The organism is Novosphingobium sp. Gsoil 351, assembly GCF_009707465.1.
Classification (GTDB): domain Bacteria; phylum Pseudomonadota; class Alphaproteobacteria; order Sphingomonadales; family Sphingomonadaceae; genus Novosphingobium.
On record NZ_CP046120.1, the window covers coordinates 1354161 to 1407545 of the forward strand.

59 protein-coding genes, 2 tRNA genes and 2 pseudogenes (1 of these 63 cut by a window edge) are annotated in these 53385 nt (G+C 65.9%); 27 read left to right on the plus strand and 36 right to left on the minus strand.

Annotated features, from left to right (window positions below; genetic code table 11):
- The 3 genes in view from GKE62_RS06405 to GKE62_RS06415 are tightly spaced (at most 56 nt apart) and all read left to right on the plus strand, a layout consistent with a single transcriptional unit that may run on beyond the window.
- Positions 1 to 106 carry the end of an ATP-binding protein gene (locus tag GKE62_RS06405; protein WP_230206962.1) on the plus strand. Its footprint begins 1451 nt before the window's first position, so the window shows 106 of its 1557 coding nt (coding positions 1452-1557); the start codon falls outside the window, past its left edge; it ends in the stop codon at positions 104 to 106.
- Complete coding sequence (locus tag GKE62_RS06410; RefSeq protein WP_154691520.1) at positions 45 to 602, plus strand: hypothetical protein; 558 nt, start codon at positions 45 to 47, stop codon at positions 600 to 602. Before GKE62_RS06405 ends, GKE62_RS06410 begins: the two co-directional genes overlap by 62 nt.
- A 56-nt stretch (positions 603 to 658) precedes the next feature.
- Positions 659 to 958: a hypothetical protein gene (locus tag GKE62_RS06415; RefSeq protein WP_154691521.1), complete on the plus strand. Its 300-nt coding sequence runs from the start codon at positions 659 to 661 to the stop codon at positions 956 to 958.
- 264 nt (positions 959 to 1222) lie between these two features.
- Here GKE62_RS06415 and GKE62_RS18865 read toward each other — a convergent pair.
- Positions 1223 to 1675 (minus strand): annotated as a pseudogene (locus GKE62_RS18865) (MucR family transcriptional regulator); the annotation flags it as partial.
- Positions 1676 to 1906: 231 nt separating this feature from the next.
- Here GKE62_RS18865 and GKE62_RS06425 point away from each other — a divergent pair.
- Genes GKE62_RS06425 through GKE62_RS06435 form a run of 3 tightly spaced genes read left to right on the plus strand, consistent with a single transcriptional unit; the run spans position 1907 to position 4349 of the window.
- Positions 1907 to 2260, plus strand: a complete 354-nt coding sequence (locus GKE62_RS06425) for a DUF3489 domain-containing protein (protein WP_230206963.1) — start codon at positions 1907 to 1909, stop codon at positions 2258 to 2260.
- Positions 2260 to 2685: a DUF2924 domain-containing protein gene (locus GKE62_RS06430; protein WP_154691523.1), complete on the plus strand. Its 426-nt coding sequence runs from the start codon at positions 2260 to 2262 to the stop codon at positions 2683 to 2685. Before GKE62_RS06425 ends, GKE62_RS06430 begins: the two co-directional genes overlap by 1 nt.
- Entirely contained in the window at positions 2682 to 4349 is a 1668-nt protein-coding gene (locus GKE62_RS06435) for a recombinase family protein (RefSeq protein WP_154691524.1), read from the plus strand. The genes GKE62_RS06430 and GKE62_RS06435 overlap by 4 nt, the downstream gene beginning before the upstream one ends.
- Positions 4350 to 4599: 250 nt before the next feature.
- On the opposite strand, the gene GKE62_RS06440 is transcribed toward GKE62_RS06435, so the two are convergent.
- A tRNA-Ser gene (locus GKE62_RS06440) sits at positions 4600 to 4690 on the minus strand.
- Positions 4691 to 4848: 158 nt separating this feature from the next.
- Here GKE62_RS06440 and GKE62_RS06445 point away from each other — a divergent pair.
- The 4 genes from GKE62_RS06445 (at position 4849) to GKE62_RS18875 (ending at position 7674) form a co-directional block, all read left to right on the plus strand.
- Entirely contained in the window at positions 4849 to 6153 is a 1305-nt protein-coding gene (locus GKE62_RS06445) for an adenylosuccinate synthase (RefSeq protein WP_154691525.1), read from the plus strand.
- A 7-nt stretch (positions 6154 to 6160) separates the two neighbouring features.
- Entirely contained in the window at positions 6161 to 6613 is a 453-nt protein-coding gene (locus tag GKE62_RS06450) for a murein L,D-transpeptidase family protein (RefSeq protein WP_154693588.1), read from the plus strand.
- Positions 6614 to 6884: 271 nt separating this feature from the next.
- Positions 6885 to 7073, plus strand: coding sequence for a hypothetical protein (locus GKE62_RS18870; protein WP_230206964.1), 189 nt, complete (start codon positions 6885 to 6887; stop codon positions 7071 to 7073).
- Between the two features lie 115 nt (positions 7074 to 7188).
- Positions 7189 to 7674, plus strand: a complete 486-nt coding sequence (locus GKE62_RS18875) for a hypothetical protein (protein ID WP_230206965.1) — start codon at positions 7189 to 7191, stop codon at positions 7672 to 7674.
- Between the two features lie 96 nt (positions 7675 to 7770).
- On the opposite strand, the gene GKE62_RS06460 is transcribed toward GKE62_RS18875, so the two are convergent.
- The 6 genes from GKE62_RS06460 to GKE62_RS06480 all read right to left on the minus strand — a co-directional run bounded on the left by GKE62_RS06460 (position 7771) and on the right by GKE62_RS06480 (position 10609).
- Complete coding sequence (locus tag GKE62_RS06460) at positions 7771 to 8286, minus strand: hypothetical protein (protein ID WP_154691526.1); 516 nt, start codon at positions 8284 to 8286, stop codon at positions 7771 to 7773.
- A complete protein-coding gene (locus tag GKE62_RS18420; RefSeq protein WP_230207063.1) occupies positions 8283 to 8747 on the minus strand; it encodes a JAB domain-containing protein in 465 nt (154 codons plus the stop codon). Before GKE62_RS18420 ends, GKE62_RS06460 begins: the two co-directional genes overlap by 4 nt.
- Before the next feature lie 116 nt (positions 8748 to 8863).
- Positions 8864 to 9292, minus strand: a complete 429-nt coding sequence (locus tag GKE62_RS18425; RefSeq protein ID WP_195908634.1) for a hypothetical protein — start codon at positions 9290 to 9292, stop codon at positions 8864 to 8866.
- Positions 9293 to 9346: 54 nt separating this feature from the next.
- Complete coding sequence (locus GKE62_RS06470) at positions 9347 to 9706, minus strand: hypothetical protein (RefSeq protein WP_154691528.1); 360 nt, start codon at positions 9704 to 9706, stop codon at positions 9347 to 9349.
- A 41-nt stretch (positions 9707 to 9747) separates the two neighbouring features.
- Positions 9748 to 10329, minus strand: coding sequence for a helix-turn-helix transcriptional regulator (locus GKE62_RS06475; protein ID WP_195908635.1), 582 nt, complete (start codon positions 10327 to 10329; stop codon positions 9748 to 9750).
- Between the two features lie 55 nt (positions 10330 to 10384).
- On the minus strand, positions 10385 to 10609 hold the full coding sequence (locus tag GKE62_RS06480) for a hypothetical protein (RefSeq protein ID WP_154691530.1): 225 nt from the start codon (positions 10607 to 10609) through the stop codon (positions 10385 to 10387).
- 248 nt (positions 10610 to 10857) lie between these two features.
- Here GKE62_RS06480 and GKE62_RS06485 point away from each other — a divergent pair.
- Positions 10858 to 10933: transfer RNA gene (locus GKE62_RS06485), tRNA-Val, on the plus strand.
- A 192-nt stretch (positions 10934 to 11125) separates the two neighbouring features.
- A complete protein-coding gene (locus tag GKE62_RS06490) occupies positions 11126 to 11443 on the plus strand; it encodes a hypothetical protein (protein WP_154691531.1) in 318 nt (105 codons plus the stop codon).
- Positions 11444 to 11463: 20 nt separating this feature from the next.
- Here the strand turns inward: GKE62_RS06490 and GKE62_RS06495 are convergent, their stop codons facing one another.
- Both GKE62_RS06495 and uvrA read right to left on the minus strand, forming a co-directional pair.
- Complete coding sequence (locus GKE62_RS06495; protein ID WP_154691532.1) at positions 11464 to 11703, minus strand: hypothetical protein; 240 nt, start codon at positions 11701 to 11703, stop codon at positions 11464 to 11466.
- Positions 11704 to 11862: 159 nt separating this feature from the next.
- The gene (gene uvrA, locus GKE62_RS06500; protein ID WP_154691533.1) at positions 11863 to 14838 is read right to left on the minus strand and encodes an excinuclease ABC subunit UvrA; all 2976 of its coding nucleotides are present in this window, start codon (positions 14836 to 14838) and stop codon (positions 11863 to 11865) included.
- 269 nt (positions 14839 to 15107) lie between these two features.
- Here uvrA and GKE62_RS06505 point away from each other — a divergent pair, with 269 nt between their 5' ends.
- The 3 genes from GKE62_RS06505 to GKE62_RS06515 all read left to right on the plus strand — a co-directional run bounded on the left by GKE62_RS06505 (position 15108) and on the right by GKE62_RS06515 (position 16299).
- Positions 15108 to 15431 carry a hypothetical protein gene (locus GKE62_RS06505; RefSeq protein WP_154691534.1) on the plus strand — a complete coding sequence of 108 codons (324 nt, stop codon included), beginning with the start codon at positions 15108 to 15110 and terminating at the stop codon, positions 15429 to 15431.
- Between the two features lie 288 nt (positions 15432 to 15719).
- On the plus strand, positions 15720 to 15905 hold the full coding sequence (locus GKE62_RS06510; protein WP_154691535.1) for a hypothetical protein: 186 nt from the start codon (positions 15720 to 15722) through the stop codon (positions 15903 to 15905).
- A 118-nt stretch (positions 15906 to 16023) separates the two neighbouring features.
- Positions 16024 to 16299, plus strand: coding sequence for a hypothetical protein (locus GKE62_RS06515; RefSeq protein ID WP_230206966.1), 276 nt, complete (start codon positions 16024 to 16026; stop codon positions 16297 to 16299).
- 9 nt (positions 16300 to 16308) lie between these two features.
- Here GKE62_RS06515 and GKE62_RS06520 read toward each other — a convergent pair whose 3' ends face one another.
- The gene (locus GKE62_RS06520) at positions 16309 to 16971 is read right to left on the minus strand and encodes a TIGR02281 family clan AA aspartic protease (protein ID WP_154693589.1); all 663 of its coding nucleotides are present in this window, start codon (positions 16969 to 16971) and stop codon (positions 16309 to 16311) included.
- Positions 16972 to 17109: 138 nt separating this feature from the next.
- Between GKE62_RS06520 and GKE62_RS06525 the strand changes: the two genes are divergently transcribed.
- Complete coding sequence (locus tag GKE62_RS06525; RefSeq protein WP_154691537.1) at positions 17110 to 18012, plus strand: transglutaminase-like cysteine peptidase; 903 nt, start codon at positions 17110 to 17112, stop codon at positions 18010 to 18012.
- A gap of 84 nt (positions 18013 to 18096) precedes the next feature.
- Here GKE62_RS06525 and GKE62_RS06530 read toward each other — a convergent pair whose 3' ends face one another.
- Both GKE62_RS06530 and GKE62_RS06535 read right to left on the minus strand, forming a co-directional pair.
- Positions 18097 to 20712: a TonB-dependent receptor gene (locus GKE62_RS06530; protein ID WP_195908637.1), complete on the minus strand. Its 2616-nt coding sequence runs from the start codon at positions 20710 to 20712 to the stop codon at positions 18097 to 18099.
- A gap of 123 nt (positions 20713 to 20835) precedes the next feature.
- Complete coding sequence (locus GKE62_RS06535; protein ID WP_230206967.1) at positions 20836 to 22164, minus strand: SRPBCC family protein; 1329 nt, start codon at positions 22162 to 22164, stop codon at positions 20836 to 20838.
- A 135-nt stretch (positions 22165 to 22299) separates the two neighbouring features.
- Here GKE62_RS06535 and GKE62_RS06540 point away from each other — a divergent pair, with 135 nt between their 5' ends.
- Positions 22300 to 23058 (plus strand): SDR family oxidoreductase, encoded by a 759-nt coding sequence (locus tag GKE62_RS06540; protein WP_154691539.1) that lies wholly within the window; start codon positions 22300 to 22302, stop codon positions 23056 to 23058.
- Positions 23039 to 24304, plus strand: a complete 1266-nt coding sequence (locus tag GKE62_RS06545; RefSeq protein ID WP_154691540.1) for an MFS transporter — start codon at positions 23039 to 23041, stop codon at positions 24302 to 24304. The genes GKE62_RS06540 and GKE62_RS06545 overlap by 20 nt, the downstream gene beginning before the upstream one ends.
- On the opposite strand, the gene GKE62_RS06550 is transcribed toward GKE62_RS06545, so the two are convergent.
- Together GKE62_RS06550 and GKE62_RS06555 are read right to left on the minus strand one after the other, a co-directional pair.
- Positions 24301 to 25068, minus strand: coding sequence for an SDR family NAD(P)-dependent oxidoreductase (locus GKE62_RS06550; protein ID WP_154691541.1), 768 nt, complete (start codon positions 25066 to 25068; stop codon positions 24301 to 24303). The genes GKE62_RS06545 and GKE62_RS06550 overlap by 4 nt on opposite strands.
- Positions 25069 to 25701, minus strand: coding sequence for a glutathione S-transferase family protein (locus GKE62_RS06555; RefSeq protein ID WP_230206968.1), 633 nt, complete (start codon positions 25699 to 25701; stop codon positions 25069 to 25071).
- Positions 25702 to 25852: 151 nt separating this feature from the next.
- Between GKE62_RS06555 and GKE62_RS06560 the strand changes: the two genes are divergently transcribed.
- The 5 genes from GKE62_RS06560 to GKE62_RS06580 are packed head-to-tail and all read left to right on the plus strand — an operon-like array spanning position 25853 to position 29754.
- Complete coding sequence (locus GKE62_RS06560; RefSeq protein ID WP_154691543.1) at positions 25853 to 26617, plus strand: SDR family NAD(P)-dependent oxidoreductase; 765 nt, start codon at positions 25853 to 25855, stop codon at positions 26615 to 26617.
- A gap of 20 nt (positions 26618 to 26637) precedes the next feature.
- The gene (locus GKE62_RS06565) at positions 26638 to 27609 is read left to right on the plus strand and encodes a thiamine pyrophosphate-dependent dehydrogenase E1 component subunit alpha (protein WP_154691544.1); all 972 of its coding nucleotides are present in this window, start codon (positions 26638 to 26640) and stop codon (positions 27607 to 27609) included.
- Positions 27609 to 28595 carry an alpha-ketoacid dehydrogenase subunit beta gene (locus GKE62_RS06570; protein WP_154691545.1) on the plus strand — a complete coding sequence of 329 codons (987 nt, stop codon included), beginning with the start codon at positions 27609 to 27611 and terminating at the stop codon, positions 28593 to 28595. The genes GKE62_RS06565 and GKE62_RS06570 overlap by 1 nt, the downstream gene beginning before the upstream one ends.
- A 4-nt stretch (positions 28596 to 28599) precedes the next feature.
- Positions 28600 to 28830, plus strand: coding sequence for a biotin/lipoyl-containing protein (locus GKE62_RS06575; protein ID WP_154691546.1), 231 nt, complete (start codon positions 28600 to 28602; stop codon positions 28828 to 28830).
- Between the two features lie 6 nt (positions 28831 to 28836).
- A complete protein-coding gene (locus tag GKE62_RS06580) occupies positions 28837 to 29754 on the plus strand; it encodes an SDR family oxidoreductase (RefSeq protein WP_154691547.1) in 918 nt (305 codons plus the stop codon).
- Here GKE62_RS06580 and GKE62_RS06585 read toward each other — a convergent pair.
- From GKE62_RS06585 to GKE62_RS06595, 3 genes are read right to left on the minus strand one after another with little or no spacing between them, the layout of a single operon-like run.
- A complete protein-coding gene (locus GKE62_RS06585; RefSeq protein WP_154691548.1) occupies positions 29751 to 30290 on the minus strand; it encodes a VOC family protein in 540 nt (179 codons plus the stop codon). The two genes, GKE62_RS06580 and GKE62_RS06585, sit on opposite strands and share 4 nt — an antisense overlap.
- Complete coding sequence (locus GKE62_RS06590) at positions 30287 to 31090, minus strand: sugar phosphate isomerase/epimerase (protein ID WP_154691549.1); 804 nt, start codon at positions 31088 to 31090, stop codon at positions 30287 to 30289. The genes GKE62_RS06585 and GKE62_RS06590 overlap by 4 nt, the downstream gene beginning before the upstream one ends.
- Before the next feature lie 4 nt (positions 31091 to 31094).
- Positions 31095 to 32513, minus strand: coding sequence for an SRPBCC family protein (locus GKE62_RS06595; protein WP_154691550.1), 1419 nt, complete (start codon positions 32511 to 32513; stop codon positions 31095 to 31097).
- Between the two features lie 92 nt (positions 32514 to 32605).
- On the opposite strand from GKE62_RS06595, the gene GKE62_RS06600 reads away from it, so the two are divergent.
- Positions 32606 to 33142, plus strand: coding sequence for a VOC family protein (locus tag GKE62_RS06600; protein ID WP_154691551.1), 537 nt, complete (start codon positions 32606 to 32608; stop codon positions 33140 to 33142).
- 77 nt (positions 33143 to 33219) lie between these two features.
- Here GKE62_RS06600 and GKE62_RS06605 read toward each other — a convergent pair whose 3' ends face one another.
- From GKE62_RS06605 to GKE62_RS06650, 12 genes and pseudogenes are all read right to left on the minus strand, one after another.
- Positions 33220 to 34029 carry a LuxR C-terminal-related transcriptional regulator gene (locus GKE62_RS06605; RefSeq protein ID WP_154693591.1) on the minus strand — a complete coding sequence of 270 codons (810 nt, stop codon included), beginning with the start codon at positions 34027 to 34029 and terminating at the stop codon, positions 33220 to 33222.
- A 79-nt stretch (positions 34030 to 34108) separates the two neighbouring features.
- Positions 34109 to 35317: an acyl-CoA dehydrogenase family protein gene (locus GKE62_RS06610; protein WP_154691552.1), complete on the minus strand. Its 1209-nt coding sequence runs from the start codon at positions 35315 to 35317 to the stop codon at positions 34109 to 34111.
- 2 nt (positions 35318 to 35319) lie between these two features.
- Positions 35320 to 36063 carry a ThuA domain-containing protein gene (locus GKE62_RS06615; protein ID WP_195908638.1) on the minus strand — a complete coding sequence of 248 codons (744 nt, stop codon included), beginning with the start codon at positions 36061 to 36063 and terminating at the stop codon, positions 35320 to 35322.
- Positions 36064 to 36067: 4 nt separating this feature from the next.
- Entirely contained in the window at positions 36068 to 36829 is a 762-nt protein-coding gene (locus GKE62_RS06620; protein ID WP_154691553.1) for an SDR family NAD(P)-dependent oxidoreductase, read from the minus strand.
- A gap of 15 nt (positions 36830 to 36844) precedes the next feature.
- On the minus strand, positions 36845 to 37990 hold the full coding sequence (locus tag GKE62_RS06625; RefSeq protein ID WP_154691554.1) for a thiolase family protein: 1146 nt from the start codon (positions 37988 to 37990) through the stop codon (positions 36845 to 36847).
- Entirely contained in the window at positions 37987 to 38391 is a 405-nt protein-coding gene (locus GKE62_RS06630; protein ID WP_154691555.1) for a Zn-ribbon domain-containing OB-fold protein, read from the minus strand. Before GKE62_RS06630 ends, GKE62_RS06625 begins: the two co-directional genes overlap by 4 nt.
- Positions 38388 to 39461, minus strand: a complete 1074-nt coding sequence (locus GKE62_RS19665; protein WP_370516089.1) for an acyl-CoA dehydrogenase family protein — start codon at positions 39459 to 39461, stop codon at positions 38388 to 38390. The genes GKE62_RS06630 and GKE62_RS19665 overlap by 4 nt, the downstream gene beginning before the upstream one ends.
- Positions 39458 to 39769: a cytochrome P450 gene (locus GKE62_RS19670; RefSeq protein WP_370516090.1), complete on the minus strand. Its 312-nt coding sequence runs from the start codon at positions 39767 to 39769 to the stop codon at positions 39458 to 39460. The genes GKE62_RS19665 and GKE62_RS19670 overlap by 4 nt, the downstream gene beginning before the upstream one ends.
- A gap of 61 nt (positions 39770 to 39830) precedes the next feature.
- Positions 39831 to 40694: pseudogene (locus GKE62_RS19675) on the minus strand (cytochrome P450); the annotation flags it as partial.
- A 68-nt stretch (positions 40695 to 40762) separates the two neighbouring features.
- On the minus strand, positions 40763 to 41536 hold the full coding sequence (locus tag GKE62_RS06640) for a ThuA domain-containing protein (RefSeq protein WP_154691557.1): 774 nt from the start codon (positions 41534 to 41536) through the stop codon (positions 40763 to 40765).
- A 19-nt stretch (positions 41537 to 41555) separates the two neighbouring features.
- The gene (locus tag GKE62_RS06645; RefSeq protein ID WP_154691558.1) at positions 41556 to 42569 is read right to left on the minus strand and encodes an NADP-dependent oxidoreductase; all 1014 of its coding nucleotides are present in this window, start codon (positions 42567 to 42569) and stop codon (positions 41556 to 41558) included.
- Between the two features lie 13 nt (positions 42570 to 42582).
- Positions 42583 to 44712, minus strand: a complete 2130-nt coding sequence (locus GKE62_RS06650; RefSeq protein WP_154691559.1) for a molybdopterin-dependent oxidoreductase — start codon at positions 44710 to 44712, stop codon at positions 42583 to 42585.
- Positions 44713 to 44833: 121 nt separating this feature from the next.
- On the opposite strand from GKE62_RS06650, the gene GKE62_RS06655 reads away from it, so the two are divergent.
- The gene (locus GKE62_RS06655; RefSeq protein WP_154691560.1) at positions 44834 to 45835 is read left to right on the plus strand and encodes an NADP-dependent oxidoreductase; all 1002 of its coding nucleotides are present in this window, start codon (positions 44834 to 44836) and stop codon (positions 45833 to 45835) included.
- 40 nt (positions 45836 to 45875) lie between these two features.
- Here GKE62_RS06655 and GKE62_RS06660 read toward each other — a convergent pair whose 3' ends face one another.
- Positions 45876 to 46217: a putative quinol monooxygenase gene (locus GKE62_RS06660; RefSeq protein ID WP_154691561.1), complete on the minus strand. Its 342-nt coding sequence runs from the start codon at positions 46215 to 46217 to the stop codon at positions 45876 to 45878.
- A gap of 2 nt (positions 46218 to 46219) precedes the next feature.
- Entirely contained in the window at positions 46220 to 46633 is a 414-nt protein-coding gene (locus tag GKE62_RS06665) for a nuclear transport factor 2 family protein (protein ID WP_154691562.1), read from the minus strand.
- A 127-nt stretch (positions 46634 to 46760) separates the two neighbouring features.
- On the opposite strand from GKE62_RS06665, the gene GKE62_RS06670 reads away from it, so the two are divergent.
- Positions 46761 to 47570 (plus strand): SDR family NAD(P)-dependent oxidoreductase, encoded by an 810-nt coding sequence (locus GKE62_RS06670; RefSeq protein ID WP_154691563.1) that lies wholly within the window; start codon positions 46761 to 46763, stop codon positions 47568 to 47570.
- Positions 47571 to 47607: 37 nt separating this feature from the next.
- Here GKE62_RS06670 and GKE62_RS06675 read toward each other — a convergent pair whose 3' ends face one another.
- Positions 47608 to 48384, minus strand: a complete 777-nt coding sequence (locus tag GKE62_RS06675; RefSeq protein WP_154691564.1) for an SDR family NAD(P)-dependent oxidoreductase — start codon at positions 48382 to 48384, stop codon at positions 47608 to 47610.
- Positions 48385 to 48490: 106 nt separating this feature from the next.
- Between GKE62_RS06675 and GKE62_RS06680 the strand changes: the two genes are divergently transcribed.
- Entirely contained in the window at positions 48491 to 50116 is a 1626-nt protein-coding gene (locus tag GKE62_RS06680) for an FAD-dependent oxidoreductase (RefSeq protein WP_154691565.1), read from the plus strand.
- Here the strand turns inward: GKE62_RS06680 and GKE62_RS06685 are convergent.
- From GKE62_RS06685 to GKE62_RS06695, 3 genes are read right to left on the minus strand one after another with little or no spacing between them, the layout of a single operon-like run.
- Positions 50113 to 51444, minus strand: a complete 1332-nt coding sequence (locus tag GKE62_RS06685) for an aromatic ring-hydroxylating dioxygenase subunit alpha (RefSeq protein WP_154691566.1) — start codon at positions 51442 to 51444, stop codon at positions 50113 to 50115. The genes GKE62_RS06680 and GKE62_RS06685 overlap by 4 nt on opposite strands.
- Positions 51445 to 51446: 2 nt before the next feature.
- Complete coding sequence (locus GKE62_RS06690) at positions 51447 to 52730, minus strand: cytochrome P450 (protein WP_154691567.1); 1284 nt, start codon at positions 52728 to 52730, stop codon at positions 51447 to 51449.
- Complete coding sequence (locus GKE62_RS06695; protein WP_195908640.1) at positions 52730 to 53317, minus strand: carboxymuconolactone decarboxylase family protein; 588 nt, start codon at positions 53315 to 53317, stop codon at positions 52730 to 52732. The genes GKE62_RS06690 and GKE62_RS06695 overlap by 1 nt, the downstream gene beginning before the upstream one ends.
- Positions 53318 to 53385 lie beyond the last annotated feature (68 nt).

Genomic DNA, 53385 nt, shown 5'->3' on the forward strand with positions numbered 1-53385 from the left:
CGATCTAGCGATCTCACTGCTGGACGAACTCAAGGCCATAGCAATTGAATGGGCAAAGACTAAGGACGCGCTGGCCCGGCTTCCCCCCCGACAATCTCACGAATGAGGACCTCAAAAAGGTCGAGATCCTCACAACGAAGATCTATGAACAGCTAAAAAGCTATGGTTTCCGGTCCTTCCAGCCAGGTGAGATCGCGCTATCGACGGACAATTTCCGTCCGCTTGTCCGTGAGCGCAAGGGAAGCGAGATAGTCGAGAAGGAGATCAATTTCGAAGTTTCGGCAAGCGACGCGATTCGTCTTAAATGGGCTTATCTTCTTGCCGCCTTCGAACTGATGCGCGACCGCCCCACGAACCACCCCGGACTGGTGATCTTCGACGAGCCCGGACAACAAGAGATCGATTCGGGAAGCCTGTTTGCTTTCTTAAAGCGCTCGGCCACCGCCGCTCAGACGGGTCAGGTCATTGTTTCAACGTCCGAGCCCTTGGTGTCAGTGCGTCACGAGATGGGCACGAGCGGACAGATTATCGATTTCCCTGGTTTTATCCTCCAACCTGCGATGAACTACTCCCCTGGCGAGTTTGATGAACTACTTGGATAGGGCGCAACCTGAGCGGCACCTCTGGAGATGCGATTGGAGCGTGCGGAATGACTGGAATGGAAGCGCACAGCCGCCGGTCTGAAAAGCTCCGTCTCGACTTCCTCGCGATCCGGCGCATGGTCCGCGACATGTCGACCGAGCCGGACTTCTCGACCCACGACCTGGTTGCCCATCTCTGCCTGGAGGCTGGTCGCATCATGGAAGACACGAGCGTCGAGTTTGCGCTGACGCTTCCCGAGGAGCAACAGCAGCGAACCGACCGTTTGGATCGACTGCATCAAGCTGGCAGCGACATCGTCGCACTCGCTGTGGCGGCGCAGGCGCTGCGCCGCCGCTACTGTCTCGCGTCCGTTTGAGCTCTACGGTGCCTTGGGCTTGCGCCCTCGCTTGGCCGGCGGCGAAGTCACTGGCGTAGCTGTTGCAGGCGCGGCAGCATTAGGCCCTGCAGGTTTTGAGGCCGAAGCTTTGGGTGATGCGGATTTCTTCGAGACGGGTTTTGCCGCGGCTGGTTTTGCTGCGGCTGGCTTTTTCGATGCCGGTTTTGCCGCCGTGGGCTTGGGCGTCGCAGCAGGTTTTTCCGCGGCAGCCTTTAGCGCCGCAGCTTTCGGCGTAACTGCGTCCGGCGCCGGCGCTTTCGCGGGAGCTGCCGCCACCTTGGCCGCAGGCTTTCGGCCCAGGCCGATCCTCTTCGCCATATCGCGGCGAACTTCGGAGTAGCTCGCCGAGACCATCGGATAGTCGGACTTGAGGTTATAGCGCTGGCGATATTGCTCGGGCGTCAGTCCATGACCTGACAGGTGCCGCCGTAGCGTCTTGTAGGGCTTGCCATCGATCAATGAGATGATGTGGTCCTTCGAGGACAGCGAACGACGCACCGTGACCGCTGGGATATATTCGGGTTCGGCCGGTTGTTCGGCAGGAGCCGTGGTCAGGTTGATCACCGCCTGATGCATGTTCTGCAAAAACGCTGGCACGTCTTCGCTCGATGCTTTGGTGTTGGGATTGGCGAGCCAGGCGATCGTAAGTTCGGTGGCGAGCTCAACTGAATCGGTTGAAGCTGTATCTTCGGCCATCAATGTATCCTCCCGTTTGTCGCACTGCTCTAACGGACCAGCAGTATTCGTCAATTGCGCGACGTTATTCCGTAATACTGAACATTCCATTCGACTTGTGGCGCGCACCAAGCATTGGTGTCGTCACCGAACGCCGGGAAGCAAGGCGACGGTGTCCCCGACGATGCGCTCGATCGGGGCTGTGGGTGGTGGGAGCCGCGACTGGCGCGGCTCGATGATGGAGCACCACCCATGAACACCACCACGACTGAAGTCACCGCCCCGGCCAGCAACGCCGCAACGAAGGCCCGCAAGGGAACTCCGGCCAAGCGCCGCATGGCGCGAGAGGTCAGCAGCCCGACCGCAAATGAAGAGGCAAAGCCGCACGACACTGCGACCCCTGCTCGCGCGCCCAGCAAGATCGCTGGGGTCGTCGCACTGCTCGAGCGCAAGCAAGGCGCCACGCTCGCCGAAATGGTCGAGGCCACCGGCTGGCTCCCGCACACCACCCGCGCCGCGCTGACCGGGCTCAAGAAGAAGGGCCGCACCATCACCAAAGACAAGCGCGGTGACGTGACCTGCTACCACGTCGCGGCGAGCGCCTGATGCGCCGCGACGCGATCGAAACGACCCTGGCTGCGCTGGCGACAATGTCGCCGGCGCAGCTGCGCGAGGAGTGGACCCTCACCACGGACAAACCCCTGCCCCGCCTGAGCAGCGCGATGCTCCGCCTGGCGCTCGGCTATGAGCTGCAATGCAGGGCCTGTGGTGGTCTGACGCGCCAGACCCGCCAGCGGCTCGATCAGCTGGCTGCGGCAAGGACCGAGACCCGCAGCACGGTCCCCGGGATGCGGCTGGTCCGCGAGCATAACGGTCAGGTCCACATCGTCACCATCGGTGAGGACGGCGCAGTCGAATGGAATGGGCGGACTTGGAGGTCGCTGAGCGAGGTTGCCCGCACGATCACCGGCACGCACTGGTCAGGGCCCGCCTTCTTCGGGCTCAAGCAGAAGAAGAGGAAAGCGGCATGAACAAGGTTCGCTGCGCGATCTACACCCGCAAATCGAGCGAGGAGGGTCTCGAGCAGGATTTCAATTCGCTCCACGCTCAGCGCGAAGCGTGCGCGGCCTATGTGCTAAGCCAGGCCAGCGAAGGCTGGTCGGCGCTGCCCGAGGTGTATGACGACGGCGGGATATCGGGCGGGACGCTCGAGCGCCCTGCCCTCAAGCGGCTGCTCGACGACATCGCCGCGGGCAAAATCGACATCGTGGTCGTCTACAAGGTCGATCGGCTGACGCGCTCGCTGCTCGACTTCTCCAAACTGGTCGAAGTCTTCGACAAGGCCGGGGTCAGCTTTGTGTCGATCACCCAGTCGTTCAACACCACCACGAGCATGGGGCGGCTGACGCTCAACATGCTGCTCAGCTTCGCCCAGTTCGAGCGCGAGGTCACCGCCGAGCGGATCCGCGACAAGATCGCAGCGTCCAAGGCGCGGGGCATGTGGATGGGTGGCACGCCGCCACTCGGCTATCGGCCCGATGGACGAAGCCTCGCGGTTGTGGATAACGATGCTGCCCTGGTGCGCGACATCTTCGCCCGCTATCGCGCTTGCGGCAATGTGCGCATGGTCGCGGAGGAACTCGCAACCGAAGGCGTGTTCGCTCCGGTGCGGCATACCTCGCAGGGCCGGACATTCGGTGGGGTCCGGTTCAGCCGCGGGCAGATCTACAAGCACCTTTCCAACCCGATCTACGTCGGGGAAATCCACCACCGCGGAACTGCATACAACGGACAGCACGAAGGCATCATCGAGCGGCAACTGTGGGACGAGGTCCAGGACATGCTTGCCGGCAACCTGCAGGGCGAGCGGACGGGCACGCGAATTCGGTCGCCAAGCTTGCTCGCCGGATTGATCGTCGACGACGAGGGCGAGTCGCTGGTCGCGACCCATGCCTGCAAGGGTAAGATCCGCTACCGCTATTACGTCAGCAAGGCGCTGCAGCATGACGCGGCTGCCAGCAGCGCAGACGGAATGCGCATCCCGGCCAAGGAGCTGGAGGGCGCGGTTGTTGCGCGACTGGCCGAGGCGCTCGACGATCCGCTCGCACTTCTGGCCTCAACCGGGACTCCGCTGGATCCGACGGAGCTGCGGACCGCAATCGCCAAGGCCGAGGCTCTCGCCCGGTCGACTCGGAACAAGGATCGAGGTCTTGTCCGATCGCTGGTGTCGCGGGTTACAATCCATCCCCGCCAAACCCGGATCGAGCTGCGTGCCAGCCCCTTGCTCAAGATGCTCGGTGTGCACGATCACATCCCCGCGGGCGAAACCATCGAACTTGTCAGCGTGGTTCGCTTGACCCGCACCGGCCTGGCGATGCGGCTGGTGCAAGCCAATGGCAAGGCCGCGGTCGCACGCGGACCCGACCCCGCGCTCATCCGGCTACTCCTCAAGGCACGCAGCTGGTGGTCGAGGCTGGCGACCGGCGAGATCGACATCGCGACGCTGGCACGCGAAGAGCAGGTCAATGATTCCTGGATGACGCGGGTGGTCCGGCTCAACTTCCTCGCACCCGAGATCGTCGAAGCGATCCTCAATGGCGAGCAGCCCGCACGTCTGACCGCCGATAGCCTGGCCCTGATCAGCCCCCTTCCCATCGCGTGGCGCGAGCAGCGCGAGGCGGTTGCCGCACTCTAGAATCGCACGCTACTTCAACCACTTGTAAGGCTGCACCTCGGTGCCGCCTTTACTTTTGCTGCAGTGCGGGAAGTCGGCGGCAAAGGCCCACTCCGTAGTGCGCAAGTGGCCTCCAGAGAAACCTCACGATTTGATGGTATTAGCGGGGCTAGTTGGGGCTCTCTCTGCACCGGACCGGCTCGGCAAAGGCCGCGGAATTGCGGCCTTTCTGAGGCATTTTTCCATTCTATATCAATAACTTACGACTTGGTGGCGGAGCGGGAGGGATTCGAACCCTCGATACGCTTTTGGCGTATACTCACTTTCCAGGCGAGCGCCTTCGACCACTCGGCCACCGCTCCGCATGCCTTTCAGCGGGGTGCGCCCTAGACTTGGACCCCGCCGATAGCAACCGGCATGACGCGCAGCGCCCGCTTCCGCACCATCGCCTTGCCCTCTCGCCCGCCATCCCCTACGCGCCAGCGCGTTTGCGCCACGGGGCGCGGGGAGTTTCCGGCAGATGGCCAACGTCACCGTGATCGGCGCCCAGTGGGGCGACGAGGGCAAGGGCAAGATCGTCGACTGGCTCGCCAGCCGCGCCGACGCGGTGGTCCGCTTCCAGGGCGGGCACAACGCCGGGCACACGCTGGTCGTCGGCAACCAGACCTACAAGCTCAGCCTTCTGCCCTCGGGCATCGTCACCGGCACGCTCAGCATCATCGGCAACGGCGTGGTGCTGGATCCTTGGCACTTGCGTGACGAGATCGCCAAGCTCGAGGGCCAGGGTGTCAGCATCACCGACGACAACTTTGCGATCGCCGACAACTGCGCGCTGATCCTGCCGCTCCATCGCGACCTCGACGGCTTGCGCGAGGAGGCGGCGGGCACTGGCAAGATCGGAACCACCGGGCGCGGGATCGGTCCCGCTTACGAGGACAAGGTCGGGCGCCGGGCGATCCGCGTCTGCGATCTTGCCCACATCGACCAGCTCGATCCCCAGCTCGATCGCCTGTGCGCGCACCACGACGCGCTGCGCGCCGGATTCGGCCAGCCTCCGGTCGATCGTGAGGCCTTGCGTGAGGCGCTGCGCGAGATCGCCCCGTCGGTGCTGCAATATGCCCAGCCGGTGTGGAAGCGGCTCAAGAAGGTGCGCAAGGCCGGGGCGCGCGTTCTTTTCGAGGGTGCCCAGGGGGTGCTGCTCGACGTCGATCACGGGACCTATCCATTCGTCACATCGTCCAACACTGTCAGCGGCAGCGCGGCGAGCGGATCGGGCCTGGGACCCAACGCCACCGGGTTCGTCCTGGGCATCGTCAAGGCCTATACCACCCGCGTCGGAAGCGGCCCCTTCCCGACCGAGCTCGACCCGGATGGGCCCGATGGGGCCACCGGGCAGAAGCTGGGCGAGCGTGGCCACGAGTTTGGCACCGTCACCGGGCGCAAGCGCCGCTGCGGCTGGTTCGACGCGGTGCTGGTGCGCCAATCGTGCGCAATCAGCGGCGTCACCGGGATCGCGCTGACCAAGCTCGACGTGCTCGACGGGTTCGATGTCGTTCGCATCTGCACCGGCTATCGCCTGCACGGCAAGATCCTCGACTATCTCCCCAGCCATTCCGCCGACCAGGCCGCGGTCGAGCCCATCTACGAGGAAATGGACGGCTGGCGCGAAACCACGGCGGGCGCGCGCAGCTGGGCCGACCTCCCGGCGCAGGCGATCAAGTACATCCAGCGGGTGCAGGAGTTGATCGAAACGCCGGTGGCGCTGGTCTCGACGAGCCCCGAGCGCGAGGATACGATCCTGGTGCGTGACCCGTTCGTGGACTAGCTTCGTTATGCTCCTCGCCGCACCCGCTGCGGCGCAGCCGGCCGCGCCCGTCGACCTCGTCCTCGTCGACAAGTCCGACCGCACCCTGACCCTCTACACCGAGGGCCGGGCGGTGCGCACCTACACCGGCATCCAGCTTGGCGACGAGCCGGTCGGCGCCAAGCATTTCGAGGGCGACGAGCGCACCCCCGAAGGGCGCTACACGATCGACTACGGCAACCCGCGCAGCGCCTACCATCTCTCGCTCCACGTCTCGTACCCCAGCGACGCGGATCGCGCCTACGCCCGCGCACGGGGCCGCTCGCCCGGCGGCGACATCTTTGTTCATGGCCAGCCCAACAGCGCTGGCGAACGGCTCGAGGGCGACTGGACCGACGGCTGCATTGCCTTGTCCGACCCCGAGATCGAAGAGCTATGGTCGCTCGTCGGCGATGGCACGCTCATCGAGATCGTCGCCTGATCCGCAAGTATTCTTGATGTGATCTCTGTTGTTCTCTTCCTGTTTGCACAACGCTTCGCGAGCGATCGGAATGCCCCAAGCCCTTCCGCTTCGACCCGGCTTGGGACGAGGCGCCCTCTTATCGCGCGGGCCACCTCGCGTTGTCTGTCGCGCTGTTCGCCGATCGCGCCGGCTTGCGCGGCGAGATGCCAAAGCCGCCGGGTTCCGCCCGACCCACCGCGGCACCCTGACCGGGCTCCACGGCGAGGAAGCATGCCCGCTGGGCGAGGTCGTGCTGATCGATGCGCCGTTTGTCGACGGCGCGACACTGGCGGCGCTCGCCCGGAACGATCTGCGCGCCGCGCACGCGGGCGCGCAGCTTGTTGTTTCGATCAGCCTTGCCGCGCTCGACGACGTGTTCGGCTGCCTCGACCGCTCGGGCGCGCAAGTGCGGTCGAACCGAGCCGGGCCGAGCGGGTGATCGCGCTCGGCCAGGTTCTGGCCGGCATGCCGCGCGGGCGCGTGCGCGAACCGACCGCCGACGACCGCGTGACCCTGCTCCGCCTGACCGAGCAGGTCGGCCGGCTGGCGGAGGGATGGAGCGGTTCGATACGCCGTCCGCGGCGCCACACGCCCGGCCCACAAGCCTGCGGGTCGAGACTGCGTCGACCCCGTTCGACGGCGCGCCGGGCGAGGACGGTCGGCACCGTCCGGCGGGCGCGCCCCACCCTGTCTCGCTTGATCCGCGACTGATCCGCCGGATCATCCGCCAACGCCAGGCTCGCGCACGGTTTTTCGATGGCGAGCTGTTCGCCGACCCGGCGTGGGACATGCTGCTCGATCTCGCCGCCGCGCGGGCCGAGCGCCAACGCGTCTCGGTCACCAGCCTGTGCATTGCCAGCGGCGTTCCGCCCACCACCGCGCTGCGCTGGATCGCGCTGATGACAGAAGCCGGACTGCTCGAGCGGGTAGAGGACGCGATCGACCGCCGCCGCGCCTCCATTGCCCCGACCGATCGCGCCGCCGAGGCGATGATCCGCTATTTCGCCGAGATCGGCAAAGGGGCCGAGTACGCGGTCTAAGCGCGTCACAACACCGGCAGAGCGATCCCGCCCGGTCGGGCATTTCAGCTTTTGTCGAAGCGGCGAAATCATCACGGTCGTAACAGTTCCGTGCATTCAGGACGGCTCGCTTTTGACGAGCATGAACGGGACTGGCTGAGACTGACGAACGTGGCGACTTGCCGCGATCAGGTATCTGGTGATCGTTCGTTCCCCCTCGCGGGTCAGGCCGAGGAAGGTGCGACGCCGATCGCTATCGTCGACCTCGCGAACGATCAGGTTGCGGCTAACCAGCAGGTTGATCCAGCGCAGAGCCGTCGTTTCCGGAACGTGCGCGGCCATGCAGGCGCCCTTGACGTCGACCCGCCGCCCGGCGGCGCGCTGCACGTAGAAGTCGAGGAGCATGTCCCAGGCCGGGTCCGCGAACAGGTCGGGATCGAAATGCGTGTCGCGCAGGCGGCGGGCGCGCAGCATCGATTCGGCCAGGCGCCCGAGCAGGACCGGATCGCCCGCGCCCTCAGAGTCCGATCCATACGGAACGGTCTCGCTCCGGACCCAGGGCTGATGATCCTCGTCATCGGCGAGCTGAAGCAGGCGATGCGCGATCTCGCGGATTTCCTGACCGCGGCTCACAGCAGCCCCGCCCGCGACATGCTGAAGACGGCATTGCCACCGACGATCAGATGGTCTCGCACCACGATCCCCAGCAGTTTGGCGTCGCGGACCACGCGACGAGTCGATGCGAGGTCGTCCGCGCTGGGTTGGGCGATGCCCGAAGGATGATTGTGGGCCAGCACGATTTCCACCGCGCCGAGCGCCACGGCGCGCCGAAACAGCTGGGCCGGTGAGAATTCCATGCGGTGCGAAGGTCCCGCCGCCACGGTTTCATGATCGATGAACTGGCCGCCGGCATTGCCGAACAGCGCGAGCATCTCCTCGTGCTGTAGTCCGCAGAAATGTGCCACCACGAATTGCAGGAGGCTCGGCGACGCGGAATCGAGCGGTCCGCGCGTGACCTGCTCGCGCAAGCCGGCGTGCAGCAGCCTCCTCACGGCTGCAATCTGGCCGGGCAGGGTCGAGCCGGGGCCGAACACTTCGGCCAACTCGCGCCGGCGCGCGGCCGCGACTCCGGCTATTGAGCCGAACCGATCGAGCAGCGAAACCGAATGGGTCGGCGCCTGATCACCGCTCAGCGGAGCGAGCAGCGCGGCTAGGTAGTCAGCCTGGGGTTTCGCGTGCGATCGTTGAGATAAGTGCCCACGGCGAGGAGCAATATCAGCAAATACGAGGGAGCCGTGGCTATTGCCCAGTAAACCACCGGGGGCGTCTCCACCTCGATGATGCGCAGGAAGTGGCCGAGCGTCGCGACAAGCTGGACCGAGGCTAGCCATATCGGCCAGACCCGTGGTGCCCGCAACGCCAGCCACACGAGGGTGCCGAGCAGAGCGAGGTCGAGGCTCATGTGCCACAGGTCGACCTCGCGATAGTTAGGCGCGGCCACGAGGAGGTGGAAGGCGCGATCGACCACCTCCTGGGAGACGAACGCCGCGGCTGCAACACGTTCGGGCTGACCGCCGCGACGCCAGGCGTACGCGGCGACGGCAAGCATGAGCGCCATTTGCAGCAGGTAGCGAAGCATCGACTCCTGTCGAACACTTCGCACCCGGTTTGGTCAAGCATGGCGAGCAGCGCCTCAGGCCACCGCGTCCAATGCCTGATTGTCGTCAAGCAGGCCCGAAGGTTCGGTCGGGTCTTCCCAAATCATCAGCGTCCTGGCGAGCCGCGAGAGCTCGTCATGGACGCGGAAGGTGTCGCTCGATGCAGCCACAAGCTGCGCCTGGGCGCGTTGCAGGCGGATAAGCGCCAACTGACCGGCGTGAACCGGCAGCCCGCTGTCTCGGCGGGTGTCGACGATGGTGGCCGCGAGCGCCGCGGCGTGGGCGATCGACTGGTCGATCGATGCTTCGAGGGCAGCTATCTCCCGGGCGACCTTGGCGGCGGCGGCCTGGCTGACCGGGGGAACTTCGGTATTCGCGGCGACGATGGTGAGCATCGATGGACTCCTCGGGTTGGTGTGTCCCGAGGCGACCCCGCTCAGCCGCCGTCGACCAGCCTCTTCAGGCTCTCGACGACCGCCAGCCCAATGAGCACCAGCGTCAGGATCGAGACGGCGCCGATCATGATCCACACGATCCGGTCCCGCGATCCCGACGCCGCACTGGGCAGCCCCGGCACGAACCGCTGCCATGCGGCCGGGTCGACGGGGGTGCTGTCTTCCCAGGCGGGACCGCCGGAGAAGTGCAGCGCATCGCCAAACACGTAAAGCGGCTGTTCGCCAGCCATCCCTCCCCGCTCTGCCCCGCTTTCGCCAAGCAGGAACGGCTCACTAGTTAGCCCTTCACTGGTGCGGACGAGGGCGTTGAACTTGCGCGCCGCCTCGAAGCGGCTGGCCGCGCCCAGGGTGATGCGGGCGGCGTCGAGGCGCTGATCGACCGAGCGCGGGGCGATGCCCAGCTCGCGTCCGATTTCCTTGGACGACTTGCGGACGAGGGCGAGGCGCAGCACCTCGCGCTGCTTCGGGGTGATCCGGGCCAGCTGTGCGCGCTGCTCTTCGCCGAGGCGGCCGTCGTCCTCGATCAGATCCGGACACTCGGGAAATTGCGCGATCTGGTGCATCATGGTCCCTCGCCGCGTAGGCTATACCCGCGCGCCCGGCATTCGCCAAATACGGTCAGCTTATCTCCGCCTCCGTGGGCTGCGGCCCGCCCGGCTTGGCCAGCGCGCCGCAATGCTCCTTGCCCAGTTCGTAGGCGAGCGAGACATGCGTGGCGATGCTGGGAAGTTCCAGAGCATCGAGAATCGCGAGCGCCCGCGACAGCGCCGCCAGGGCTTCCTCGATCCGGGAATCCCCGTGGGAACAGCCTTCGTCCAGCGGCGCGGCCGGCGCATGGGTCATACCAAGTGGTCCCTCCGATCCAATCGATTACCCGATGGCGCGTATCCTAGCCCCACTCGCGCCCCAACGCCATACGCTGTTCTACTCGCCTGGCGAGTCCGGGGAAAGTCTCCGCCAAGCCCTCGCCGCGCCGGCCCGGCGAGGCCCGGCCTGCCCTTTTCCGGCGCCGCCTGCCGCATCCGGGCATTGACGACCGCCGCGATCCCGCGCATCTGCGCGCCTGTCGCACGCCCCCGCGGGGCGCCTGCGGGCGGTTAGCTCAGTTGGTAGAGCATCTCGTTTACACCGAGAGGGTCGGCGGTTCGAGCCCGTCACCGCCCACCATGCCCGGCCCCACCGGGCGGCGTGTCCGGGGGAGCCCGCGCGCCACATTACAAATCGGTCAGGTTCGCGTTCGCGCGGAACGATGCCCGCGCCGGGCGATTGAGCCGACGCCACGCGGCTTCCCGCAAGCCGTGTCAGCGTGGCGCCGCCGCGACCCTGCGGAAGCGCCGTGCACCACCAGGAGAGAAACCGATGCGTAGCCTGATCCTTGCCGCCGCCGCCCTGATCGGCGTCACCGGCGCCACCGCCGCCACCGCGCAGATGCCGGTGAAGCAGACCACCACCGTCACCACGCCCGCGGGCACCACCAAGACCACCACCCGCACCCACGTCGACGGGATGAGCGGCCGCACCGACCAGCGCGTCACCACCCGCACCAAGACCGCGGTGGCCACGCGCCACGGCCACACCGCGGTCGCGAGCGCGTCGCGCCACTGCAAGACCTGGTGGAAGCACGGGCGCCGGATGCGCAGCTGCAAGTCGGTGACCCGCGTCCGCCACCTGGGCTGAAGCCGACGCGCGGTGGCGCGTCACTCGGCGTAATGCCAGCCGTCGGGAACGTCGTTCGGTCCCGGCGGCACCACCAGCCACCAGCGCTCGACGCCCTGCTCGAACGCGATGAGCTGCCGCTTGTCGACCCTGCCCTCGTCATGGCCGGGAAACTCGTGCGGCTCCAGGACCCCCGGGGGGCGCGCCGCGTCCATCCGCGCGAGCCGCTTGCCATACCACCGGCAGTCGTCCTCGGTCAGGCAGTCGCGGGGCCGAGGCACCTCCGCCGCACCCGGGAAAGTCGCCCTCGTCGTCCTCCTCTCCGTCGAGGCTGGATCATTTGGACCACTGTCCAGGGGATTTTTCTTCGGATCCCGCCGATGCGGGGGCGCAGGCGGCGAGGGCGGCGCCTCCGGTCTAGCACCGTTTGATTGGGGGCTCTAAGCCGCCACCGTCTTCCGCCCCTTGCGCACCGGAGCCTTCTCCACCACCGCGGCCGCCTGCCGCTCCAGCAGCGGCTTGAGGTAGAACCCCGTCACGCTTCTCTTATCCGCCGCGACCTTCTCGGGCGTGCCTTCGGCGACGATCTCGCCGCCGCGCACCCCGCCGCCCGGCCCCAGATCGAGCACCCAGTCGGCGGTCTTGATCACGTCGAGGTTGTGTTCGATCACCACCACGCTGTTGCCCTGGTCGACGAGGCGGTGGAGCACTTCGAGGAGTTTGCGGACATCCTCGAAATGCAGCCCAGTGGTCGGCTCGTCGAGGATGTAGAGCGTCTGCCCGGTGCTGCGGCGGCTGAGTTCCTTGGCGAGCTTGACCCGCTGGGCCTCGCCGCCGCTCAGCGTGGTCGCCTGCTGGCCGACCTTGACGTAGCCCAGGCCGACCTCGCCCAGCATGTGCATCTTCTCGCGGATCGATGGCACCGCCTTGAAGAAGGCTTCCGCGTCCTCGATCGTCATGTCGAGCACGTCGGCGATGCTGTGGCCCTTGAACTTCACCTCAAGCGTCTCACGGTTGTAGCGCCGCCCGCCGCATTCCTCGCAGGTGACGTAGACGTCGGGAAGGAAGTGCATCTCGATCTTGATCAGCCCGTCGCCCTGGCACGCCTCGCACCGCCCGCCCTTGACGTTGAAGCTGAACCGCCCGGGCTTGTAGCCGCGGGCGAGGCTTTCGGGGAGGCCGGCGAACCAGTCGCGGATCTGGGTGAAGGCGCCGGTGTAGGTCGCGGGGTTGGAGCGCGGGGTGCGGCCGATCGGCGACTGGTCGATCTCGATCACCTTGTCGCACAGCTCCAGCCCCTTGATCCGGTCGTGCGCGCCCGCCAGCACCCGCGCGCCGTTGAGCGCGCGCGCGGCGCCGGCATAGAGCGTGTCGATCGTCAGGCTCGACTTGCCGCTGCCCGAAACCCCGGTGACGCAGCAGAACGTGCCGAGCGGGAACTTCGCCGTCACCCCGCGCAGGTTGTTGGCGCGGGCGTTCTCGACCACGATGTGGTGGCCGTTGCCGCGGCGGCGGACCGGCGGCACCGCGATCTTGCGCGCGCCCGACAGGTACTGGCCGGTGAGGCTTTCGGGCGCGGCGAGGATGTCGGCCAGTACCCCCTGCGCGACGATCTCGCCGCCGTGGACCCCGGCGCCGGGGCCGAGATCGACGATATGGTCGGCGTGGCGGATCGCGTCCTCGTCGTGCTCGACCACGATCACGGTGTTGCCCAGATCGCGCAGGCGTTTCAGGGTTTCGAGCAGCCGGTCGTTGTCGCGCTGGTGGAGGCCGATGCTCGGCTCGTCGAGCACGTAGAGAACGCCCGACAGGCCGCTGCCGATCTGGCTGGCAAGGCGGATGCGCTGCGATTCGCCGCCCGACAGCGTACCTGAAGTTCGGTCGAGGTTCAGGTAATCGAGCCCGACATTATCAAGGAAACCAAGCCGTTCGTTGATCTCCTTGAGGATCGCCCGCGCGATCTGCTGCTGCTGGTTGTTCAGTTTCGGCTCGAGCGCGAGGAACCACGCCTTGGCGTCGGCGACGCTGAGCCGGACCGGGCCGGAGATGCTCTCGCCCGCGATTCGGACGCTCAGCGCCTCGGGCTTGAGCCGCGCGCCGTGGCAGGTCTCGCACGGTTGCGCGGTCTGGTACTTGCCCAGCTCCTCGCGCATCCACGTGCTCTCGGTCTGAAGCAGGCGGCGGTTGAGGTTGCCGATCACCCCTTCGAACGACTTGCGCACGGTGTAGGATTTGCGCCCGTCCTTGAAGGTCAGCGGGATCGGCTTGCCCTTGGTCCCGAACAGGATGGTGTCGTGCACCGCCTCGCCCAGCTCGCTCCACGGGGTGTCGAGATCGAACCCGTACTCCGCGCCCAGGCTGGCGAGGACCTGCATGTAGTAGGGGCTCGGCGGGTTGGACTTGGCCCACGGCACCACCGCGCCCTTCTTGAGGCTGAGCGCCTCGTTGGGGACGACGAGCTGCGGATCGAACAGCAGCTTTTCGCCCAGCCCGTCGCACGCCGGGCACGCGCCCTGCGGGGCGTTGAAGCTGAACAGCCGCGGCTCGATGGCTTCCAGGGTGAAGCCGGAGACCGGGCAGGCGAACTTCTCGCTGAACACGATGCGGTTGGGGGGCAGGCCCGCCCCTTTCAGGTTGGTGCCCTGCGCGTCCTCTTCCTCGCGGCCCGGGACGTTGCCGTCGGCCAGATCGACATAGGCCAGCCCGTCGGCCAGCTTGAGCGCCTGTTCGAAGCTGTCGGCCAGCCGCGTCTCCACGCCCCCTTGTTCGGGAGTACTGGCGCGCACCGCGATCCGGTCGACCACCACCTCGATGTCGTGCTTGAACTTCTTGTCGAGCGCGGGGGCGTCCTCGATCGCCATCGTCTCGCCATCGATGCGCACGCGGGTGAAGCCGGCGCGCTGCCATTCGGCGAGCTCCTTGCGGTATTCGCCCTTGCGCCCGCGCACCACCGGGGCGAGCAGGAACAGCCGCGTCCCCTCGGGCAGCGCCATCACCCGGTCGACCATCGTGCTGACCGTCTGCGCCTCGATCGGCAGGCCGGTCGCGGGCGAATAAGGCACCCCGACGCGCGCCCACAGCAGGCGCATGTAGTCGTAGATCTCGGTCACCGTCGCCACCGTGCTGCGCGGGTTGCGACTGGTGGTCTTCTGCTCGATGCTGATCGCGGGGCTGAGGCCGTCGATATGCTCGACATTGGGCTTCTGCATCATCTCGAGGAACTGGCGGGCGTAGGCCGAGAGCGACTCGACATAGCGCCGCTGGCCCTCGGCATAGATCGTGTCGAACGCCAGGCTGGACTTGCCGCTGCCGCTCAGCCCGGTGATCACGATCAGCGAGTCGCGTGGCAGCGCCACGTCGAAACCCTTGAGATTATGCTCGCGCGCGCCCCGCACGACGATCTGATTGACGGACATAAGGGTGGTTCTGTTCCAGATTTGTTCGCGGGAGGCAAGGGGAAGGCAGGAGAAGGCCACAGGTGGGGGGCGCAGGCCAAGGTTGCAACTCGGCAAGCGCGCGATCGGGCGATGCGATGGCCCCAAAGTAACCCGCGCGGGAAACGGCGGACGGCGCGCGCCGAACCGCCCTGCCCGCGCGCCCGGCTGCGCTGCGTTTACCCCAACGCACTGGAAAGACTTAACCCTCTCGGCGAATACTTGGCGGGAGGGAAAAGGGAGGGTCACCCATGAATACCAGGCTGTTCGCCGGCGCACTGGCGCTGGGCATCGCGTTCGTCTCCACCGCGGCGGTCGCCGACGATCCACGCGATCCGTCGATGCGCAGCCCCGCGGCGCGGGCGCGCGACAAGGCGATCATCAAGCGGCTCAACGAAGACCAGCTCGCCTATATCCAGCAGCGCGACGCGCGCTACGCCGAAGGCTGGCGCGCCTACCGCGAAGGGCCGCGGGTCAACGCCTCGCGCCAGGCGCAATACGAACGCGAGATGGCCGCCTGGCGCCGCGCGGTCGCCAAGTGCCGTGCCGGCTATCGCGAGTATTGTGCGCGCTAGTCCCCGGCTTCACCCCAGCCGCCGTCCTTGCGGCTCGCCCGCAAAGGCACCAACAGCACCGAGCCGTCGCGATAGGGGCCGCCGATGCGCCGCGGGCGGCGAGGCGCTGGGGGCTGCCCTGCCTGGTCGCTCGTCGCTCGGCATCGGCGTCTCGTCCCCCGGTCGGGCATAAATCGGCGAATGTCGAATTGGTACAATTTTCTGCGAATCGCTTGGCTTAAGGAGAGCCTGACGACGCCCCACGTCGGACAATGCCTCCCCAGGCTCCACCCGTTCGAGACCACGCTGATGACCGCCGATACCGCCCCCCGCCCCACCGCTCCCGCCATCGGCCTGTTCGGCGGCGGAAAGCCTGCCCCTCAGGCCGCCGAGCCCCAAGCCGCCGTGTCTGACCAGGGCGAGCCGACCTCGACCCAGCGCAAGTCGTTCGCCGACTTGTTCCGCGCCGATGGGACAGAACTTCACGCGGCCTGAACAATCGCCGCCAGCCGCCCGGCCACTTCCGCAAGTGTGAGCCGCCTCACCGCGGTATCGCCGCGTGGATGCGATACTGAGAATCATGATGTACTGGAGATCGACGATGCGCTTGTTGATGCGCAGCCAGGCCCGTGCGGCACATGCTCCGACGATCCGCGCAGCGGCCAAACCGATCGCCGGCGAAGAACGCCGCGCGTGGATCGAGGCGCTGTTTGGCGATCATCTGCCCCGCACCCGCCCCGAGCGCGAGCGCGCGATCGAGGTGCTGGTGGGTGACGCAGGAGTGTGGCGGATGCTCCACCAGGTCCGCCACTCGATGGCCGAGACCAGCGCCACGATCGAACGCCTCGCCCGCGCGGCGCTGGAGGATAAGCCGCTGAGGGCAGCGTAAGCGAACCCTCTAGGCTTTGGGCGCTCCTTGCGGGTGGTTGGGCACCAACACCAGTTCGCCATCCTCCACCCGCCAGCCCTTCAGCCGCGAGAGGAAGTTCATCCCCAGCACGTTCATCCCCTCCATGCCCGGCACGATCACCGCATCGAGATCGCGCGCGACGACGTTGCCGAAGCTGAACTCGCCGATCGTCGCAATGCGCGCCATCAGCGTCCCGCTCGCGGTGCGCAGTTGCACCGGCATCCGTCCCGGCGAAGGCTGGATACCGCTCTTCCCGGCAAAGACCTCGGAAACCGCGGTCAGCGTCGCGCCGGTATCGACCAGGAACCGCCGCGGCTCGCCGTTGACCATCGCCTCGATCCAATAGTGCCCGTCGGGCGAGAGGGGGATGCGGGTCTCGCTACCCACGATGCGCTGCGCGGGCAGGCCGACTTGCGGTAGCGCCAGGTCGAGTGCAGGGTTTGACAGCCGCGCGACTTGGAGCACGGTCATCCCGACCACCGCGATCAGCGCCAGATTGCCGCCTGCGCGCATGATCCGGCCGGCCCGCGGGGTCGCGCCGCCGATCAGCGAGCCGGCGAGCGTCACGACCATTGCGATCACCGCCGCGGCAAGCAGCGGCGACTGCATCAGGCCCGAGGTCCAGCCGGGCAAGGCTCCATCCACGTCCATCTTCGGAAGATCGTGGCGGGCCGCGCCTTTCGCAAGCCTGAAGCCCCAGACGGCAGGCATTCTGGTTAAGCCTGCGAAGGCTGGCGTTAACCAGGTTGCTCCACCCAGCCTTGAGGGGGGCTGCGGCAGAAGCGCGCCATGCACCGGCGCATTCTTGCCGCGACCATCGCCACACTGGCCGCCACCGCGCTGCCAGCGGCCGCGCATGCCGCGGTCGCGTTGGGGACGATGCCGCTGGCGCTGGCCGCCGCCGCGTCGTTCGAGCAGGGCCAATGCGCCGCGCTCGCCCAGCCCGCCGCGGGCGAGGCGCGCGCGGTTCCGGCGGCGCTGAGCAAGTCGGCGGCGATCCTCGGCGGACAGCCCAGTGCGCTCGAGTTGATGCGCCAGCAGCAGGCCGGGCTGGCGCCATCTGCCGCCGTACCGGCGCTGCCTGGCACTGGCCTGGTCCCGCGCTCGGGCGGGGAGTGCGCAATGTTCGTGCGCCCGGAAGTCGATTTCGCGACGATGCGACCGGGATTAGGCGTCCGCGTGCCAGGTGCCGACGATTTTCTTGGCAGCCGCCGCCTTGCGGTGCGCAAAACCGGGTTCGACGCGCAGTGGAACCGCGTGCGTCATGGAAGTTTGGGGGCGGGCTTGGCCGGGGTGAGTGGGGGCCATCCCGGCCAAGCTGCCATCGCGGCGGTCAACAGCTGGGCCAACGCGAAGATCCGTTACGTCGAAGACCGCCAGCTCTATGGTCAAGCCGACTATTGGGCCGACGCGCGGACCACGCTCAAGCGCCGCGCGGGCGATTGCGAGGACATCGCGCTGCTCAAGATGGCGCTGCTCGCGGGGGCCGGGGTGCGCGGCGAGGACATGTACCTGACCATCGCCCGCGATCTCGCCCGGGGCGCCGACCACGCCCTGCTGGTGGTCAGGAGCGAGGGCCGTTTCTGGCTGCTCGACAACAACACCGACCGCTTGCTCGACGCCAGCGAGGCCAACGATTACCGCCCGATCCTGAGCTACAGCTCAGGCGGAAAGTGGCTGCACGGGTACTGATCTTCAGGTGTTGCGCTCCGGCGCGCCCATAAAAAGCGGCCGGGCGAGGATACCTCGCCCGGCCGCCTTGCGTGACAGGCTAACTCAGAACTTGACGCTGCCCTCAACGTAGACCTGGCGGCCGCGGTTCTGGTTGAGGATGATGTCGTCGCCGACCGGGACCCCGAAGCCGTTGGCGGGCGCCAGGAACGGACGGTCGCCAGAGGTCTGGGTGACGATCTTGTCGGCCAGGTTGACCCCGACCAGGGCGATTTTCCACCGATCGTCGCGCTCGCCGAAGGAAATTCGACCGTCGATCGTCGCAAACGACTTCTGGACGTAGTCGGTCCGCCGCGCATTATTGGTGATGTAGCGCCCCGAATATACCACGTTCGCGCCCAAGCCGAGCGCCATCGTATCGCCCACCGGGACCTTATAATCGAACGCCACGTTGCCCGCGAACTTCGGCGCGCGCGAAAGCTTGCGCCCGCTTAGATTCACGTCGTCGGCTGTGCCGAGCACCACGTCTGGGCCGGGCAGAATGAACTTCTTATATTTGGCATCGAGGTAAGCAAGATTTGCGGAGAAATTCAGCCCCTCGACCGGCGAGCGCCAGCCCAATTCGAGCTCCGCCCCCTTGGTCGTTGCCTTACCCGCATTGAGGGTGATGAACTGGACCGCGGTGGCATTGAAGATCTGAATCTGCAGGTTCGTAAAGTTGTAGTAGTAGACGGTCCCATTCAGGGTAAACGTCCGATCGGCAAGTTGCGACTTGAAGCCAATTTCGCCGCCCTTCGACTTTTCGGACTTGTAGATCAAAGCGCCGAAATTACCGGTCAGGGCAGCCTGGCTGAGGCTGTTCGAAGGTAGCGCCGAGTTGTCGATGCCACCGGACTTGAAGCCGGTCTTGTAGGAAGCGAAGACGTTGAAGTCCGGGCTGACCTTGTATTTGATCGTCGCTTCGGGCGAGACATTGCTATCCTTGAACCGGATCGGCCCCGAGCGGAATCCGCTCTGGAGGAAGACCGGGCTGGGCTTGTAGATTCCCGAACCCGGGGATGTTTCGACATAGGCCAGTCGGTTGTTCACGTAGGGAACGTAGATCGTGTTCACCTTCTTTTCGTCGGTGTAACGCAACCCTCCGGAAATTTCGAGCTGATCGGTCGGCTTGTAGGTCAGGCTGCCGAAGACCGAATAGGCCTTCGTCTTCGTGATATGGATCTTCTTGTAATCGAACGTGTAGCCTGTTCCGATTGCTTGTCCGCCACCCTGCAGGTTGCGCGTGACGTCAGGTCCGATCAGCGAGATGTTGACCGCTTGCTGCGCGGTATCGAAGGTGAACTTGCGATCTTCGTAGAACCCGCCGACCATGAAGTTGAGCGGCCCGTCGAAGTCGCTTTGGATGCGCAACTCCTGGCTGAACTGGCGCAGCTTATTGACCGGATCGCTGGTTCCGACGCCCAGCGGGACGCCTGGCCCGTTGATCGCTCCTAGCGCGGGGGCAAGCGCTGCAAGCGGAAGCCCGAGCGCGTTGCCCAGCGGCGAGAACGCCGGGCCGATGCCGCTGTACGAGTAGTTATCGACGTCCTGCGCGTTAAGATCGACGTACCCGCTGACCGAAGTCACTTTCAGCGCATCGGTGACGTCGTAGTCCATCCGCAGTCGGCTGAAATAGAGGTCCGTCTTGCCGAACGGCACGCCGTTGAAGCCCGCAGCCTTGGACGGCAGCGGCACCGACGAGGCGAGCGGCGGGGCAGTATCGGGAGTGAAATACTTGCCGTTGCCGACCTTGCAATCGTAGCCCGCCGGGATCGCCACCACGCCGCTCAACAGATACACTTCGTCGGCGCGGCCATTCACACCGCAGAAGATATCCGACTGCGCGATCGCGCCGTCGTTCTCGTTGCGGACGTATTGGGCCTTCAGGTTGGCGGTAAAGCGGTCGCTTGGCTCCCAGTTCAACGTTACGCGACCGACGAAGTCCTTGAGTCGACGAGGATTGTGGACTGCCGGAGTGTTCGCCTGAAGGCGCTGATAGCGGTCGATGTCGGTATACTGCCCGGCAATGCGGATGCCCAGCGTGTCACTGATCGGCCCGGAGAGATAAGCGCCAAAGACTTTGCCTTTTTCCTCGAACTCGTAGGAAGCCTTGGCACCGTATTCCCAAGTGCGGGTGGGATCGGCCGACTTGATCGAGAACACGCCGGCCGAGGCGCTCTTGCCGTAGTACAGCGACTGCGGGCCCTTGAGCACTTCGATCTGGCCGACGTCGTAGAACCCGGCCTGGACCAGTCGCATCGTGCTGACCTGGATGCCGTCGAAATCGAACGCGATCGCCGAATCGAACGAGGCCGAGATCGCCGACGAGCCGACCCCGCGCAGCGCGATCGTGCCGCCAGAGCCAGAACCGCCAACCTGAACGTTGAGCGTGGGCACCCGGCTGGCGACGTCTTCGGCCTTGGTCGCGTGGTAGTCGTCGAGGGTTTTGCCGCTGACCACCGCGATCGTCACCGGAACTTCCTGGAGCGTTTCGTTCTGCTTGCGCGCGGTGACTATAATCTCGCCCTGGGGCACGTCGGCGTCTTCGCTGGCCTGGGGCGCGGTCGCATCCTGCGCGAACGCGGCCTGGGGCAGGATCATGGCCGCGAGCATCGCCGAGGATGCCAACAGGCCATTGCGAACGATCGGATTCTTGCGGGTATTGCGCGCCGAACTAGCCATAGTGCCCTCCCAAATACGCCGCGCGAAGCTTGGCGCTTCGCTGTCGGCAAGGCGCCGCTTAGATTGCGGGCGCCGGGGGCACTGTCTATGCAATGCGCGCCGCGGGCACATTTAGCAAAACCGCTAGGGCGATCCCGCGAGCGCGGTTTCCGCTACGGCATGCGCGGTTGCAGCGCGCATCTGAGCGACCCGCGGATCGTTCGGCCAGACCCACTCGGGGCCGATCACCGGATCGACGCGCAAGTTGGCCGGGACGTTCTGCGGCCCGATCATCCGGTCGCAACTCTGGTGGAAGGAATAGATGCGGGCTTCCTGGTAGCTGAGCGGCACGCTTTGGAAGCCATGGCTTTCCATCGATTTCTGGATCGCCTCGCCGAACTGGGTGTCTTCCAGGATGATCTTGCTCATGACTCGGCCGTTGACGGTGTCGGCGTCGGGCACGGTCCACAGATCGGGCGCGGGGCCATCTCCCCAGTCGGGCGCCATCGTGATCAGCTCGAGCCGCGTCGTGCCCAGCGAAGTCGGCCAGAACAGCAGTGGCGGAACGAAGTAGTTCGACAACGGCGAGACCCAGTTGGGAAACAGCGTGTAACTCTGCGTGGCGGTGCGGGCGAGTTCGCCGGCGGTTTCGATCTGACGCCAGTTGGCCATGCTATCGAGTGCACGGACGTGCTCGCGGTTGGTCTGACGCGGCGCGGGCGCGAGCATCCGGGCGTGGCCGTTGGGGTAGAAACTGTTGAAGTTGCGCCTGCTGTCGACCAACGGCGCGACCGTTTCGGCATGGATGAAGGGCACATGGTAGACCTCCATGTTGGCCTCCATCGCGACCTTCCAGTTGCACTGCAGATCGAACGAATGGCGCGAGGCGAGGCGCAGGCTGTCAAAGCCGAACTCGTCCCACTCGTCCCACAGCGGTCCCATCCACTCGCGCAAAGTCTGGGCGCCGTCGTCGAAATTGACGAAGATGAGCTTGCCCAGCCTCTCGCAGCGCACCGCTATCAGGCTTCGGCAGGATAGATCGAGATCGGCGAAGTCGCGGCGCTCGGGCACGCCCACCAGGGTGCCGTCGGTCTTGTAGGTCCAGTGATGATAGCCGCACACCAGCCGCGCGGCTTTGCCGCGATCCTCGGTAACGACCGGCGCGCCGCGATGGCGGCAGGTGTTGTAGAACGCGCGGACCACGCCGTCGTGGCCGTGGACGATGACGATCGGATCGCCGGCGTTGTGCCAGCGCATGTAGCAACCCGGTTCGGGCACCTCGTCGAGATGGGCGGCGAAGAGCCAGCTCTTGCGAAAGATATGCTGCTGTTCGAGCGCGAAGTATTCGGGCGAGGTGTAGCGAGCGGCAGGCATGTCGGGCAATGCGGGAAAGCCGTCGGGCGGCGCAGTGCGCGCACCCTCCCATTCCATCATCGCCTTGAGCCGGGCGACTTCCTCGACGCTCATCGTCATCGCGCGCACTCCTCTCCTCCGGGCCTTAGACCGGCGCGGCGCGGTCCATAACTCTCACAAGTGCCTAGCGGCTTTGATGGTATGGCTACCGCGGCCACGCCCTTACCATGGCGCCAAGCTTTGGGAGAAATGGCCATGTCGGGACGTGTCGAGGGCAAAGTGGCGCTGGTCACCGGTGGAGCGATGGGGCTGGGCAAGGCCGATTGCCTGCGCCTGGCCGAAGAGGGCGCCAAGGTCGTCGTCACCGACATCGATCTGGGCAAGGCCCAGGCAGTCGCCGACGCGATCGGCGGGCACGCTTTCGCCCAGGACGTGCGCGACGAGGCACGTTGGCAGGAGATTATCAGCGAGGTCGAGCGGCTTCACGGCAGGCTCGACATACTCGTCAACAATGCCGGCAACGTGATCTTCGAATCGATCGAGGATTGCTCGGCCGACAACTTCCGCCTGCACATGGCTATCCATGTCGAGGGCACGTTCTTCGGCTGCAAGTACGCGCTGCCGCTGATGAAGGCTTCTGGCGGCGGTTCGATCATCAACATGGCCTCGACCGCCGCGCTGATGGGATACGGAACGATCGTCGCCTACACCGCGGCAAAGGGCGCGATCCGCGCGATGACCAAGTCGATCGCGATGCACTGCCAGGACAACAACTACGGCGTCCGCTGCAACGTGCTGATGCCCGGCGGGATCGAGACCCCGATGGTCCAGGCGGTATCGGGTCGGCCAGGCAAGGAAGAGCCGGTGCCCGAGGGCGTGCTGCCCGCGATGGCGCTGGGCGCGCCCCGCGACGTCGCCAACATGATCCTTTATCTCGCGTCCGACGAGGCGCGCTTCCTGACCGGCAACGAGTATCCGATCGACAACGGCCTCAATGCCCGCCCCCATCACTGATCCCGAGACGCCTGGCCCATACCGCTGGTATGTGCTTGGCGTCCTGGTCTGCACCGGGATCTTCAGCATCGCCGATCGGCTGGTGCTGTCGATCCTGCTAGAGGACATCAAGGCGGAGTTCGCGCTGTCCGACACCCAGCTAGGGTTGCTGACGGGACTGGCGTTCTCGCTGTTCTACGTGACCTTCGGCTTTCCGTTCGCGCGGCTCGCCGACCGCCGGACGCGCAAGACCATCATCGCCTTCGCGATCACCCTGTGGAGCGCGATGACCGCGTTGTGCGGGGCGGCGTTGGGGTTTTGGTCGCTGTTCTTCGCCCGGATGGGCGTCGGCGTCGGCGAAGCCGCCAGCGGTCCGGCGGGGCAATCGCTGATCGCCGACTACTTCCGCCGCCATGAATTGGGCCGAGCGATGGGAGTACTGTCGCTGGGCTCGACGATCGGGACCGCGACCGGCCTGATCGCGGGCGGACTGCTCGCCCAAGCGTTCGGCTGGCGGATGGCGTTCGTGCTGCTTGGCGCGCCGGGAATCGTGCTCGGCGCGCTGCTTTATCTCACCGTCCGCGAACCGCCCCGCGGCCGCTACGCACCGGGCGGTGCGGCAGAGGCCCGTCAGCGACCGCTGGGCGAGACCATCCGGCGGCTCGCGAAAAACCGGGTCTACCTGGGTGTCATGACCGGGTGGGCGGTGCAAATCATGATCGGCTACGCCATCGCGATCTGGACCGCGCCGGTCATGATCCGACAGTTCGGCGTGACGCCCGCCGTCGTCGGAACGTTTCTCGGCCTTGCGTTCATCATCGGCGGCATTCCCGGGCCGATCCTGGGCGGCCTGTTGACCGACCGCCTGGCGCGACGGGACGAACGTTGGCGCGCGTGGTTGCCGGGGATTGCCGGAGTAGCTTGCATCGTGCCGCTCGCTTTGGCGCTGAACCAGTCTGAATTCTGGCCGTTCCTTGCGCTGTTCGTGGTGTTCTACGCTATCTTCCTGCTGACCCAGGCACCTATTCTGTCGCTGATACAAACCTCGCTCGATGCCGGCGAACGCGCTTTCGGGGTCGCGCTCGCGTTGTTCTTCAACAACCTTATCGGCCAAACGGTGGGAGCAGGCACGGTCGGCTGGTTGAGCGACCGGCTCGGCCCGGGATCATTGGGCGCTGCAATCCTGATCGTATGTGCCGTGGGGGGCGTCTTGGCGCTCGCCATCTTCCTGTGGACGGGCCGTCAGATGCGACTCGGTGCAGGCTAGAGTCCCGGATGGATCGCCAATGCGCCGCCATCGACCAGCAGGTCGGCCCCGGTCATAAACCGGCATTCGTCCGAAGCGAGGAACGCGATCGCGGCTGCGGTCTCCGTCGGGTCGGCCAAACGGTTCATCGGTGACATTCTTGCCGCCACCGCCTTGAAACCCGGCATATCCGCGTCGCCCTTGGCGAGGATCCCGGTGTCGGTCGCGCCGGGAATCACGGTGTTGCAGCGTATCGCGTAGCCTTGCCGTGCACACCAGGTTGCAATCCCCTTAGACATGTTGAGAACGGCGGCCTTGCTTGCCGAATAGGCGATATCGTTAGGCAGCGGCGTCAGCGCGGTCGTCGACCCGATGTTGATGATCGAGCCGGTGGCGCCACCGGGATTGGCGATCATCGCGGAAATCGCGGCGCGGCATCCCGCCATCGTGCCAGTGAGGTTCACCGCAAGGACGCGGTCCCACGCCTCGTCATTGGTCTCGGCGATAGACGATCCACCCACCATCCCGGCGTTGTTGACGAGAATGTCGAGCCGCCCGTAGCTACTCAGCGCTTGGGCAACGATTGCCGGCCACGCGGCGCGTTCGCCCACATCCTGCTGCGCGAACGAGACGCCGGTTTCTTCGGCAAGCAGCCGCCCGGCGTCTTTGGCTAGGTCGGTCCCCAGCACCTGCGCCCCGTCAGCGCGCAACCGCCGGACGGTCGCCGCGCCGATGCCCGATGCGCAACCGGTGACGATCGCGACCTTGCCCGAAAGATCGGGCACCTATTCGCTGTCCTGCCAAACTTTCGCAGAGGGGCGCTGATTGGTTTGCTCGACCAGCCTGGCGAGATTGGCCGTCCCTTCCGGCAGCGTCCATCCGACGGTGAAGCCGAAGTTGATGAAGCAAAACACGATCAGGTCGGCGAGGGTGAAGCGCCCGAGCGCGAGATGATGGCGATCACCGAGCCGGCCGTCGAGCCAAACGAAGTTGGCGTTGGCCATCGCGGTCAGCTCTTCCGCAGCGGCCGGGCTCACGACTCGCATCCGCGGTTCGAACATCGGCCGCCCCCCGCCACCACGGAAGCCCATCGTCATCGGCACCACGACGTCCTGGTCGAACCAGCGGACCCAGCGGCGCACCTCCGCGCGCTCCAACGCGGTGCGGCCGATGAGATTGGGTTCGGGATGCACTTCCTCAAGATATTCGCAAATGGGCCAGGACTCGGTCAGGAAAGTGCCATCTTCCAGTTCAAGCACCGGTAGTGTCTGGAGCGGGTTCTTCGCCGTCAAGGCCGCTGACTTGCGATTCTCGCCGCCGATGATGTCGTAGTGGATGCGCTCCGCCTCGATCCCCTTCTCGATAAGGAACATCCGTACGAGGCGCGGATTGGGGCCGAGGCTTGAATGGAGTTTCATCGCGTACTCTCCCGTTCGGACGATACTGCCGCTATGGTCGTCACCTGCCATAACGCACAGGCCCGCGCGGCTCTTACTTTTGCTGATTAACCCGCACCATCCATTCCTCTAGGCAACCTCATATTGCACAAAATATGCGGAGGAGCGGGCGATGGATCTGGGTCTGAAGGGCAAGAAGGTCATCATGAACGGCGGGGCGCACGGCCTCGGCCTCCACAGCCTCAAGCATTTCGTCGCCGAGGGTGCCGATGTCGCTTTCATGAGCCGCAAGGAAGACAAGATCGAGGCGGCGAAGGCGACGATCTCCGCCGCCGGTTCGGGCAAGGTCGTCGGCGACGTGGTGGACCTCGCCGACGGACCCGATGCCTATAAGGCGTGGCTGGCGAAGGCGCGCGACGCTCTCGGCGGGTGCGATATCTTCGTCCACATGGCTAGCTCGTCGGGCGCGGGCGCGACCGGAGACTGGCAGAAGACGCTCGACATGGATATCATGGCGGCGGTCAACGCGGTCGAGGTGCTGACCCCGGCGCTGGCCGAAAGCGGCACCGGCTCGATCGTGTTCATGTCTTCGACCGCTGCGCTCGAAACCTTCATCGCCCCGCAGGCGTTCAACGCGCTCAAGGCCGCGCTGATCACCTATGGCTCGCAGCTCAGCCAGGCGCTGGCGGCGCAGAAGATCCGGGTCAACTGCGTCTCCCCCGGCGCTATCCATTACGGCGACGGCAACTGGGAAACGATCAAGCAGCACGTCCGCCCGCTGTTCGACGCCACGCTCGCGAAGATGCCGCTGGGCCGCTACGGCGAGCCCGACGAGGTCGCCAAGGCGGTGGTGTTCGTCGCCAGCCCGGCCTGCCCGTACATGACCGGCGCGAACGTCGTGGTCGACGGCGGCTTCACCCAGCGCGTTCAGTTCTAAGTCAAACGAAAGACCAGCACATGGCCGAGATCGACCGCGACAAGCTGCGCGACATCTATACCCGCACGATGAAGGTGAACCGGACGGACGAGAAGTTCCGCTCGCTGCTGATGGGCGGCAAGGTCGCGGTGATGTATTACTGCGTCCGCGGGCAGGAGCTGGTCTCCGCCGCGATGATGGCCGCGCTGGAGGACGACGACTACGTCGTGTGCACCTATCGCGGTCAGGGCGAGCAGACCGCCAAGGGCATCCCGGCCGAGAAGTGGTGGGCCGAATGCCTCGGCCGCGCCACTGGCACGTGCAAGGGCAAGGGCGGGACGATGCACATCACCCACCCCGAAAAGGGCATCATGGTCACCACCGGGGTGGTCGGGTCGGGCCTGCCGATCGCCAATGGCCTGGCCATGGCCAGCCAGAACAACGGCGACGGGCGGGTCACCGTGGTCAGCTTCGGTGACGGCGCCTCGAACATCGGGGGTTTCCACGAAGCGATGAACATGGCCCAGCTCTACAAGCTTCCAGTGATCTTCCTGTGCCAGAACAACCGCTATGGCGAGCACACCGCCTATGCCGACCATACCGACACGCGTTCGATCTCGGATCGCGCCGTCGGCTACGGGATGAAGGGGGTAACCGTCGACGGCAACGACGTCCACGCGATGTACGGTGCCGCGAAGGACGCGGTCGAGCGGGCCCGCGCCGGTGAAGGACCGACGCTGATCGAGGCGATGTGCTACCGCATGATGGGGCACTTCTTCGGCGCCGACTTCAGCTACATGCCGCCCGAGCACATCGCCGAGATGCAAGCCGAGGACCCGCTGCCCAAGCTGCGCAAGGTTATGCTCGAGCACCAGTTCACCGAGGAGGAACTCGACAGGATCGTCGCCGAGATCGACGCAGAGATCGACGCCGCGGTCGAAAGCGCGCTGGCCGCACCCCTGCCCGATCCGGCAGAACTGAAACTCGATGTGTTCGAGGAGGAGATGGCCTGATGGGCATGATCACGATGACCCAGGCGCTCAATCACGCCATTGACCAGGCTATGGCCGAAGACGCCGGGGTTTTCTGCCTGGGCGAGGACGTCGCAGCCAAGCAGGGCGGCGGGGTGTTCAAGATTACCTCGGGGCTGACCGAAAAATACGGCGAGAACCGCATCCGCGCGACCCCGATTTCGGAAACCGCGATCATCGGCGCCGCGATCGGCGCGGCGCTGGCGGGGCAGCGTCCGATCGCGGAGATCATGCTGATGAACTTCGTCGGCGTGTGCATGGACCAGATCGTCAACCACGCCGCCAAGCTGCGCTTCATGTCGGGTGGGCAAACGTCCGTGCCGATGGTGATCCGCACCACGACTGGAGTCGGCGTTGGATTCGGCGGCCAGCATTCGGACATGCTCGAAGCGTGGTTCGCGCACGTCGCCGGGATCAAGGTCGTGACGCCGTCGAACGCCGCCGATGCCAAGGGTTTGATGCGCGCCTCGATCGATTGCAACGATCCGGTGATCTTCATCGAGAACATCCTTTGCTATGGCCTCAAGTCCGAAGATCCCGGCCCCGGCTATCGGGTGCCGTTGGGCAAGGCGGCAATCGCGCGCGAGGGCAGCGACGTCTCGCTGATCACCTATGGCCGGACGGTCCTCGACGCATTGGCGGTGGCTGAGGAACTGAGCAAGGAAGGCATCTCGGTCGAAGTTGTCGATCTGCGGACGATCGCGCCCTACGACGAGGCGACCGTTCTCGCTTCGGTCCGCAAGACCGGCCGTGCGATCACGCTGCACGAAGCGGTGCGCCCGTTCGGCACCGGCGCGGAGTTCGCCGCCAACATCCAGGAAAAGTGCTGGGACCAGCTCAAGGGTCCGGTGCTGCGGATCGGCGGGACATTCTCCGCAGTCCCGTTCGCCACCGTTCTGGAACAGGCGTGGATTCCCACGAAGCCGCAGATCGTCGAAGCGATCAAGGCCAGCGTCGGAAGGGCGTGAGACGATGGCATCCGAAATCCGCATCCCCAAGCTGGGGATGAGCGCCACCGAAATGACCCTGCTCGAATGGATGTTCGGCGACGGCGACCAGGTCGAAAAGGGCGACATCATCTACACGGTCGAAACCGACAAGAGCACGACCGAGGTCGAGGCGCAGGAATCGGGAACGATTCGCACGACCGGGCAGGAAGGCGAGGTTTATCAGGTCGGCGACCTGATCGGGACGATCGAGTAAGTCGAAATGGCAATCGAGAAAGTCTGCGTCCTGGGCGCTCCTGCGGACCAGGGCCTCCCGCTCGTGGCGGAGTTGCTTACCAAGGGCTTTGCAGTGACCGCAGGCGTGCGCCGGGCGGACGCGATGGCGGGAACTCCGTTTCCCGATCTACCGACGGTTGCCGCCGACATTACCGATGCCGATTCAATGGCACAGGCGTTCGCCGGCCAGGATGCCGCCGCATTTCACCTCCCGTTCGAATTCGATCGCGCCCGCGCCGCAGGTTTTGGACGGGCGATTGCCACCGGAGCCAAACGCGCCGGGCTGCAAAAGATCGTCTTCAACACTGCCTGCTTCGTCGCCAACCGCGACCTTGACCTCTCTGCCCACGACGGCCGCCGTGACATCGAGGCCGCGCTGGAGGCCACCGGCATCCCTTGCGTCTTCATCGAACCGACCGTGTTCATGGACAACGCCTATCGCATCTGGACCCGCCCGCTGATCATGCGCGAAGGCGTGTTCGCCTATCCCGCCAAGCCGTCGCTGAAGATCAACTGGGTGTGCATCGAAGACGTCGCGCAGGCGATGGTCGCCAGCCTGCTGACAACTGCCGCCGACGGGCGCCATGTCCCGCTGGGCGGCCCCGAGGCGCTGGTCGGCGACGAGGTCGCCGAGCGCTTGTCGGAAGGCCTGGGCAAACCGGTCAGCTTCCAGAGCCTCGACCCCAACGAGTTCGCCAGTCGGATGAGCAAGCTGGTGACCGGATCGAGCGCGATCGCCCCACACAGCATATACCACGGCATGGCGGCGTTCTATTCGTGGTACAACGCCCAGCCCAGCTCGCCGCTGACCGTCGATCCGGCGCTGGCCGCCGATTTACTAGGGGTAGTTGGGACACCCTATATCGATTGGGTCAGGTCGAAGGACTGGAACGCGGGGCTTTAGATCGGCGGGCGCTCCGCCCACGGCAGCAAAGCAAGGTCGCCCGGGCGTTCTGCCGCCGCATCGCGGGCTTGCGCGTACATCGCGCGGATCAGCGACAGGTCGGGATAGATCTCGATCATGTGACCGAGCAGCGGGCGCGTATCGACGTAGCAGATGCGCCGCCCGGAAAATGAGAACTCGCTGGCCACAGGATAGCCCTGCTCCACGAAACGTTGCCGGGTGGCCTCGTAGTCAACGGCGAACAGCGCGCTGTGGTGTAGTCCTTCGCGGCGCTCGCCCCCGAACATGTCGTGGAAAGCGCTGGGGGTGTCTGACACCAGCTCGATCAGCTCGATGTTGAGGTCACCCGACTGGACGAAGACGCCGCGAATGCGGATCGGTTCGGCGGGCTGCCCGCGGTAGACATGATCGGCGAGCACGCCCTCGCCGCCCCCGACGAAAGGTCCCACACCAAACAGCCGGTTGAACCGATCGCACGCGCTTTCCAGATTGGCGACGACGTAAGCGTTCTGGACGATCGCCAGCGGCGCACTCATGCGGCGGCCTCGTGCGCATCTAGCCAGGCGCGGCTGGTCCGCGCGACTTCTCGGGCGCGGCCGTTGAGATCAGGGAATGCGTCGCGCAGGGTAGCTGAACGTTCCTCGATCGCCACCGGCAATCCGGTGGGCAGCGCGTCGACCATCGCGGCGATCGGCAAGCCGCCCTGCCCCATCGCGACACGGCGGTTGATCGCATCGTCGATGATCGCGTCCATGTCGGACTGGTCGGGCCCGGCGGCGGGGGCGTCACAGAGCTGGGCGTAACCGAGCCATTCGCGCGGCAGGGCGCGGATCGCCTCCGCGGTTCCGCCCGAACGCGCCCAGTGCAGCGTATCGCACAGCAGGCCCCTGGCGGCGCCCTCGATCCGGCCGACAATTGTTGCTGCTGCGCCGATTGTCTTGACCTGGGTGAACAGGCCGAACTCCAGATTGACGCGGACGCCGGTGCCCGCGGCCCGATCGACCATTGCCTGGAGCTTGGCGGTGGTGGCGGCCGGATCGGGGTCGCTCGACACGCACAAAAGGTTCGGCGCGCCGAGTTCGGCCGCGATATCAACCAGTTCGAGCAGCCAGGGATCGGGCGGGCCGGGCATGATCCACGCCACCTCGACATCGAGCAACGCCAGCCCGGCATCTCCCAGTTGCGCCTTTACTGCACGAGTTGTGGCAGCAGTCCACTGCTCCTTTTCGACCCACATCCCCCCGAAATCGAACCGTCCCGAAACCGCCGCCTCTATCAACTGGGCAGGCGAAGCTTCGGGCATGATCCCCGCCGCCATCGAGATGGGACGGGTCACCACCTTAGCTCGGAAGCTCTCCGTCGATGTACTTCATCAGCGTGCGGTTGAAGTGCCGCACCCGGCTGTCCTGATAGGCGCCGAGTTCCATCACGCCGTTGGCCGAGGCCTTCATCCCGGTCTGGACGTGCGGCAGGTTGGCCATGTCCTGGTCGAACACCCCGGCCAGCGCTTCGCCCATCAGATGCTTGGCCCACGCGAACGGCTGGTCGTCGGGAATATACGTGCGCTCGACCGCGCGGGAGCGCTTCTCGCCCTTGGCCGTCGGGAACAGCAGGCGGATCTCCATGACGCACCAGTCGGCCGTGTCGCCGGGCAGCCAGCGATAGACCAGGGTCGGCAGATAGCCGATCCACGGCGAGAAGTTGGGGAAGATGTTGTAGGTGAAATTGTCCAGGATCTCGGCGTCCGACTTGTCCGAATAGTCGTGGCCATATTGCGTGGTGAAGCCCTTGCGGCTTGCCTCGGCGAGAACCTTGCGCGCGTGCAGCGGATCGTTGGGATCGAACTCGACGGCATCGTTGCTGGCGCTGAACCGCCGGTTGGTCTTGGCGTCGCTCCCGCCCGAGAATTCGGCCATCTTGTCCAGCACGTATTGCTGGTCCTTGCCCGACATGTGCGGGCTGAGCACGCCCGACGGGGTGATGGCGCGGTTGAAATGATCGCCGATCAGATCGTAGCGCGAATTGGCGTCGCCGAGGAATCCGAGCAGTTGCGGATGGGTGGTGACAGAATGCCACGCCTCCATGAACGCCTCGGCGGTGGCCTTCCAGTTTGCCGGAATACGTTTCGCCACCCACATCCCGGTGTAGCGGTTTTCGAAATCGTAGGCCTCGTAGTGGCTCGCCGCGGGCCCGAGCCACTCGGCGAAATCAGGGATATCGGCGTTTTCGGTAATCATGATAAACCCTTGCCACAGGTTCACGCGCACTTCGGGCAAGCTCATGTCCTTGCCCTCGAGGTGCTTGAAATCCCATGCGCACGGGATTTCCTTCAGCGACCCGTCGTTGCGCCAGGTGAAGCCGTGGAAGGCGCAGCGCAGTTGGGTGGCGTTGCCCGCCTTCGTCCGTAGCTTGCGCCCGCGATGAAGACAGACGTTGTAGAACGCGCGCACGCCGCCGTCCTTCTGACGGACCAGCAGGAACGACTTGTCGTTGATCTCGAACACCACGGTATCGCCGGTGTCGGGCATCTCGTCCTCGCGCGCCGCGAACAGCCAGACGTTGGGCCACATTTTCTCGCGTTCGAGCCGCGCGAATTCCTCGCTGACATAGGGTTCGATCGGGATGGCGTCGGTCGGCATGTCGAAGCCCGATTCCTCGAACAGGTAATCGGGCACGCGCCGGGTATCGGCCTCGAGCATGTCGGTATAGCTCATTCCCGGGCAGCGCTCGCCGGCCGAGATTTTGGTCGTTTCGTTCACCGTGGTCACTCTTCATTTGCGCAGTGGGCAATGCTGCGAAGATTGCACAGCGTGGTGCAAGCGTATCCTAGCGTAACTATGAGGTAGCGGCGATGACCCACAAGCGCGGACTGGCGACACTGGGCCCGGTGATGCAACTCGCCTGGCTCCCCAGCGATTTCGATGCAGCGTTACGCCATTGGACCCAGACGATGGGAGTGGGTCCGTTCTTCCTGATGGAGAACATCCGACTGGAGGAAATGCGCTATCGCGGTGCGCCGACCGACGCGATGTTTTCGCTGGCGCTGGCCTATTGGGGCGACGTCCAGATCGAACTGATTCGCCCGGAAAACGACGCGCCGTCGATCTACAATGGCGAATATGCGGTGCGCGACCGGCTCCACCACGTCTGCGTACTGGTCGATGACATCGCCGAGGCCTACGCCGCCTGCGCGGACCAAGGGGCGGAAATCCTGGTCGAGGGCAAAGTCGGCGAAGCCGGGCGGGTCATCTACGCCGATCCCGGCGGCGGGCCGGGGAGCGTGATCGAAGTGCTGCAGACCCAGCCGGGCACCGCCGAACTGTTCGGCATGATCAAGCAAGCGGGGATCGGCTGGGACGGCAGCGAGCCGCTGCGTAAGCTGGGCTGAGGGGAAGTGCAAAACGAACACCCGCGCCCTCACCCCTGAAAGGGGAGAGGGCAGGTAGGCGGCAAGAATCTGTCCGCCTAGGCGCTCGAGCCCAGGTACCCCAATTGCCCCGCCTTGAAGATGGTCTGGGCGCGGTTGACCGAGTCAAGCTTTTCGCCGGCGCGGTGGACGTGATAGCGGATCGTGGCGTGGCTGCGGCCCACGATCATGCTGATTTCCTTGTCGGTCTTGCCGATCGCCGCCCAGCGCAGGCATTCGACCTCGCGCTTCGACAGCACGCAATTCGAGGGAATCCGCCGTTTCGAGCGATTGGCCTGGACGTAGCCAGCGATGAAGCGTCGCATGACGAGACCGAACAGGTCACCATACAGCGCGAATTCCTCGCTAAGGTTTTCCTTCTCGCGATCGAGCGGCACGAAGCTGTTGGCCGAAATCTGCCCGAACGGCAGATGGACAGGGATCACGATCGCGGCGTCGCACAGCGAACGCTTCTTGAAATCGTGCAGTTCCATCTCGTCGAGATAGGAGTTGCGCCAGCGTGTGTAGTATCCGTGCTGGTTGACCCAGAACGGCTCGCTCTCATACCGGCAGGCGCGCGGCAGCGGCGAACGCAGCGCCAGCCGATGATCTTCCCACCAGCGCTTGCCGTCCTCGACCCAGCCGAACAGGTCGGCGTTGATGATCGTGCCCTCGCCATCGACCATCGGTTCCTTGCTGGAAATGTCGTCGCAGGTGCAGACCTGGAAGCCGCGCTCGTTGGCGATCGTGCTCAGCGCCACCGCGGCATCGTGGATGTCGTCAATGCAGCGGACGCTGACCTGCTCGAGCAGGTCGTCGTAGGGAAGCTGGCTGCGGGGCGTGCGAAGCTCGACGACATTTGTGGCCATGCACCGGCTATCGGTCATTCGTAATGATTCCACAAGGGTTCGCTACCACGACATTTCGTTGCGCGAGGGCCGCACACGTTCAAAGTCCAAGGACTGACTTGGCGATGATGTTCTTTTGGACCTCGTTCGATCCCCCGAAAATGGTCGCCGCGCGGTTGTTCAGGTAGCGGCCCATCGCCACCTGAGCGCCCTCGTCACCAATCGGCTCGGGGGCTTCGTTGCCATAGAGCGGCCGCTCCAGGGGCAGCTGCAGCGCGTCGTATCCGTAAAGCTCGAGTCGCAAGGTATCGACTTGCTGGCCCAGATTGGAGCCAAGCAGCTTGGCCAGCGAAGTCTGCGGCCCCGGCGCGCGCCCCTTGGCGAGGTCGGCGAGGATGCGCAGTTCGGTCACCTCGAGCGCCTGGGCCTCGAGCCGCGCGCGCGACAGGCGGTCGCGAAAGCGGGGATCGTGGATTAGCGCGCCGTTGACGCCCGAAGGGGCTTCCTTGGCGAGGCGCCCCACTTCGTCGATCTGGCGCAGAAGCCGCGGCGCGTAGCACGAACCGCCACGTTCGTTCTCGAGCAGGTACTTGGCGATGGTCCAGCCCTGCCCCTCCTCGCCGACCCGGTTCTCGACCCCGGTGCGGGCATCGGTGAGGAACACCTGGTTGACCTCGTGGTCGCCCGACATCGAGACGATCGGCGCGACCTCGATCCCCGGCTGGTCCATCGGCACCAGCAGAAAGCTGATCCCCCGCTGCGGTTTCACATCGGGATCGGTGCGCACGAGCGCGAACATCCAGTTGGCGTGGTGCGCGTGGGTGGTCCAGATTTTGGAGCCGTTGATCACGTACTCGTCGCCTTCGAGCCGCGCGCGGGTGCGCAGCGAGGCGAGGTCCGAACCGCTGCCGGGCTCGGAATAGCCCTGGCACCAGTAATCCTCGCCGGACAAGATGCGCGGCAGGAAACTGGCCTTCTGCTCCGGCGTGCCGAACGCGCAGATCACCGGGCCGACCAGCCTGAGGCCGAGAACCGACAGCGAGGGAGCCCCCGCGAGGCCGCACTCCTTTTCGAACAGGAAGCGCTGCGTGGGGGTCCAGCCGGTTCCGCCGTTTTCCTTGGGCCAGTGATAGGCCACCCAACCCTTGCGGTTGAGGATACGGTGCCATTCCAGTCCGATGTCGGGTTCGACGAACACCCCGGCGGTGCGCCGTGCCCCCACCCGGATGCGATCGGGCAGGTTTTCGGCAAGGAAAGCGCGAACCTCGTCGCGAAACGCCAGGTCTTCGGGCGAAAAGTCCATGTCCATGGTCAGTCTCCTTCCCGCATGGCCCAGGCAATGCCACGCCGCAGAAGTTCGTAATAGACCCCATAATTCCAGGCGCATTTTTCTGGGTTGGGATAGAAATCGACCATTCCGGGCAAGTCGTAATGCCCGCGGCAATGGCCCAGCGCGTTGTACGAGACCATGCCCTGGCCGATCGGGCGGGTGTAGACGACCGGCACCACGGTTTCCGTCCACTGGCCGGCGGTAAAGCCAGTCGCCTCGCCGGCGAAGCGGGTCTGCATCAGGATGTCGATCTCGGCAGTGGTGTTCGACAGATAGAGCTCATCGACGACCTCGAAGTCGTCGATCCCGCGGGTCAGTTCGTGATCCCGGTTCACCACCTCGACCTTGAACGGGCCGATCGGCGGGTGCGCCTTGAACTGGGTGCCGAGGATTTCCATCACGTCGGCCCGGTCGTTCGGGGTATCGACCTGCCCGCCTTCGGTAAACACCAGGATCGAGTTGGTGCCGTGCAACGCGAGCCACTTGCCGCCGCCTTCCAGCCAGCTGCGGATTGCGGCGGTTTCCTCCGCGCTCGGCATCAGGTCGCAGGTGTAGCTGACGAGGAACCGGCAGGCGGCGATGCGGTCGGTCGCGGCATAGTCGCAGCCGACCGTGGTGCGGATCTGGGGATGCTCGGCGAGCAGCTTGAGCACTTCGAGCCGGGCGAAGTCGATGTCGTGATACTTGCCCGCGGCAACAAAATGGGCGTCAATCCGTGCGCTCATGGTCTCATGCTCTTATCGAACCGCCGCCATCGACCGTGAAGTCGACCCCGGTGGTGAAGCTGGCCTCGTCGCTGGCGAGGAACACGACTGCGCGGGCGACCTCGTCGGGTTCGCCGATCCGGTTCATCGGGTGCGTGGCGGCAAACGAAGTTTCGATCTCTTCGGGTGGCGCCATCCCGGAATACTTGTAGCGCTCGTACATCGGGGTCCGGATCGCGCCAGGGTGGACCAGGTTCGCGCGGATCGGAACGCCCCGCGCCGCGCAATCGAGCGCGATCGACTTGGTCAGCGCGGCGACGCCCGCCTTCGACGCCGCATAGGAGGCGAACATTGCCCCCGGACGCATCGCGATCATCGAGCCCATATTGACGATCGCGCCCTTTTCGCCGCTGGCCTCCATCGCGGGCAGCGCCGCGCGGCAGCCGTGGAAGGTGCCATTGAGGTTGATGTCGATGGTCCGCTGCCAGCTATCGAGCGAGACTTCGATCACGTTGCCCGGCTCCGAAATGCCGGCGACGTTGCAAAGGACGTTGAGCTTGCCGAAGCGTTCGACCGTGGCGGCAACCGCCCGGTCCCACTGCGCCAGATCGCGCACATCGAGTTCGATCGCGGCGGCGCGATCGCCAAGCTTGGCGGCGTGCCCTTTGGCCTTGTCCGCCTGGATGTCGCCCAGCATCACGCTTCCGCCCTCGGCAACGATGAGCTCGCCGATCGCCGCGCCCAATCCTTCGGCGCCCCCGGAGATCAACGCGACCTTGCCGTCCATTCGCCCCATTGCCCGCTACCTCTGAAGTATCGCGACGCCCGATAGCCCGGGAGCACCATAGACGTGGCTGTACGCGGTCTTGGGCGAGTTCGGCACCTGGCGGGCGCCTCCACGCCCGCGCAATTGCTGCACGTTCTCATAAACCTGGCGCAGCCCGGAGGCGCCGATCGGCTCGCCGCAGGCCAGGCAGCCGCCGTCGGTGTTGACCGGCAGCTTGCCATTGGGTTTCGTCCAGCCGTCGGCCAGCCACTGTTCCTGGTCGCCGTCCTTGCAGAAGCCGTTCTCGGCCATGTGCATGATCTCGGCCCCGCTCTCGGTATCCTGGAGCTGGGCGACGTCGATGTCCTCAGGGCCCATTCCGGCGATTTCGAAGGCCTTTTTCGAGGCCAGTACGGTCGGTTTGCCGCCGTCCTTGACGCTGATCGCGGGCTGGAACACCTCGAAGCTGTCCGGCGGGCGGGTCTTGACCGCCACCGCGCCGATGCGGACGCCGTCGCTGCCAAGCTCGCGCATCTTCTTTTCGCTCGCCAGGATCAGCGCGACTCCGCCCTCGGCGGGCGAGCAGAACATGAACTTGGTCAGCGGATCGTTGATCATCGGCGCGTTGAGGATCGTGTCGAGATCGACCTCGCTGCGGCGCCAGGCGTGATCGGTCTTCGCGCCGTTGGCGAAGGCCTTCTCGGCCACCAGCCCGAGCGTGCGCTTGGTGATCCCGTGAAGCTGCATGTAGCGCTGGATCTTGAGCGCGAAGAACTGTGTCGTCAGCATCATCCCGGTCTGCCCGTACCATTCGGGCAGGCCATAGGCGGCGGGCGTGGCGTTGAACGCGCCGCGCGGATGCTTGTCGAACCCGACCGCCAGCGCCAGATCGAACGCGCCCGAGGCCACTGCCCACTGCGCCGATGCCAGCGCGCTGCCGCCAGTGGCGCAACCGTTGTTGACGTTGATGAACGGCAGCCCCGTCAGGCCGAGCTCGTTGACCATAACGTCGGCCGAGCCGGATGCGGCCGAACCGCCATAGGCGCACTCGAGATCGGCCCATTCGAGCCCGGCGTCGGCAAGCGCCTGGCGCACCGCGAACACGCCCTGTTCGCGCCCCGAACGGCTGTCGGTCCTGCCGAACGGGTGGATTCCCGCACCGATGATGTAAACCGGGTTCATGCGGTCTTCTCCGGCCGGAAGGCGAACGTGGCGCGGGTCGCGTCGAAGGGCGTGAGGGTGAATTCCATCGGCATTCCGAGCTTGAGCTCGCCCAGCTCGGCATCGACGATGTAGCTCTCGACGATCACCTCGCCGGGCAGTTCGACATAACCGATCAGATAGGGCTTGAAGTCATGCGGACCCGTGCTCGGACCCTCATAGGGCGATTTCGGGCGGAAGTCCTGCCGGGTCCACGACCACAGCTTGCCGTGGCGCGACAGCGGATGGGGTTCGATCCCGTTGGCGGCATCGCCGTTCGGCATCGGAAACACGATCTCGCCCGTCGGCAGCTTGCCGCCGATGAGCCGGGGTTCGGCTTCCTCGGTCCACAAGTCAGGGGCGATGGGGGCCAGCGCGGTCATGCCGCCTCCGCGTATTCGGTCAGCACAGTATCCTCATCGCCGAACAGCCGGTTCAGCAGCAGCACTCGTTTGAGCGCATGGCCGATCGCAAGCTCGTCGGTCACGCCCATCCCGCCGTGCATCTGCACCGCCTCGCGCGCGATACGGTCGGCCTGCGCGCCGACATAGGCCTTGGCCCCCGCCGCCGCGCGCGGCCAGTCCGCGCCGCCCGCCTGAAGGGCGACGCGATAGACCATCGAACGCCCCTGCTCGAGCGCGGCATAGCACTCGACCAGCCGGTGCTGGAGCGCCTGGAACGAGCCGATGGCCACCCCGAACTGCTCGCGCGTTTTCACATAGGCGATCGTGTCGTCGAACAACCGCTGGGCCAACCCGAGCATTTCCGCCGCGGCCAGCAGCCGGACCAGCGCCACCACGCCGGTCAGCGCCACCGGGTCGATGGCAAGGTCTGCATCGCTGGCTAACGGCACCCGGTTGAAGCGCAGCTCGCTCGCGATGCTCCCGTCGACCAGGCGATAGCGATGGTGAACGATACCCGCGCTGTCGGCGGGGACGGTAACGATGGTCGGCACGCCTTTGCGGTCGGCCAGGACCAGCAATTGCCCGGCCAGCGGCGCACCGGAGACGAAGGTCTTTTCGCCGCGCAATTCGTCGCCGCCGCCCGCTGGCTCGATCACGACAGCACGCGGCGCGAGCGAGAACCGGCGCGCGCGCTCGGCAAAGGCGAATGCGAAGAACGTGTCGCCCGATACGGCGCTCTCCACCAGGTCCTCGCGCCCCGCGGCCGCCAGCAGGAGAGCGGGCAGAACGCCGTTTTCGAGCCAGGGATCCGGCGCAATGCCATGGCCCAACGTTTCGGCGACGAGCGCCAGATCGATCGGCGATCCGCCCATCCCTCCGGCGCTCTCGGGCACCGCGAGCGCCAGCAGACCGAGCCCGGCCAGCTCGCGCCAGCGATCCAGCGAGTAGCCCCCCTCGGCGGAGCGTAACCCACGCCGATCCGCGTTCGCCGCGAACCGGCGCACGCTGTCGCGAATCTGCTCCTGCTCGGCGGAGAGATCGAAATTCATGCCGCGCGCTTGAAGCGGATCGGCAGGTTGACGACCCCGCGCAGAAGCACGTTGGGGAATACCGTAACCTGATTGTCGTCCGCTACCTCGAAATCGGTCAGCCGTTCGAGTAGCTCGTCGAACGCGACGAACATTTCCTTGCGGCTGAGCATGTTGCCAACGCACATGTGCGGACCCTTGCCGAACGCCAGGTGGCTGCGCGCATTCTGCCGGGTGACGTCGAATTTGTCGGGATTCTCGTACTTCGCGGGATCGCGGTTGGCCGCGGCATAGCGCAGCTGGAGCAGCGAACCCTTGGCCAGCGCCACGCCCCCCCAGTTCGGTGTCGTTGGTGACGATCCGCCACATCCCCGCGGTCGGCGTCTCGTACCGCAGCGATTCCTCGACCAGGTTCTGGATCAGCTTGGGATCGCGCCCGCCGGCGGCCGCCTTGGCCAGCGCCATCTGATCGGGATTGCGGATGAGCTGGAGCAGCCCGCCCGCCAGCGTCGAGGTCGTCGTCTCGTTACCCGCGACCATGAACTGCTGCATGATCGACATGATCTCGGGATCGGTCAGCGGGGTTTCCCCCTCGACCCGCGCCTCGACCAGATCGGTGAGCAGATCGTCGCCGCCGTTGGCGCGGCGATCGTCGATCTTGGCCTTCATGTAGCGCTGATAGTCGACGAACAGGCGCGCGCATTCGAGCTGGCGCTCGCGCCCGATCATCTGGCTGAAGCGGTCGACCGCGGCGTCCGACCATTCCTTGACCTGGGTCGGATCGTTGTCGAGCCCGATCTGCTGGGCGATCATCGCCACCGGCAGCGGAACCGCGAAAGCCTTGACGAATTCGCACTCGCCTGCGCCCGCCATCGCCTCGATCAGCTCGATCGACTTGACCCGCATGTCCTGCTCGATCGCGTTGACCCGCGGCGCCGAGAACGCGAGGTTGACCAGTTTGCGGTTGCGCGTGTGGACCGGAGCGTCGGCGGTCAGCAGCGTCGGCGGATTGTCCCATCCGGTCGCCAGGATCGCGTCGATCTCGGGATCGGCGGCGCCCATCATCGCGCCGAAGTCGTTGGAGAAGTCCTGCGGCCGCCCGGTCGCTTCGGAGCACAGGTCGTAGCTGTAGACGACGTGCGCGTTCATCTCGGGGATGTGTTCGATTGTCGTCCCCGCCGCGTGGGCTTCGCGATAGAAGTCGAAAGGATCGACCAGTGTCGCGGGGGAAAACAGGCTGACGTGCTCGTTCATGCGTGGAAGTCCGATCTTGCAGAATCGTCTTAGGCCGAGCGAGCCGGGGGTTGCGATGGTTGAATTTGCTAGGTCGGCGGCGACGCGACGAAATCGAGCGCATTGGCGAGCAGCCTGCGCACATGCGGATTGGCGTAGGTCGCCGGGCCATCGCCGAACTGGAGATACACCAGCCGCGCATTGAGCGCCGGCTTGGCCCAGGCGACGCAGTCGTTGCCGTCCGGATGCTCCCATCCCGCATTCGAAAACATCCGCCCTTCGACCGCCGCGGCGGCGGAAAAGAAATTGTCCCGCACGAAATCGTGCCGGGCGCGGATCAACGGAACGATGTCGTCGCCGAAGACGGGCGCGAGATAGAGCTCGTCGGTCACCGGGAATTCGCTCGGCAGACCGCGCGTGACCGGGTGATCGACGATTACCTGCGCGGTGTAGCTCACATCGTGGCGGTAACCCGAGTCCGGCTGTGCCCGCCCACGCACCTCGCCCTGCTGATAGAGGAACCTGCCGCCGACAAGCTCGGCCCATTCGGGCCACAGCGCCCACCCTGCCAGCGCATGGTGCATCGCCACCGCGCCGCGCCCGGCGGCGAAACGGGCCATAAGCGCGCGGCGGAATGCCTCGCTCGGGGGGCTAGAAATCACCTTGCCTTCGCCAAACGTATAGCCGGGCATATCGTAGAACAGGATCGCGTCCGCTTGGTCCGCGGCGCCTTCGCCCACCAGCCGTTCCGCTTCGGGATGCAACAGATGCGTGACCGTCCAGCCGTCGAGGCTATCGAGCATCTCGGCGAACGGTTCGGCCTCGTAGGGATGCCCGCCCGACAACACGAGCAAATCGCCCATTAGCTGGATGACCTGGGCATCAGGCGAGCTTGAGGATCATCTTGCCCTGGTTCGAACCCGCGAACAGACGCATGAACGCAGGATAGGCGTTGTCGATACCCTCGTCGACATGCTCGTCGACCACCAGTTTGCCCTGGGCGGCCCACTGCCCCATCTGCGCCGCGCCCTCGCCGAAGCGCGCGACGAAATCCATCACCAGCAGCCCGCGGATCGAGGCGCGCTTGACGATCAGCCGCCACAGATTGCGCGCGCCGACAGGCGCGGTGCTGTTGTATTCGCTGATCAAGCCGCACAGTCCGACCCGCGCGCCCATATTCAGGTTCATCAGCCCGGCATCGAGGATGATCCCGCCGACGTTCTCGAAGATGACGTCCACGCCATCCGGCGCGGCCTGGGCGATCGCCGCGGTCAGCGCGGCCTCATCCTTGCCGCGATAGTCGATCGCCGCATCGAAACCGTAGCGGTCGGTCAACCGCGCGCACTTGTCCGCGCCACCGGCGATGCCGACCGTGCGGCAACCGTGGATCTTGGCGAGCTGGCCAACGATCGACCCGACCGCGCCCGCCGCGCCGGTAACCAGCACGGTCTCGCCAGGCTTGGGCTCGCAGACTTCGAACAACCCGAAATAAGCGGTCATCCCGACCGCGCCGAACAGCGAGAGGTAGTTGGTAATGCTCGGCACCGCCGCCGGGTCGATCGGCTGGGTAAAGCCGCCGACCGTGCCGACCGAGTATTCCTCGATTGCGTTGAGGCCCATGACCCACTGGCCGGGCGTGAAGCCGTCGGCACGGCTGGCCTCGACCACCCCGATGGTCGATGCGCGCACCGGCGTCCCCAGCGGGATCGGCGGCATGTAGCTGTCGGCGTCGTCCATCCAGCCACGCATCGCCGGATCGAGCGAAGCGTAGTGGTTTCGGATCAGGAACTGGCCATCGGCAAGATCGGGCGTCGGTGCTTCGACCAGCGCGAAATCCTCCGCCACGGGATCGCCTTGCGGACGGCGCTGGAGCAGGAAGCGGCGGTTGGTCGGCATGGTCGAATGGTCCTCAGGCGGCGGCGATGCGCACGGGGATCGCGCTCTGAAGCGCCTGCCCGGTAATCGGGTCGAAGTCGACCTCGTCGCTGGTCAGGCGATTGGTCGATCCACCGATCTCGCGGACGTTGTGCTTGCCCGCCTCGCTGTCGCCATAGGCGTGCGCCATCGAGACGATCCCTCGGCGCAGCTTGTCGCTGGCCTTGGCGACCCCGTGGATGCTCGCGTGGGGCGATACGATCTCGACGATCGAGCCATCGGCGATACCCAGTTCGGCGAGGTCGTCGGGGTGGATGTAGGCGGGGTTGGTAGTCGTCTTGGCGCGGAGCTTGGCCAGCGGATGGCCGATCGAATTGAACCGCGTCTTCGAGCGCCGCGAAATCAGCCGGAACCCGAATCCGGCGGCCCGCGCCTCGTCGCGGCCATAGCGTTCAAGTTGAGCGGGCATGCCCCCTTCGGCCAGATCGAAGCGATGCGCCTCGCCCGGATCGGCGGCCTCGACGCGCGGGTGGAGGTCGTCGTAGATCACCGGCGCACCCGCCACGCTGTCGCGCCGCACCTGGCTGGGTTTCACCAGGCAGCCCGCGGTCATCAGATCGAGGAATGTCTCCTTGGTCGGGCATTCATCCATCGGCAGCGGTCCGCCCGCCAGGTTCATCTGAACCCCAAGATGCTTGGCCAGATGCCACAGCATCTCGTACTCGTCGATCACGTCCCCCGGCGGCTTCGCGAGCGCCTCGACGTAGCGGGCGTAGGGCCGCTCGTGCCACCATTCGGAGAGGTTGGTGATATCCTCGCGCTCGAGGCACTGGCTGGGCGCGAGGACAACGTCGGCGCGCTTGGCGCTGGCCGACATCCACGGATCGACCTGGACGAACATCTCCAGCGCATCGAGCGCGCGGCGCATCTTGATCTGGTTGGGGAAACCGACCTCGGGATTGCCCCCGATCGAGATCAATGCGCGGACCTGGCCCTCGCCCGGGGTGAGAATCTCGTCAGCAAGCACGTTGCACGGCATCTCGAAGCCGAGCTGACCCAGCCCCCGGAAGCGCGACTTGTTCATGCCCTCGGCCCCGAACATCGCCATTGGCGGGCCGACCTGGGCGCGGCGGGGGGTCTGAGCGGTGAACACGCCAGGAATTGCGGCCTTCTCGCCCTCTTGCTTGAAGCGCGCGCACAGCACGTTGAGGCTGGTGACGAGATATTCGGTCAGGGTGCCGTTGCCCGCCATTTCCGGTCCGGTGCCGGTCACTGCGCAGCCCTTGTCAGCCTTGGCGAACATTCGCGCGGCGGCACGAAGCATGTCGGGATCGACCCCCGCGCGCGCCGCTGCAACCTCGGGCGTGAACGAAGCGACGGCCTGACGCAGCTCTTGCACGCCATCGACATGTGCCGACACGAAATTGCGGTCGTACAAGTCCTCAGCGAAGATGACGTTGATCATGCCTGCTAGAAGCGCGGGATCCTCGCCCGGCTTGACCGGCAGGTAGATGTCGGCGATCGCCCCGACATCGCTTTCTCGCGGGTCTGCGACGATCAGCTTAAGGCCGTTTTTCTGGCGGTCGCGGATGCGCCGCGACGGCGAGAACGGCGGCACCCCGCCAGGCGGCGAATAGTGCGAGACCATCGGATTGTTGCCGATCAGGAACGCGACATCGGCCTCTTCGAAGGTGTTCGTCCCCGCCATCCACTTGCCATAGCGCGCGGTGGTGAAGACCTTCGCGGGCTGATCGAGCGTCACCGAGGTGTAGAAGTTGCGCGTACCGATTGCCTGGGCGAAGCTGTAAGAGGCCGCCCACGCGGCGCTGTTCTGGTATCCGCCCGACCCGATGAAGAGGGCCACCGCGTTGGGCCCGTGTTCGGCGATGATCCGCTTGAGCGTGACGCCGACATGCGCGAGCGCCTCGGGCATCGCGGTTTCGACGAACGCTCCGTTCGCTCCGCGCACCAGGCTGTGGTGCAGGCGATGCGCTGCGTTGTGGCTGTCGGGCAGCTCGCGGCCCTTGAGGCAGGTGTAGCCGCCGTAAACCGGGTCCTCGGGATCACCGCGCACCGCGATGACTTTGCCATCCTCGACGTCCGCCAGCATCGCGCAGTTGGCGTGGCAGAAGCGACAAAAAGTGCGGTGGGTGGAAACGGCCATGGCGAAATCCTCTCGATAATACCCTAGCCCGATCGGACCGCGCGACGACTGGCACTTTTGCCGATGGCCGCGGGGCGCGGTCCCGGCGCAAGGGACGGGTCAGCCCTCAAAGGAGCGAACGATGCCCACCACCGCGCGCCAATGGTTGCTCAACGGTCACCCTCGCGGCCGTGGCATCGAAGACGGCGATTTCAAGCTGGTCGAGACTGCTCTGCCCGATCCGGGTCCGGGTGAGATGTTGATCCGCATCCGCTGGTTGGGCTTCGATCCGGCGCAAAAAGGCTGGATGGAGAACATCGCCGACTATGTCGCACCGATGGCGATCGGCGACGTGATGCGGGGTAGCGGGATCGGCGAAGTGGTGGCCAGCAACGGCGGCCGCTTCGCGGTGGGCGACCTTGTGTTCGGAACCACCGGCTGGACCGAGTATCTCGTGACCGAAGGTCGCGACCTTACAAAGGTCGAGACCGACCTGCCGCCGACCGCGGTGCTCTCCGTCCTCGGCACGACCGGACTGACCGCCTATTGCGGGCTGTTCAAGGTGGGGCGGCCGCTGGCGGGCGATACCGTGCTGGTGTCGGGCGCGGCCGGAGCGACCGGCTCGGTCGTGGGCCAGCTCGCCAAAATCGCCGGGTGCCGCGCGGTCGGCATCGCCGGAGGCAAGGACAAGTGCGACTGGCTGGTAGAGGAAGCCGGTTACGACGCGGCGATCGACTACAAGGCGGGCGATCTTCGCGAGCAGATCAAGCAGCATTGCCCGAACGGGATCGACGTGATCTTCGACAACGTGGGCGGGGCGATCCTCAACGACATGCTCGCGCGCATCGCCACCGGCGCGCGGGTCGTGATCTGCGGCGGGATCAGCCGCTACGAGACCGGCTCGCTTCCGGCGGGTCCGCAGAACTACTTCAACCTGGTGTTCCGCCGCGCCTCGATGGCGGGGTTCATCGTGTCGGACTGGGCGGGCGAGTTTCCGGCGATCCGCAAGCGGCTGGAAGGATTCGTCGACGACGGACGGCTCGCCTATCGCGAAGACATCCAGCACGGATTCGAGAATGCGCCGGCCACGCTCAAGCGCCTGTTCGTCGGCGCCAACCGCGGCAAGCAGATGCTGGAGTTGTGAAGCGCCACTCGCTCCCGAAACCCCGTTCGGGGACAAGTGGTCAATCGAACGCAGGCGTCGGCTTACCCTCCGCGCCGTAAACCGGGCCCTCGGCATCCACGCGGTACTTGCGGCTGACCGCGTTCTGCAATCCACTCTGTCCGATGTGCGCAAGCATTCCCGCGTACTGCGGCCCCGCGAAGTGCGCGGCGAGCGAATCCTCGCTCTCCCACTCCTCGAACACGTTGATCCGCGAAGGCGCGTTGAGATCGGCGCTCCAGTCGTAATGGATGCACCCCGGTTGGGCGAGCGCACCATCGATCCACGGCTGGGCGCTCTTCAACGCGGCATCCCGGCCGGTGGGCTCGACATCGATTTGCGCGGAAATGACGATCTTGGCCATGCTCAGGCTCCCTGTGGCTTGTACTCGGCGACGATCCGGTAGACTCGCTCCGAGAACAGCCACTGCCCGTCCACGCGGACCATCTTGTCCGTGTAGAGGCCGCCGATCGCGCGCGTCGTACCGTCCTTGACCTTCATGTATTCCTGCGTCTGGCAGCGGCCCGAAGCCCGGTCACCGTCGATTTCGAGCGACGACGGCATGCACTGGAAACTTACGCCATCCAGCCCGCTCATCGCCTGCTTCCAGAACGCGACGATCGCCTCGCGCCCATCGACCTTGTTGCCCATCAGGTCCCAGTGGGCGTCCTCGGACCAGACCTTGCCCCAATCGCCGGCGTCGGCGCGAACCACGGCATCGGCGTAAGTCTCGCACAATTCGCGGATGGCGATACGATCTTCGAGCGGTCCCTTGAACATGGCGCGGTTCTCCCTGACCCCGCTATCGCGGCGACGGTGGGCACCGGCAATGAACACTTTTGGCAAGGGTCAAGGCGCCGGGTCTGGCCTATCGTGGTTCGCAGGAACGATCGGGTGGAGAGCGTCGATGGGCAAACTTGAAGGCAAGACCGCGGTCATCCTGGGCGCTGCCTCACCCGACAACATGGGCCAGGTCATGGCCCGCGCCTTCGCGACAGAAGGCGCGCGGGTGCTCGTCGCCGGGCGCAAGGAAGCGCCGTTGCAGGCGCTCGCCAGCGAGATCGGCGGAGAATACGCGCTGTGCGACATCACCAGCCGCAGCGAAGTGCGCGCACTGGCCGACGCCGCCGTCGCCAAGCTGGGCCGGGTCGATGCGGCGGTCAATTGCACCGGCTGGGGCCTGCTCAAGAGCTTTACCGAGATCACCGAGGAAGAGCTGAACGGCATCGTCGCGCTCCAGTTCACGGGGGTGCACCACTTCCTCCAGGCATTCATCGAGAAAATGGTCGCGCAAACGCCCTCGGGCGGCTCGCTGATCTCGCTGTCGTCGGCCACGACCAAGGCGGTGATCGGCAATCACGCCGCGTACATCGGCACCAAGACCGGATCCGAGGGTCTGATCCGCTGCGTCGCCAACGACTATGGCCAGTATGGGATCAAGGCCAACTCGATCTCGCCGGCGTTCACCGAATCGCCGATGACGCACCAAAGCTTCGCCGTGCCCGGCCTCGTCGATGCGTTCCTGCCGCGTTACCCGCTGGGACGCCTCAACACCTCGCAAGACGTCGCCAATGCCGCGGTGTGGCTGTGCAGCGACGATTGCTTCGTCACCGGCGAGAACATCCAGCCCAACGGTGGCCTGACCCTGCGCGGCAATCCCCAATCGGGCGACATCGAACGCTCGGTCGGCGCGGCGATGGCAGCGCGGGGCAGCTAAGCAGGCAGCGACCAGCCCCGCTTGCAGAAAATTGCCCTTAGTACTGCGCGCTGCCGCCATCGACGCTGAACGTCGCGCCGGTGATCCCACCGCCTTCGCGTGAGGCGAGCAGCACCGCCACCGCGGCAATTTCCTCGACCGTGTTGGGCCGCTTGATCGCCGATTCCTCGGCGAACATCGCGATCATCTCGTCCAGGCTCATGCCCATTGCCTTGGCGGTGTCCGGCCCGTTGTTGCGGATGATGTCAGTGATCACGAGGCCCGGGCAGATCGCGTTGACCGTGACCCCCTCCGTGCCGACTTCGCGGGCGAGCGCCTTGGTCAGGCCGTTCACCGCGTGCTTGGCCGCGCTGTAGGCGGTCAGCACCGGCTTGCCGTGCTTGCCCTCGACCGACGAGATGTTGATGATCCGTCCGAACTTTGCCGCGAGCATCGGCTGGAGCGCGCGGCGGCAGGCCCAAAACGTCGCATAGACGTTCCACTTCATCGCCTGGTCGAACGATTCGTCGGACAGCTGCGCCAGCGGCAGCAGCCCGGTCGCGCCCCCGGCGTTGTTGACCAGGATGTCGAGCCTCCCGAAGCGCGCGACGGCCTGATCGATGAAGCCCTCGATGCCGGCCTGGACGGTTGCGTCCCCGGCGATGAACACCGCGCGATCGCCCACGCCCAGTTCGGCGAGTACGGCTTGAGCTTTCTCCGCATTGCGCGCCATCAGCGCCACCGAAGCGCCCTCGGCGAGGAAAGCTTCGGCGATCCCTCGACCGATCCCCGCGGTGCCCCCGGTGATCGCTGCCACTTTTCCCTGCAACTTCATCTGATGTCCTCCGCCATGTGACCGACGACTAGCCCGCACGCCCACAGGCCGCACCTGCCCAAAATGGAGGGTTGTGCGCGGCCGCTTCACGGTGCCCTGTCTCGCCATGAACGAAGAAACCGACGTCATCGTCCTGGGCAGCGGCGCGGCTGGCCTGACCGCCGCGCTGGCCGCTCATGAGAGCGGGGCCCGGGTCCGCCTAATCGAACGGTTCGACCGTGTCGGCGGCACTTCGGCGGTATCGGGCGGAGTCATCTGGGTCGCCGACAATCCGCGCCAGCGCGCCGCCGGGATGGCCGACGGCCGGGTCGACGCGCTCGCCTATTTCCGCAGCCTCGACCATGGCGACTTGCGCGACGACGTGCTCGAAGCCTTCGTCGATGCCGGGCCCGAGGCGCTCGACTTTCTCGAGCGGATCGATGCGCTGCGGGTGTCGCTGCTGGCGGGCTATCCCGACTATTACCTCGATCGGCCCGGGGCCAAGCCCGAGGGCGGGCGCGCGCTCGACCACGATCTGTTCGCGTTGGGCGAACTGGGCGAATGGGCCGCGCGCATCTACGCGATCGAAGAACCCAAGCCGATGATGCTGCGCGAAACCGCGCTGGGCGGCGGCAGCGGCGTGGTCGAGCCGCACGAACTGCAGCGCCGCCTCGCCGCCGACGAGCGCGGTTTCGGGCAGGCGATGGTCGCGCGGCTGCTCAAGGCGTGCCTGGCGCGCGGGATCGAGCCCGAGCTTGGCGTTACGACCAAACGTCTGATCGCCGAGCAGGGCCGCGTGACCGGGATCGAAGGCGAACGCGCGGGCCGGCCATTCGCCTTGCACGCGAGCGGCGGTGTGATCGTCGCCACCGGGGGCTTCGAATGGGATGCCGACCTGCGCCGCACGTTCCTGCGGGGCCCAGCCGATACCCCGGCATCGCCCCCTACCGCGCGCGGCGAGGGGCTGGCGCTGGCGATGGCGGCGGGGGCCAGGCTAGGCAACATGACCAGCGCGTGGTGGGCGCCGACGCTCGCCCCGCCCGGCGATCGCTGGGCCACCGGTGAGCAGCGCGCCGCCCCGGTGCTGATCGAACGGACGGTCCCGCATTCGCTGATGGTCAACCGCGCAGGCCAGCGCTTCTGCAACGAGGCGGCGAACTATTCGGCGCTGGCTGGGGCCTTCCACGCGTTCGATCCGCAGACGTATTCGTACCAAAATCAGCCCGCGTGGCTCATCTTCGACGCGCAATACCGCGCGCGCTATCCGGTCGGTACGATCATGCCGGGCCAGCCGTTGCCCGATTGGATCGCCAGCGCCGACACATTGGGCGAATTGGCGGCGAAGATCGGCGTGGACGAGGCCGGGCTGACCACGACGGTCGAGCGGTTCAACCGCAACGCCCGCGATGGCCACGACCCAGATTTCGCCCGGGGAACCAGCGCCTACGACCATTTCTACGGCGACCGCTCGCGCACCGGCACGGCGGTCACGCTTGGCCCGGTCGAGCAGGCGCCCTATTTCGCGGTTGAAATCCGCATGGGGATGCTCGGCACCAACGGCGGCCCGCAGACCGATGGCGCGGGGCAGATGCTCGACCACGCTGGCGAGCCGATCCCCGGCCTCTACGGCGCGGGCAACGCGATCGCCTGCCCGACAGGAGGGGTTTATGCCGGCGCTGGCGGTACGCTCGGCCCCGCGTTGACCTTCGGCTACATCGCTGGCCGCAGCGCAGCGCGCGCGAACGCCCCCTAGCGTTCGAGCCAGCGGTCGATGGTGTCGTGGAAGAAGCGCACCCGCGATTCCTGTCCCGCCAGGTGCCCGCCCTTGTAACCCCTTGAGCGCAAACCCTTTTGCTGGCTCGACCAGATCGCGACGTCCTGGTCGATCGCCGGGCCGCAGCTCAATTCGCCCACTTTGCCGCGCAGATGCTCGACCGGTTTGGTCAGGTCGACCGCCTCGGACATCGCGTAGCTGTAGTAGTCGGTCTCGCCGTCGGGGAACCAGGTGAAATACCACATGTCGAACACGCAGCGTTCGGGATCGGTCGGGTGCGGATCGGCGCGCAGCCAGATGCAGCCGTCGGGTTTCAGGCTGAAGCTGATGTTGGGAAACACCGTGTAGTGGTAGTGGTCGGTCAACTGATCGTCGTGGAAGCGGGCGTAGTCATAGCCCTTTTCGGCCCCGCACTTGCGCTTCTGCTGCTGCAGTACCGGGCGGATTGCCATCGGATCGCTGCGGAAGTCTTCGGGATCGAGGCCCCAATAGCGCAACTCGCGCCCCAGCGCCTCGATCACCGCGTCGGTCTGGCCTTTGAGCGATTTCGACGGCCGCGACCCCGGCATGAACATCCGCGCATGTCCGTGCGGCGCGTAGAGATCGAACTGGCAGTCCTTGTAGTTCTGCTCCATCACATAGACCGTGCCGGGATGGACGTAGGGCAGGTGATAGCTCTCGTTGAAGTTGTCCTGGACGCACTTCCAGTTGAAGTCGCCGTCCAGCGTCACCCAGTGGGTGCGGCGCATCTTTTCCATCTCGTAGCATTCGATCTGCGAGGCGATCGGGCCGAGATGGTCCGCCAAGGGAATGCAGTCGGGATCGAGATTGACCCAGACGAACCCGGCGAACACCTCGCAGCGCACTTCCGCCAGGTTGACCTGGCCGCACGGGTTGCCGCCTGAAAAATCCTCGGCGCAAGGCACGAAAGTCAGCTCGCCATCGGGCTTGAAGCGCCACCCGTGATAGGCGCAGGCGATGCGCTTGGCGTGGCCCTGCTCGTCCTCGACCAGCCGTTTCCCGCGGTGCGGGCAGACGTTGTAGAAGGCGCGGATGCGCTGGTCCTCGCCGCGCGTGACGAGGATCGATTCGCGGCCGATGTCGTAGGTGAAGTAGTCCCCGGGGTTGGGCACCTGCTCGGCAAGGCCGCCGATCAGCCACGCCTTGGTCCAGATGCCGTCCCATTCGCGCTGCATGAAATCGTGCGACCAATAACGCTCGCCCGAGATCGGCCCGGTCGAGAGCGCCGGTTCGGGCAGCTTGGTCCGGTCGATGCGCTGGGTGGGGGGTTCGAGGATCGTGGCCACGGTCAGCGTTTCCTTGGTTCGAATTCGATGTGCAGTTCGGCCATGCTGCGCAGCAGGAAGTGCGGGCGGATCGCAAAGTCGTTCTTGCCGGCGGCGAACCACATGTCCTCGAAGCGGTCGACCACCGCGGTGAACCCCCAGGTCAGTTCGCGCCGCGCCAGCGGCGCGCCCAGACAATGGTGCGGACCCGAGCCGAAGCCCATGTGCGATCCCGCCTTGGCCCGCTCCAGGTCGAGCTTTTCGGGGCATTCGAACGCGCGCTCGTCGCGGTTGGCGGCGGCGAAGCGGACGTTGACCATCGCTCCACCGGGGATCGTGACCCCGCCCATCTCGGTGTCCTTCGCCACGAAGCGCATCAGGCTCTGCACCGGCGATTCGAGCCGGACGACTTCCTCGACGAAGGTCTTCATGTAGCGTTCGGGATCCGATTTGAGCTGGCGCCAGACGTCCTTGTTCTCGATCAGCAGCTTCATTCCAGCGGTCAGCGCGTTCGTCGTCGTCTCGCTGCCGCCGACGAAAGTGTCGGCCATCATTTCGGCGTGGAGTTCCTCGTCGGTCAGCGCCCGGCCCCATTCGGGGATCACGGTGTTGACCAGCACGCTGATCAGCGAATCGTCCGGCTCCTTGCGCAACCGCTCGAAGATCGGCTGGAAATAGTGCTGCGCCTCGATCTCGCGGTCGACCATCTCGAGGTGCTGGTCCTCGGGCAGCATGAAGCTGATCCGCTGGAAGAACGCATCGGTCCAGCGCTTGATCGTCCAGGCATCCGCGCGCGGCGCGCCCATCTGCTCGCAGATGATGTAGAGCGGCAGCGGCACCGCGAACTGGCTGACCCACTCGCACCGGCCATCGGGCAGGAACGCGTCGATCAGTTCGTAGGCGAGGTTCTCGACACGCGGATCGATCTCCTTGATCCGGCTCGGCTTGAACGCCTCGTTGAACATTGCGCGCATCTGCTTGTGGTTGGGATCGTCGCGCCCGTTGAGCGTGCGCGCCGGAACCCAGCCCTTCTCGGCGAAACGCTGTTCTACCTTGAGCGCGCGCTCCACCGTGCCCGAACCCGCGCGAAACGGGGTGTCTTGCGAGGTGCTGGGGAACGCCACCGGATCGGTGAGCACGCGGCGGACATCCTCGTAGCGGGTGACGACCCACATCCCCGTGCCGGGGATTTCATAGGCCGGCGCCTCGTCGCGCAGCGTCTTGTAGGCGTCATAGGGACATTGCTGGAGCCCGGCATCGAACAGGTTGACCGCTGGCGCGGGTTTGACGGGAGCCTGGGTAGCCATCAGCGCACCTGGACCTTTTCCTGGCCCCATGGGGCGATGGTTTCCGCGGTCTGGAATGCGGGGGGCAGTTCCTCGACCATGTGCCACGTCGCCGCGAGCCGCCCGAAGCCGACGAAGAATGCCACCGTCATTCCCAACTCGACGATCTCCGCCTCGCTGAAATGCTTGCGCAGATCGGCGTAGATCGCATCGCCGATCGCGAGATGGTCGGTCGCCATCAACTCGCCATAGCGGATCGCCGCCTTCTCGGCATCGCTGAGGTTATCGGCCTCGTGCGGCTTGGCCAACGAGCAGACCAGGTCCTCGCTCAATCCGTCGGCGACCGCGTCGGAATAGCGGATCGCCATGCAGCTGCGGCACTGGTTGAAGAACGCGACGCGCAAGCGGACCAGCTCGACCAGGCGCTCGGGCAGCGCGCGGTTGCGCTTCAGCGCGCCGCCGAACTGCATCAGGCCCAGCGCCTGTTCGGGGCAATGCGCGAAGAACCGGGTCAGCCCCTGTTCCAGATCGCTGGCGGATTCGGGCCGGGCGGCCTCGCGCAGGCGGGGATCCCAATCCTCTGGAGCAAGCTTCGCGATCCGGGCCAAGGCCGATCCTCTCAAAAGGGGTGTGGTTATGTCGGCGAGGCTGGGGCGATACCCAGGCCGCCGCAATT

Excerpts from the sequence above, each read along its gene's own strand:
- GKE62_RS06415 (WP_154691521.1), top strand. The coding sequence starts at position 659 with ATGGAAGCGCACAGCCGCCGGTCTGAAAAGCTCCGTCTCGACTTCCTC.
- GKE62_RS06425 (WP_230206963.1), top strand. The coding sequence starts at position 1,907 with ATGAACACCACCACGACTGAAGTCACCGCCCCGGCCAGCAACGCCGCA.
- GKE62_RS06430 (WP_154691523.1), top strand. The coding sequence starts at position 2,260 with ATGCGCCGCGACGCGATCGAAACGACCCTGGCTGCGCTGGCGACAATG.
- GKE62_RS06435 (WP_154691524.1), top strand. The coding sequence starts at position 2,682 with ATGAACAAGGTTCGCTGCGCGATCTACACCCGCAAATCGAGCGAGGAG.
- GKE62_RS06445 (WP_154691525.1), top strand. The coding sequence starts at position 4,849 with ATGGCCAACGTCACCGTGATCGGCGCCCAGTGGGGCGACGAGGGCAAG.
- GKE62_RS06450 (WP_154693588.1), top strand. The coding sequence starts at position 6,161 with ATGCTCCTCGCCGCACCCGCTGCGGCGCAGCCGGCCGCGCCCGTCGAC.
- GKE62_RS18875 (WP_230206965.1), top strand. The coding sequence starts at position 7,189 with ATGGAGCGGTTCGATACGCCGTCCGCGGCGCCACACGCCCGGCCCACA.
- GKE62_RS18425 (WP_195908634.1), bottom strand. The coding sequence starts at position 9,292 with ATGCTTCGCTACCTGCTGCAAATGGCGCTCATGCTTGCCGTCGCCGCG.
- GKE62_RS06470 (WP_154691528.1), bottom strand. The coding sequence starts at position 9,706 with ATGCTCACCATCGTCGCCGCGAATACCGAAGTTCCCCCGGTCAGCCAG.
- GKE62_RS06475 (WP_195908635.1), bottom strand. The coding sequence starts at position 10,329 with ATGCACCAGATCGCGCAATTTCCCGAGTGTCCGGATCTGATCGAGGAC.
- GKE62_RS06480 (WP_154691530.1), bottom strand. The coding sequence starts at position 10,609 with ATGACCCATGCGCCGGCCGCGCCGCTGGACGAAGGCTGTTCCCACGGG.
- GKE62_RS06490 (WP_154691531.1), top strand. The coding sequence starts at position 11,126 with ATGCGTAGCCTGATCCTTGCCGCCGCCGCCCTGATCGGCGTCACCGGC.
- uvrA (WP_154691533.1), bottom strand. The coding sequence starts at position 14,838 with ATGTCCGTCAATCAGATCGTCGTGCGGGGCGCGCGCGAGCATAATCTC.
- GKE62_RS06505 (WP_154691534.1), top strand. The coding sequence starts at position 15,108 with ATGAATACCAGGCTGTTCGCCGGCGCACTGGCGCTGGGCATCGCGTTC.
- GKE62_RS06510 (WP_154691535.1), top strand. The coding sequence starts at position 15,720 with ATGACCGCCGATACCGCCCCCCGCCCCACCGCTCCCGCCATCGGCCTG.
- GKE62_RS06515 (WP_230206966.1), top strand. The coding sequence starts at position 16,024 with ATGCGCAGCCAGGCCCGTGCGGCACATGCTCCGACGATCCGCGCAGCG.
- GKE62_RS06520 (WP_154693589.1), bottom strand. The coding sequence starts at position 16,971 with ATGGACGTGGATGGAGCCTTGCCCGGCTGGACCTCGGGCCTGATGCAG.
- GKE62_RS06525 (WP_154691537.1), top strand. The coding sequence starts at position 17,110 with ATGCACCGGCGCATTCTTGCCGCGACCATCGCCACACTGGCCGCCACC.
- GKE62_RS06530 (WP_195908637.1), bottom strand. The coding sequence starts at position 20,712 with ATGGCTAGTTCGGCGCGCAATACCCGCAAGAATCCGATCGTTCGCAAT.
- GKE62_RS06535 (WP_230206967.1), bottom strand. The coding sequence starts at position 22,164 with ATGACGATGAGCGTCGAGGAAGTCGCCCGGCTCAAGGCGATGATGGAA.
- GKE62_RS06540 (WP_154691539.1), top strand. The coding sequence starts at position 22,300 with ATGTCGGGACGTGTCGAGGGCAAAGTGGCGCTGGTCACCGGTGGAGCG.
- GKE62_RS06545 (WP_154691540.1), top strand. The coding sequence starts at position 23,039 with ATGCCCGCCCCCATCACTGATCCCGAGACGCCTGGCCCATACCGCTGG.
- GKE62_RS06555 (WP_230206968.1), bottom strand. The coding sequence starts at position 25,701 with ATGAAACTCCATTCAAGCCTCGGCCCCAATCCGCGCCTCGTACGGATG.
- GKE62_RS06560 (WP_154691543.1), top strand. The coding sequence starts at position 25,853 with ATGGATCTGGGTCTGAAGGGCAAGAAGGTCATCATGAACGGCGGGGCG.
- GKE62_RS06565 (WP_154691544.1), top strand. The coding sequence starts at position 26,638 with ATGGCCGAGATCGACCGCGACAAGCTGCGCGACATCTATACCCGCACG.
- GKE62_RS06570 (WP_154691545.1), top strand. The coding sequence starts at position 27,609 with ATGGGCATGATCACGATGACCCAGGCGCTCAATCACGCCATTGACCAG.
- GKE62_RS06575 (WP_154691546.1), top strand. The coding sequence starts at position 28,600 with ATGGCATCCGAAATCCGCATCCCCAAGCTGGGGATGAGCGCCACCGAA.
- GKE62_RS06580 (WP_154691547.1), top strand. The coding sequence starts at position 28,837 with ATGGCAATCGAGAAAGTCTGCGTCCTGGGCGCTCCTGCGGACCAGGGC.
- GKE62_RS06585 (WP_154691548.1), bottom strand. The coding sequence starts at position 30,290 with ATGAGTGCGCCGCTGGCGATCGTCCAGAACGCTTACGTCGTCGCCAAT.
- GKE62_RS06600 (WP_154691551.1), top strand. The coding sequence starts at position 32,606 with ATGACCCACAAGCGCGGACTGGCGACACTGGGCCCGGTGATGCAACTC.
- GKE62_RS06605 (WP_154693591.1), bottom strand. The coding sequence starts at position 34,029 with ATGGCCACAAATGTCGTCGAGCTTCGCACGCCCCGCAGCCAGCTTCCC.
- GKE62_RS06610 (WP_154691552.1), bottom strand. The coding sequence starts at position 35,317 with ATGGACATGGACTTTTCGCCCGAAGACCTGGCGTTTCGCGACGAGGTT.
- GKE62_RS06615 (WP_195908638.1), bottom strand. The coding sequence starts at position 36,063 with ATGAGCGCACGGATTGACGCCCATTTTGTTGCCGCGGGCAAGTATCAC.
- GKE62_RS06620 (WP_154691553.1), bottom strand. The coding sequence starts at position 36,829 with ATGGACGGCAAGGTCGCGTTGATCTCCGGGGGCGCCGAAGGATTGGGC.
- GKE62_RS06625 (WP_154691554.1), bottom strand. The coding sequence starts at position 37,990 with ATGAACCCGGTTTACATCATCGGTGCGGGAATCCACCCGTTCGGCAGG.
- GKE62_RS06630 (WP_154691555.1), bottom strand. The coding sequence starts at position 38,391 with ATGACCGCGCTGGCCCCCATCGCCCCTGACTTGTGGACCGAGGAAGCC.
- GKE62_RS19665 (WP_370516089.1), bottom strand. The coding sequence starts at position 39,461 with ATGAATTTCGATCTCTCCGCCGAGCAGGAGCAGATTCGCGACAGCGTG.
- GKE62_RS06640 (WP_154691557.1), bottom strand. The coding sequence starts at position 41,536 with ATGGGCGATTTGCTCGTGTTGTCGGGCGGGCATCCCTACGAGGCCGAA.
- GKE62_RS06645 (WP_154691558.1), bottom strand. The coding sequence starts at position 42,569 with ATGCCGACCAACCGCCGCTTCCTGCTCCAGCGCCGTCCGCAAGGCGAT.
- GKE62_RS06650 (WP_154691559.1), bottom strand. The coding sequence starts at position 44,712 with ATGGCCGTTTCCACCCACCGCACTTTTTGTCGCTTCTGCCACGCCAAC.
- GKE62_RS06655 (WP_154691560.1), top strand. The coding sequence starts at position 44,834 with ATGCCCACCACCGCGCGCCAATGGTTGCTCAACGGTCACCCTCGCGGC.
- GKE62_RS06660 (WP_154691561.1), bottom strand. The coding sequence starts at position 46,217 with ATGGCCAAGATCGTCATTTCCGCGCAAATCGATGTCGAGCCCACCGGC.
- GKE62_RS06665 (WP_154691562.1), bottom strand. The coding sequence starts at position 46,633 with ATGTTCAAGGGACCGCTCGAAGATCGTATCGCCATCCGCGAATTGTGC.
- GKE62_RS06670 (WP_154691563.1), top strand. The coding sequence starts at position 46,761 with ATGGGCAAACTTGAAGGCAAGACCGCGGTCATCCTGGGCGCTGCCTCA.
- GKE62_RS06675 (WP_154691564.1), bottom strand. The coding sequence starts at position 48,384 with ATGAAGTTGCAGGGAAAAGTGGCAGCGATCACCGGGGGCACCGCGGGG.
- GKE62_RS06680 (WP_154691565.1), top strand. The coding sequence starts at position 48,491 with ATGAACGAAGAAACCGACGTCATCGTCCTGGGCAGCGGCGCGGCTGGC.
- GKE62_RS06690 (WP_154691567.1), bottom strand. The coding sequence starts at position 52,730 with ATGGCTACCCAGGCTCCCGTCAAACCCGCGCCAGCGGTCAACCTGTTC.